Genomic DNA, 40,872 nt, shown 5'->3' on the forward strand with positions numbered 1-40,872 from the left:
CGCGCGGCTTCCTCGCAGCCGTCGGGCGCGCCGGCCATGCTCGCGCGGATCGCCGCGCAGCGCCCGGCCATGCCGGCGTCCGCGAGGATCCTCGCCAGCGCGGCCGACAGGGCCGCGCCATCGACCGGCGCGTCGAGCCGCAGCCCGCAGCCGCTGTCGGCCACGCGCTGGGCATTGTCGAACTGGTCGTGCGCGGACGGCATCACCAGTTGCGGAATGCCGGCCTCGTAGGCCAGCGAGGCGGTGCCGATCCCGCCGTGATGCACCAGCGCGCGGCAACGCGGCAGCAGTTTGCGCAGCGGCAGGTAGCGCCGGCGCAGGAATCGCGAGGCATCGGGCTCGCCGTCGCGGCGCGCCGTATCGGGCGTGATCAGGATGCCGCGCACGCCGGTGGCGCGCATCGCCGCGTTCACGGCCGCGGCGAACCCGGCGCCGTCGACCAGCGTCGAGCCGGCCGTAAACACCACCGGCGGCTCGCCCGAGGAGAGGAACGCCTCGAGTTCCGGATCGGGCGCCGGATCGTCGATGTCGTTGAACAAGGGGAAGCCGGCCAGCCGGTGCCGGGCGGGCCAATCGGGCTGCGGGGCCGCGAACCAGGCCGGGAACAGGCACAGCACGCCGTCGGTGGAATGCAGCCAGCGGCCCAGGATGCGCCGCGCCGGCGCGAGGCCCAGTTCGGCACGCAACGCGTTCAGCCGCGGCCCGCAAACCTTGTCGAGCACGCCGCGCTCGATCAGCGTCATCACCGCGGCGCGCACGCCCAGCGGCAGCCAGCGCGGAATCGTCAGGCGCTTGTGGGTGGGCGGCGCATGCGCCGACAGCAAGGTGGAGGGCGACACCTGCACCGAGACATAGGGCGTGCCGTGGCGCTCCTGCAACAGCCGCGCCGAAAACGCCCAGAGCGTGCCGACCAGCACCGTGTCCCGGTCGATCAGTTCGGACAGCTTGTCGAAATGCGGGCGCATCGACGGCGCGATCACGCCCCAGAGCGTGCGGAACGAGGTGCGCGGGTTCCACAGCGCGGGATCGGCCATCGCCTGCGCGTACTCCTCGGCGGTGCCGATCGCCACGAAGCGAAAGCCGCAGCGCAGCGCGCTGGCCTCGAACTGCGGATGGGTACAGAACACGACCTCGTGCCCGCGCTCGGCGAGCGCGCGTCCAACGCCGAGCAGCGGGTATACATCACCCGCCGACCCGATCGCCGTGATGATCATCTTCGACATCGACACCGCCTGTGTTGCGCTGGAGGGAATCATCGGCAGCCGTCGCCTCGCCTGCCCGCCCGCTCGCGCGATCAGGGCAAGTCGGGCGCATCACCCGCCTCGCCCGCCGCATTCGCGAGGGGACGCAAGACGACGGAAACCGCCGTGGATCAGGACAGCACCGGCATCGGCGAGAGCGACTCGAAGGCGCCGTCCTTGGCGGTGGCGCCGCGCTCCTCGCCGAAGTAGCCGAGGATCGCGTTACGCACGCTCTCCTGCTGCTGGCGCCCTTCCAGATCGAGGAAGTGGCCGGCCTTGGGGATCGTCTCGAACTCGGCGCGGCGCACATAGGCGCCCAGGCGGCGCACCTCGGCCGGCGTGGTGTATTCGTCGAGCTCGCCGTTGATGAACTTGACGCCGCAACCGATCCGCGTGAATTCGTCGAGGTACTTCTCGGGCTGCATCTCGAGGATCTGGTTGACGTGGAAGGCCACCTGGTCCTGCTCGTCGCGCGGCAGCTTGGTCAGGTAGCGATAGTTGTAGAGCTTCATGATGCGCGGCAGGTAGCGGCCCACCGTGTCGTTCAGCAACTGCGCCGCATGCAGGTTCTCGCCCGCCGCGATGTGGTCACGCGCGCGCGTCACGTAATCGATCATCGCGTCGTTGAGGAAGGGCGAGAACGACGCGATCACGGCGCGCTGCACGCTCGGGCAGCCGCGCGCGAGCGCGAACAGCGAAGCCACCCCGCCCCACGAGACCGACAGCAGGTAGCTCGGGCTGAAGCGCTCGCAGAGATGGAGCAGGATCTCGACCTCGTCGTCCTTGGTCAGCACGAACTTGCTGTTGTTGTGCTGCCGGGACTGGCCCGCGTAGGGCAGGTCGAAACAGATCGAGTTGAGACGTTCACCGAGATAGCGCACCGTCTGGCCGAACGATGCAGTGGTGGCGAGCGCGCCGTTGATGAGGATCACCGTCGGATAGGACGGATCGAAGACGTGATGCTCGACGTACACCTTCAAGCCGTTCGGCAGCGGAACGACCAGTTTCTCGATAGCCATGGCATATCTCCGGCAAGGAACCCGGCAAACAAATGCGATACGCGCTGCTTGCGCGAGCGCGCCCCCGTAGCACGACCACGCGGCGAACAGCGTGGCGGCTACTTCCCTGTGCCGGAGTCCTCACCGTCTCGCGACGATGCGGCCGCCCTCGGTCTGACGCGAAAATTTTTCCGCCCAACAACCTCGTGGCCCCCGGCGCCTCGTAATAATTACTTCAGACGCATGTCGTTATTTCCGATTCGATGCTGCCCTGTTACTGCCAAAGTGCACCGTCCGGTACATCTGCATGGGTATGAATACTAATACGCGGAACTACAAAAACTCAACCAATTCAGATTAATTTTAGTGTTGGAAATTTGCATTGCGACAGCCATGTTTCATGGAAAATTACCTCGAAAATCCTCATGGAAAAGCGGCCTTCATGGCGTTGTCATATTTTTTGTGCTAGACGCCCGGCACCGTCCTGTCAGATCTATCAGGTGCAGCATTTCGGGGCGGAATCATCGCTAAGACTGCTTTGTAGTCAACGACTTGGACGTATTGCTGCATGACAACAGCCGAACCCTCCGAAGACGAGCCGCAGCGGCGGCCGGGGCGCGCCGGCCGCAATCACTGTCATCAAGGTAACGAATTTCCGATTCCAGACCAATTTGAATACGAAAAAATTGCACCGTTTAAACGTCTTAAACATAATTCACTGTTTTACAGAAGCCCCTCATTCTGTTTTATTGGCTAAAGATTGGTAACGCCGACCGAGCCCCGAACGTGTCCCCGGTAATTCTTTCGAGCAGCCGACAGGGTCGGCGCCCCGCCTGCTGACACGCCCTGCCATCCCGTTTTTTGTTGATTGAACGTTCAATAAAAAATAGATAGGATGCGACCTTCTGTCCTCCAGCCACCTTCCCCGCCATGCCCAAACTCGGAATGCGCGAAGTGCGACGCGCGCAGTTGATCGAGGCGACCCTCTACACGATCGACGAAGCCGGCCTGCCCGGCACCACGCTGGCCCTGGTCGCGCAGCGCGCCAAGATCTCGACGGGCATCGTCAGCCATTACTTCGGCGACAAGGATGGCCTGCTCGAGGCCACCATGCGCCACGTGCTGCGCGATCTGTGGCTCGCCACCTCGCGCCGGCGCGGCGCGGCGGCGCCCGAGCCGCGCGAGCGGCTGCGCGCGATCGTGGCCGCCAACTTCGACGACACCCAGGTCAGCGCGCCGGTGATGAAGACCTGGCTCGCGTTCTGGTCGCAGAGCATGCACCAGCCGCAACTGGGCCGGCTGCAGCGGGTCAATACGCGGCGGCTGCACTCGAACCTGTGCGCCGAGTTCGCCAGGCTGCTGCCGCTCGAACGCGCTCGCGACGCGGCGGTGGGCCTGGCCGCGCTGATCGACGGGCTGTGGCTGCGCGGCGCGCTGGCGGGCGGCCCGATCGACACCCGCACCGCCCAGCGGCTCGCCAACCAATACATCGACCAGCAGCTCGCGCCGCAAGCGGCGGCGCCGGGCCTCGCTGCTCACTGATCAGGAGAACTTCATGACGGTCTACGGTCTGCAAAAACTCTACATCGGCGGCGCCTACGTGGACGCCACCAGCGGCATCAGCTTCGACAGCTTCGATCCGGCCACCGGCGAGCATCTCGCCACCATCCAGCAGGCCGGCGAGGCCGACGTGCAGCGCGCCGTGGACTCGGCGCGCGAGGGCCAGCGCGTGTGGGCCGCGATGACCGCCATGCAGCGCTCGCGCATCCTGCGCCGCGCCGTCGAGCTGCTGCGCGAGCGCAACGACGAGCTGGCCGAGCTGGAGATGCGCGACACCGGCAAGCCGATCGCCGAGACGCTGGCGGTGGACATCGTCACCGGCGCCGACGTGATCGAGTACTACGCGGGCCTGGCCACCGCGATCGAGGGCCTGCAGATCCCGCTGCGCGAGGAATCCTTCGTCTATACGCGGCGCGAGCCGCTCGGCGTGTGCGCCGGGATCGGCGCCTGGAACTACCCGATCCAGATCGCCTGCTGGAAGACCGCGCCGGCGCTGGCCGCCGGCAACGCGATGATCTTCAAGCCCAGCGAGGTCACCCCGCTGTCGGCGCTCAAGCTCGCCGAGATCTATACCGAGGCCGGCGTGCCGGCCGGCGTGTTCAACGTGGTGCAGGGCAACGGCGCGGTGGGCGCGATGCTGACGGCCCATCCCGGCATCGCCAAGGTGTCGTTCACCGGCGGCGTGGAAACCGGCAAGAAGGTGATGTCGCTGGCCGGCGCGTCCTCGCTGAAGGAAGTGACCATGGAGCTGGGCGGCAAGTCCCCGCTGATCGTGTTCGCCGATGCCGATCTCGAGCGCGCCGCCGATATCGCCGTGACCGCCAACTTCTTCAGCGCCGGCCAGGTCTGCACCAACGGCACGCGCGTGTTCGTCGACCGCGCCGTGAAGGACGCCTTCATCGCGCGCGTGCTGGAGCGCGTGGCGCGCATCCGGGTGGGCAAGCCGTCCGACGCGGCCACCAACTTCGGCCCGCTGGTGAGCCCCGCCCAGCTCGACAAGGTGCTCGGCTTCATCGAGAGCGCCAAGGCCGAGGGCGCGAAGCTGCTGGCCGGCGGCGAACGCCTGACGCAAGGCCACTTCGCGAACGGCCAGTACGTCGCGCCGACGGTGTTCGCCGAATGCCGCGACGAGATGCGGGTGGTGCGCGAGGAAATCTTCGGGCCGGTGATGAGCATCCTCGACTTCGCCACCGAGGAGGAAGCCATCGAGCGCGCCAATGCCACCGACTACGGCCTGGCCGCGGGCGTGGTGACCGAGAACCTGTCGCGCGCGCACCGCGCGATCCACCGGCTCGAGGCCGGCATCTGCTGGATCAATACCTGGGGCGAATCGCCGGCCGAGATGCCGGTGGGCGGCTACAAGCAGTCGGGCGTGGGCCGCGAGAACGGCATCACCACGCTCGAGCACTACACGCGCATCAAGTCCGTGCAGGTCGAGCTGGGCCGCTACAACCCCGTGTTCTGAAACAAGCCAAGAAAGGAGCCAAGTCATGACGACGCGCGAATACGACTACATCATCTGCGGCGCCGGTTCGGCCGGCAATGTGCTCGCGACGCGGCTGACCGAGGACGCCGATGTCACGGTGCTGCTGCTGGAAGCGGGCGGCCCCGACTACCGCTTCGACTTCCGCACGCAGATGCCGGCGGCGCTCGCCTACCCGCTGCAGGGGCGCCGCTACAACTGGGCCTACGAGACCGATCCCGAGCCGCACATGGACAACCGCCGCATGGAATGCGGGCGCGGCAAGGGCCTGGGCGGCTCCTCGCTGATCAACGGCATGTGCTACATCCGCGGCAACGCGCTCGACTACGACAACTGGGCCACCCACCAGGGCCTGGAAGACTGGTCCTACCTCGACTGCCTGCCCTACTTCCGCCGCGCGGAGACGCGCGACGTCGGCCCCAACGACTATCACGGCGGCGACGGCCCGGTGTCGGTCACCACCAGCAAGCCGGGCGTGAATCCGCTGTTCGAGGCGATGGTGGAAGCCGGCGTCGAGGCGGGCTACCCGCGCACCGACGACCTGAACGGCTATCAACAGGAAGGTTTCGGGCCGATGGATCGCACCGTCACGCCCAAGGGCCGGCGCGCCTCCACCGCGCGCGGCTACCTCGACCAGGCCCGCGCGCGGCCGAACCTCGAGATCGTCACGCACGCGGTGGCCGATCGCGTGCTGTTCACCGGCAAGCGCGCCACCGGCGTGGCCTACCTGCGCGGCGGCCAGCCCGTGACCGCGCACGCGCGCCGCGAGGTGCTGGTGTGCAGCGGCGCGATCGCCTCGCCGCAACTGCTGCAGCGCTCGGGCGTGGGCCCCGGCGCCTGGCTGAAGGAACTCGACATCCCGGTGGTGCTGGACCTGCCCGGCGTCGGCAACAACCTGCAGGATCACCTGGAGATGTACATCCAGTACGCCTGCAAGGAGCCGGTCTCGCTCTACCCGGCGCTGAAATGGTGGAACCAGCCGAAGATCGGCCTGGAATGGATGCTGAACGGCACCGGCCTGGGCGCCAGCAACCATTTCGAGGCGGGCGGCTTCATCCGCACGCGCGACGACGACCTCTGGCCGAACATCCAGTATCACTTCCTGCCGGTGGCGATCAACTACAACGGCTCGAACGCGATCGAGATGCACGGCTTCCAGGCTCACGTGGGCTCGATGCGCTCGCCTAGCCGCGGCCGCGTGAAGCTGAAGTCGCGCGATCCGAACGCGCATCCGAGCATCCTGTTCAACTACATGGCCGAGGCGCTCGACTGGCGCGAGTTCCGCGACGCGATCCGCGCCACGCGCGAGATCATGCGGCAGCCGGCGCTGGACCGTTATCGCGGCGAGGAGTTGAACCCGGGCGCGAACCTGAAGAGCGATGCGGAGCTGGATGCCTTCGTCAGGCAGCGCGCGGAAACGGCCTTCCATCCGTCGTGCTCGAACAAGATGGGTTATGACGACATGGCCGTGGTCGATCACCAGGGCCGCGTGCACGGCATCGAGGGGCTGCGGGTGGTGGATGCGTCGATCATGCCGATCATCACCACCGGCAATCTCAACGCGCCGACCATCATGATCGCGGAGAAGATCGCGGATCGGATTCGCGGCAAGGCACCGCTGGCGAGATCCACGGCGAAATACTTCGTGGCGAACGGGACGCCCGCCCGGGGCGGGAAGCCGGCTCGGGCGGTGGAACTGGTTTGAGCCTGCGCTGAATCGCGGGAATGCGAAGCGCCGCTTACCTTGTCAGGTGGGCGGCGCTTTTTACTTGGAGCGGCGTGGCGAGGTCCGGACCGGCAACCGGCGCTCTCCCGGCGAACCAGCGCGCTCTCAAGCCACCGGCGTGAGCAGCGGTTCGCCGGCGAAATGCGCGGCGAGGTTGTCGCGCACCAGCCCGCCCATCGCCTGACGCGTCTCGATGGTGCCGCTCGCGTGATGCGGCTGCAGCAGCACGTTCGGCAGCGCGAGGAAACGCGCATCGATGCGCGGCTCGTTCCAGAACACGTCGAGCGCGGCGCCGGCGATCGCGCGGCGTTCCAGCGCGTCGAGCAGCGCGGCTTCGTCGACGGTCGTGCCGCGCGACACGTTGACGAGATAGCCCTTCGGGCCCAGCGCATCGAGCACGGCCGCATCGACCAGGTGGCGCGTGCCCGGCCCGCCCGCGAGCGTGACGACCAGCAGCTCGCACCAGCCGGCCAGCTCGTCCAGCTTGTCGAAGAAACGATGCGGGCTGTCCTCGCGCCGCGCCACATCGAAATAACCGAGCTCGACGTCGAAGCCGGACAAGCGGCGCGCCAATGTCGAGCCGATCCGCCCGAAGCCGACGATGCCGACGCGCTTGCCGTACAGGCGCGTGACGAGCGGCATGTCGCCGTCCTGCCAGGCGCCCGAGCGGACGTGGGTGTCGCCCGCGCCGATGCGGCGCATCATGGCGAGTGCCAGCCCGACGCCGAGATCGGCGACATCGCCGGTCAGCACGTCGGGCGTGTTGGTCACGCGAATGCCCCGCTCGCGCGCGGCGGCAAGGTCGATCGCATCGGTGCCGACGCCATAGCAGGCGATGATTTCGAGCTTCGGCAGCGCGGCGATCAGCGCGGCATCGGCGCCCAGATCGCCGCGCGTCGCGATCGCGCGCACGGCGGCGCCCTGTTCGGCGAGGAACGCCGCGCGATCGGGCGCCTCCCAAAGTCGATGCACCTCATAGGCGCTGGACAGCCAGGCATCGTCCCACGGCTGGTAAGGGCCCGTCATCAGCAGCGCGGGCCGCTGGGTCGAATCGTGCGCCATCTGCGCTTGCTCCTGTGGAAATGGAATGGAAAAACAGCCGGGCCCATCGCATGATCCGGCTCACCGGGCTCGCTCAGGCTTGCCGCGCGAGCCGGTCGGCGGCCGGCGCCGGCTGCGCTTCTATCGCGTCGAGCGGATCGTCGAGATCGCGGTTCAGCGTCTCGGGCATCCGCGCGGTGGCGAACAGGGTGATCAACGTCAGCACCGCCAGGTACGCGGCGATCGGCACCCAGGCGAGCACGCCGGCCGCGTGATCGCCGCCGTGCAGCACGATCACGGCCGCGATGATCATCGCCCCGACCAGCGGCGCGATCCCCCCCGCCAGCACCGCGGACACTTCGCGCGAGAACGACACGCCCATGTAGCGATGGCGCGCGCCGAACAGCTCGGGCAGCAGCGCGGCCTGCGCGCCGAGCATGCCCCAGTTGGCGAAGCCCTGCGCGATCGAGATCGCGACGAGGCTCGCCACCACGTTGCCCTGGCTGAAGATCCACCACACCGGGAAGGCGAGCGCGAGCTGCAGCCATGCGAAGCCGCGATACACGCGCACCCGGCCGAATCGGTCGCTCAGCCGTCCCGCCAGCGGCACCGTGCAGGCGCCGACGGTGGCCGCGCACACCAGCGCGAGCGCGCCGATCGGCCCCTTCAGGCCGATCACGCCCGCGAGATAGCTGACGGCAAGCGCCTGGTAGATCGACGAGCCGCCGTTCTCGGCCATCCGCAGGCCGATGCCGACCAGCAGCGTGGGCCTGGAGTGCCGCATGGCGCTCTTGAGCGGATTCGCCGCCAGTTGCGCGCGCTTCTCGAGCCGCACGAAGGTGGGCGATTCGTGCAGGCGGATGCGCATGTAGAGGCCGACCGCGACGATCACCGCGCTGCACAGGAACGGGACACGCCAGGCCCAGCCGTCCGTGACATGCCCGAGATTGGCGAGCATGACGAAATAAACCGCTGCGGCGAGTACCGTGCCGAGCTGAATGCCGAGAAACGGCAGCGAGGCGTAGATGCCGCGCTTGCCGGCGGGCGCGTATTCGGTCATCAACACCGCGGCGCCGGCCTGCTCCGCGCCGGCGCCCAGCCCCTGCAGGATGCGCAGCGCCACCAGCAGCGCGGGTGCCCAGTAGCCGGCCGTGGCGAAGGTCGGCAGCAAGCCGATCAGCGTGCTCGCGACGCCCATCAGCAAGACCGTCGCGGTCAGCACGAACTTGCGGCCGATCCGGTCGCCGAGCACGCCAAACACGACGCCGCCGAGCGGACGCACCGCGAAACCGACGAAGTAGGTGCCGAAGCTCGCGATCAGGCGCATCTCCGTGGTCTGCGCGGGGAAGAACAGCGGACCGAACACCAGCGCCGAAGCCAGCGTGTAGAGGGCGAAATCGTAGTATTCGAGCGCGCTGCCGAGCGAGCAGGTCCATACCGCGCGCCTGAGCTGCCTGGGGTCGACGGCGCGGCGTTCGCCGGAACCTGCCGACGTGCCGAAACCTGCCTCGTGCCGCGCGGGCGGCGGGGAAGTCTGATCCATCCTTGTCTCCTGTCTCCTGCTTCCGTTCCTCAACCCGTCCACGCGACGCGCGGCGGGACATCGGCCCGCTCGCGCAGCGGGTTCCTTCGGGGATGCGGGTGCCGGCCGGGTGTGCCGCGCCACCGTCGCTCGAACGGCGTCGGTTGGGCGGCCATCAGCGAAGCGCGGCCGGTTTTTGTGCTGCAGGTATCTTGAGCCGCCGATCAACCGCCGCGCCAATAGTCTTTTTTGATTCGGTGATCACGGGATCTGATTACCGACATCGACGGATAGGGTTGGTTGCATGCGGGTTGTCCCGATGTCGACCCGATGATTGGCGCGGGGCTCGTGTTACTGGAAGGCGCGGACATGGTAGACGGAAGCCACGGGCGAACCGGCAGCGATCGCGCAAAGCTCGACCGTCACGCTTCCGGCAGACGATACATAGGCATGCCAATCATATCCGGCACCGGGATAAGCATCCGGAGTCGCCAGCAAGGCCATGCCCGGCGCCGCGCCCGCCATCGCCACGCTGCTCGAGGTACAGGCGCCGGCCGCGAGCGGGCTGCCGCCGAGACTGCCACTGGTCGCCTTCAAGGGCAGCACGTCCTGCCCGTTGACCGTCAGGCCGTTGGCAATCGAGACCGCGCCACTCGCGCGATCGATCTGCAACGGGATACCGCGGAAGCTGCCGTCGTCGGAGAAATTCGCGAACTCGAGATTGGACCCGCTGTTCGAGCCGGTTTCCGCCGTTCCGTCGGTCAACAGTTTCCAGCGCGTCGCCCCGCCCGCGGCCCACTGAATCGCGCGCTGCTGGCCGGCTGCATACTGCATCACGTGATCGAACTCGCCTTGAAACGGCAAGGGTTGGACGCCCGGGGACTGGTTGCCGAGCGAATTCGACGCCTGGAATTGAGAGAAATTGCCGATGCGGCTCGTATTCACCGTGGCGTTGACGCCATACCCCTGGTTGTTGAAAATCATCCGGCTCGGATCGATCGTGACGATCGTGGTGGGATCGTCCACCCGCAAGCCGTCTTGCGACGCGTTGTAGAGTTGCCCCGGGCCGAAGCTCACGCGCCCATTTCCCCACTGCTTGATATAGACGTCGATCCCGTCCGGGCCGCCGCCCGGCACCGGGAATCCGGCCGAGGCGATGGCGCCGTTGATCACGATGGGGGATTCGGCTGCCAAGGCATCGTTCACATAGATGCCGTAGGTAAACGATCCGTCGGAGATGCTGAGGTCGCTGAAGAATATCTCGCGATTCGGACTGTGCGCCAGGGCGTTGTCGATCTGGTAGTTGACGCCGTCCTCGAAGGCCAGCACGTTGCCGAAATACACGCCGCCCTGCCCGCCGCCGACGTGGTAGCCGATGTTCGAGAACGTGATGGCGCCATGGTCCAGGAAGATGTCCGAGCCCTCGGCATTCGATGCCGATCCATTCATCTTCAGGCCTTCGTTTTTCACCTGGATATTGAAATGGTCATAGCTGAAGACATTGACGTTATCCAGCCAGATTCCATCGAAAAGATTCGATCCGCTCTGGTTGAATGCTCCCGCATTCACGTCCGTCAACGCGTTCCCGTTCTGCATGCGTTGGAGATGCAGCGCGGAGCCGCCCGTCATCGGCATGCTCGACTGAATCGTGAACCCCCTCAGGCTCCATCCCGCCAGCGAGGTCGTGCCGTCGCCGACCACGAGCAGATCGGTCGATGCATCGGCACCGCTGTAAAGCAGCGTCGTCTGCCCCGAGCCGGCGCCCACGATGCCGACGTTGCTCACCACCGGCAAGCTATGCGAGGTCGAAAACACGCAGGTTCCCGCCGGCAGGTCGAGCTCGGTACCTGGCTTCAGGGCGGCGAATGCAGCCGTGAAGGCCGCATCGTCGTTCGTCACGCCGTCGCATTTCGCCCCGAAGTCCTTGAGGTTCAGGCGATCCGCAAGCTTGCTGCCGACCGATCGCGCGATCGCCCCCACCGCGGCGGCCTGATATTGCAGTTGGCTGGTGGCACCCAAGGCGCTGGTTGCCCCGGTACCGCCGGCAGCCAGGCCCAGTGGCGCCGACAACGCGGAAATCGACCCGCCGCTGATCGCGACATTGTCGAAGCTCGCGACACCGCTCGCGGACAGCGAGGTGAATGCGCCGGATGCCGGCATGGTCGCACCGATAGCGGTGTTGTCGAGCGAGCCCGCCGACTGGGCGTTCGCTGAGATCGATAAGGACAAGATCAAGGCACTGCCAATTACCACCAGATTTTTCGACATGGTATCCACCGGTCAATATGCGTCAATGATGATTTCCAGCGTGAATAGCTGGTTGAGGAATTCCCCGAGCCGGCGCACCGGCTCGGCAAGGCATATATGAATCGATGGAGGCGTGGCGCGACAACGGCTCGGGAATGTCGTCGCCGAGACCACACAGGGGCTTGCTTCGCCTGATTGCCGGGTCGCCGAGAGGATGGGGATCAACGAGACGGAATGGCTCCGCCGGCATGGTCGATGAAGGCGTGCCTGGTGGCGAACAGGGCGTCCGCCAGCGCTGTCGAGATGGACGACGTGACCATCCCCGGCGTCACGCGCGACGCCGGGCCCTGCCTCGTCAAGGATTGACGAGCGGCTTCATCTGCTGGCCGAACACCCAGCCTTGCGCGGCGTCCCAGTCGGTGCGCCAATCGAACACGCCCAAGGTGCCGGGATACGCGCTCTTGACCGCGTTCCAGGCCTGCACGGCCTGGCCGATCGTCATGAAATTGGTCTGGCCGGGATTCACGCTGAAGCCGACCACGACATGGCTCGGCCCCAGGGCATTCATCCACTGCACCACGTTGTCCCGCACGTAGGCGGGATCGGCGAGATTCGGGCCGTCATAGTATTGCGGCGCGCAGTAGTCGAGCGCGCCGCCCGCCAGCAGGGCCGAGCAGAAGGCCAGGTCCACCTGGCTCCACGGCGCCGGCGCCGAGGAAATGACGAAGCCGGGATAACGCGCCTTCAGTTGCTGGCCGATCCAGGTCATCTCGGTCACGTTCGGCGTGTCCGAGGCTTCGTAGTTGTCCCAGTCGATGCCGTCGAAGCCGCCCAGCTGGGTGTAGATGCGCGCGATGCTGTCGACGAACGCCTGGGAACGCGCGCGGTTGTCGAAGCTCACGTTCTGCTGCGCGCCGCCGATGCTCAGGATCACCTTGCGCCCCTGCGCGCGCACTGCCTGGATGTCGCCGACCAGATTCGCCGCCGCTGCCGCGTTGGCCGGCGCCGTCCACTGCACCGCGCCCGTCGTGCCGGGCTGGCCGCCGACGGGCGTGGCGGCGAACAGGTAGATCAGGTTGTAACGGCTGTCGACATCGACGATCCGCGGCTGCGGATCGGCCCAGCCGGCCCAGTAGGTGCCGACGATATGGGCGGGCAGGCCCGCTGCATTGCCCGAGCACTGGGTCGGCGCCCAGTAGTAGGTGCTCTGCACCGGATTGGTGTTGTCGCTGTTGTTGCCGCCGACGGCCTTTTCCAGGTACAGACTGCCCTGGTATCTCACCACGGTGCCCAGCGGGTAGTCATGGTTGTCGGCCCAGTCGACGATCGTGCAGGCACGGTCCGCGAGCGGCGGCTGGACCGCCCAGCTGGCATCCTGCACGAAGGATCCGCCGGTGTTCGACGTGATCCACAGCTCGCCGTTCTGGTGCCGCAGATACGAGCCCGGGAATTTGAGCGGCTGCAGGGACACACCCTGCCCGCTCAAGCCCGCTTGCGCGCACCAGGTGGCGTCCTGGTCGAACAGCGCCGAGCCGTCGGGCGCATCCTTCCTGACGCGGCCGTTCTGGTGGCGCAGGAACTGCCCCGGGAAATTCCTCGATTCGAAGGAGTAGCAGCTCGCATCCGCCCTGCCCGGCTCGACCTTGAAGGAGGCATCGTCCCGATCGCCGCTCGCGCTGGATGCATTGATCACCGACGTGTAGCCCAAGCCATTCTGATGGCGTGCCACGCGATCGGTGAAGCCGGGCGTGGTCACCTGGAAGCTCTGATACGCGCCGGCAGGCAGGCTGAGGGTGTTGACCGCGTCGGCCAGCGCATCGCCGCTCGCCAAGGCGGCGGCCAGGGCGGCCAGCAGGCTCAGGCCGGAAGCCAGCCGCGGCGCGACGAGCGGGCGATGGAATCGGGAGAAGATGGGCACGATGGGAATCCTCGATCGGGGCCGGCAGAGGCCGTTCTTATGAAATGATTTCATTATCGAGAACTGCCAAAATCGGGCGGTCATGGAAAAGCCCGACACGCCGATCAAAAACCATTCGCATGACAAACATTTCAGCGATACCGAACAGCTTCGCGAGCCGCCCGCCTAGTCCGCCACGTACAAACGAAACTGTTCCCGAAACGTCGCGACCAATAATTCAATCGCTTCCTTCTCGTCGCCTTCCGGATTCCGAATCAAGACGATCTCGTGCTCGTCGATCGGCGGCAGTCCGTCGAGCACGCGCATGCGCGACGTGACACGCGCCCGATCCACCAGGGTCACCCCCAGCCCCGCCTCCACGCAGGCATTGATGGCCTGGCTCGACGCGCTTTCGATGATCACGCGCCAGGCCGCGCCGGTCTGCTTGAGCGCGCTCGTCATGGCAAGGCGATACGGACAAGGCTCGGCATACAGCGCCAAGGGCAGCGGCTGATCCGCATCGAGCACGAAGGCGCGGCTGCAAGCCCATACCGGCGTGGTCACCGTCAGGAGGTCCGCGCGTCGATGCGCCTGCATCGGCTGCACCACCAAGGCCAGGTCGAGCTTGCCTCGCGCCACCAGCTCCCGCAGCTCGAAACTCGGCCCGGTGCGGATCTCGATCACCACGTTCGGCCAGCTCGCCGCGAACCCGGGCAGCAGGTCCCGGATCACGTGCGCCGCGTATTCATCGGGCAGCCCGAGCACGATGCGCGCCGCCACCGACTTCCCGCGAATCTCCTGGAGCACGCGGTCATGCGCGCTGAGCAACTCGCCGGTGCTGGCCAGCAGGCGCTTGCCCAGCGCCGTCAGCGTGACGCTCTGGTTGTCCCGCTCCAGCAGCCTGCCGCCCGCCACGGCCTCCAGCCGCTGGATATGGATGCTGACCGCCGCCGGGCTCTTGTGCACCAGCTCCGCCGCCGCGCGGAACTTGCCCAGGCGCGCCACGGCATGAAAGGTACGCAGCAGCTCGATGTCGAGAATGGTGTCCATATGGTTCAAGTTCATTGAACGACTCGGCCAGTATATTTTGATTTTCTAATCGACGTCGGGCACTTAGGCTGGGTGCATGAACAAAGCCGAGCCGTCCTGCCTCGCCCCCGGCGCCGCGAGCCTCGAAGCGCGCCAGATACCGCTGCCGATACTCGAATGCCTGATGGTGCTGGCCTGGAGCTCCGGCTTCGTCGGCCTGCGCTTCGCCGCCGATTACGCGCCGATCTACCTGATGGTGTTCTGGCGCTGCATCGTGCTGTCGATCGGCCTCTGGCCGTTCGTGGCGCGCGAGATGCGCTCGGCGTCGCGCGCCACCTTGCTGCGCGAGGCCGCGATCGGCGCGATGGCGATGGGCGGCTACCTGGCCGGCGTGGCCAAGGGCATCGAGTTCGGCGTGTCGGCCGGGCTCTCGGCCTTGATCGCCGATCTGCTGCCGGTCGGCACGGTGCTGATCTCCACCCTGGTCTTCAGGGAGCGCAGCCCGGCCGGCGTCTGGGCCGGGCTGGCGCTGGGCGTGATCGGCGTGCTGCTGGCCAGCCGCGACGCCTTCCGGCTGGGCGCCGCGCCCACCTGGGCACTGGGCCTGCCGATCGCCGGCATGCTGTCCCTGGCGGCCGCCGCGGTCTGGCGCAAGCGCCTGTCCACCGGAGCCGGCCATCTGAATCCGATCGCCGCCTTGTGGCTGCATTGCGTGGTGACCGGCATCCTCTTCCTGTTCCTGCAGGGCGCCCAAGGCAGCCTGAGGCCGGTGCCCACCTGGGGATTCGCGGCCGGCATGGCGTGGACCGCGATCCTCTCCACGCTCGGCGGCTACGGCCTTTACTGGCTGTGCCTGAAGCGCTCCTCGTCCGCGCGCGTGTCGAGCGTGCTGTTCCTGAGCCCCGCCGTCACCCTGGTGTGGGCCTGGGCGATGTTCCGCGAACCGCTGAGCTGGCGCATGCTGTTCGGCGCCGCGGTGGCCGGAGCCGGCATCCTGATGATCGTCCGCAGCCGGCACGAGGGCGCGCGCTGAGGCTGCGCCGGCGCATCGTTTCGAATCGCATTCGCCGCCGCTGCCAAACAAACTCTCCGCATCGACGGGGATTGTTTTCCCCAACCCGCACTTCCCGTCATCGATTCGCGCTACCCTGCCCGAATCGAACGCTTCCCCCTCACCTCGCTATCCTGTCTCGCGCATATCCATAGCGCGATTGGTACCATAGCGTTCCCGACACCGGCGGCTCCGGTGCCCGCGCGGCTCCCCCGCGCGCGCCGGCCGCCGCACCGCCCCGATTCGACCGTGAGCCAAGAACCGATACTGACCGTCTCCCATCTGTCGAAAACCTACGCGTCCGGCTTCAAGTCGCTCGACGACGTCAACCTCTCGATCCGCCGCGGCGAGATCTTCGCGCTGCTCGGCCCCAACGGCGCCGGCAAGACCACCCTGATCAGCACCATCTGCGGGATCGTCACGCCCAGCGAGGGCAGCGTCTCGGTGGGCGGCCACGACATCGCCCGCCACTACCGCGCCGCGCGCACCATGATCGGCCTGGTACCGCAGGAGCTGACCACCGATTCCTTCGAATCGGTCTGGAACACCGTCTCCTTCAGCCGCGGCCTGTTCGGCAAGGCGCCGAACCCGGCCCACATCGAGAAGGTGCTCAAGGACCTCTCGCTGTGGGACAAGCGCGACAGCAAGCTGATCACGCTGTCGGGCGGCATGAAGCGCCGCGTGATGATCGCCAAGGCGCTCTCGCACGAGCCGCGCATCCTGTTCCTCGACGAACCCACCGCCGGCGTGGACGTCGAGCTGCGTCGCGACATGTGGAAGCTGGTCGACCAGCTGCGTGCCGACGGCGTGACCATCGTGCTCACCACGCACTACATCGAGGAAGCCGAGGAGATGGCCGACCGCATCGGCATCATCAACGGCGGCAAGATCATGCTGGTGGAGGAGAAGACCGAGCTGATGCGCTCGCTCGGCAAGAAGCAGCTCACGCTGCAGCTCGACGCGCCGCTGGCCGCGATCCCGGCCGCGCTGGCGGGCTTCCGCCTGGAGCTGGCCAAGGACGGCAGCGAGCTGGTCTACACCTACGAGGTCGAGCGCGAGCAGGCGATCGCCACCCTGCTCGGCGCGCTCGCCGAGGCCGGCGTGCGCTTCCGCGACCTGCAGACCTCGCAGAGTTCGCTCGAGGAAATCTTCGTGAGCCTGATCGACAGCGGCCGCACCGCGTCGAACACCGCCACCTCCGCCTGACCGCCCGACAGGACAACGAATGACCAACTTCCATGCGATTCGCGCGATCTACCGCGCGGAAATGGCCCGCACCGCCCGTACCCTGACCCAGAGCATCATCGCGCCGGTGATCTCCACCTCGCTCTACTTCGTGGTGTTCGGCTCGGCGATCGGCTCGCGCATCAGCGCGGTGAACGGCATCAGCTACGGCTCCTTCATCGTGCCGGGCCTGGTGATGCTGTCGCTGCTCTCGCAGAGCATCTCGAACGCCTCGTTCGGCATCTACTTCCCGCGCTTCACCGGCACCATCTACGAGGTGCTGTCGGCGCCGGTGTCCTACTGGGAGATCGTGGCCGCCTACGTGGGCGCGGCCGCCACCAAGTCGGTGATCCTCGGCGTGATCATCCTGATTACCGCCAGCCTGTTCGTGCCGATGCACATCCTGCATCCGGCCTGGATGGTGCTGTTCCTGGTGCTGACCTCGATCACCTTCAGCCTGTTCGGCTTCGTGATCGGCATCTGGGCCGACAGCTTCGAGAAACTCTCGCTGGTGCCGCTGCTGATCGTCACGCCGCTGACCTTCCTCGGCGGCAGCTTCTACTCGGTCGACATGCTGCCGCCGTTCTGGCGCGTGGTCACGCTGTTCAACCCGATCGTCTACCTGGTGAGCGGCTTCCGCTGGGCCTTCTTCGGGCTGGCCGACGTGCACGTGGGCATCAGCCTGGCGATGACGCTGGCCTTCCTGGTGGCCCTGCTGTTCGTGGTGGCCTGGATCTTCCGCACCGGCTATCGCCTGAAGAAATAAGCCTCGCCGGCAGCACCGGGGCGCGCCGCGGCCATGGCGCGCCTGTTCCAGTGCGATGCCGAATTCGTTCTATGGCGGGGATTAATGGCCACGTCTACTGACACGGCGCCGCCTCGTTCCGAGGCCGGCCCCTGCCAGAGGACGCCATGCCCGCCGCCGCCCCTTCCGCTCCAGCCGCTCCAGCCGCCCCTTCCGCCCCGCGCGCCAGCGCCGCCGCCCGCCTCGAACGCCTGCCGTTCTCCGGTTATCACAAGCTGATCTTCGTGATCGTCGCGATCGCGTTCTTCTTCGACTCGGTCGACCTCGGCACCATGACCTTCGTGCTCGGCTCGATCCGCAAGGAGTTCGGCCTGAGCACCGCGGCCGCCGGCCTGGTGGCCAGCGCGAGCTTCTTCGGCATGGTGCTGGGCGCGGCCGTGGCCGGGTTGCTGGCCGACCGCTTCGGGCGCCGCCCGGTGTTCCAGTGGAGCATGGTGCTGTGGGGCGCGGCCTCCTGGCTGTGCTCGACCGCGCAGAGCGTCGAGGCGCTGATCGCCTGGCGCGTGCTGCTCGGCATCGGCATGGGCATGGAATTCCCGGTCGCGCAGACGCTGCTTTCCGAATTCGTGCCGGCCGCCAGGCGCGGCCGCCTGATCGCGCTGATGGACGGCTTCTGGCCGCTCGGCTTCATCTGCGCCGGCGTGGTGTCCTACTTCGTGCTGCCGGCGCTGGGCTGGCGCATGGTGTTCGCGCTGCTCGCGATCCCCGCCGTGTTCGTGCTGGTGGTGCGCCGCCTGGTGCCCGAATCGCCGCGCTGGCTCGAGCATCACGGTCGCGCCGCCGAGGCCGACCGGATCCTCGACGGCATCGAGGCCAGGGTGATGCGCTCGACCGGCCTGAGCCGCCTGCCGGCGCCGTCGCGGCTGGCCGAGCCGGCCGCCGCGCGCGGCCGCGGCGCGTTCCGCGAGATCTGGAGCGGCCCGTATCGGCGCCGCACCACCATGATCTGGCTGCTGTGGTTCTTCGCCCTGCTCGGTTTCTACGGCCTGACTTCCTGGCTCGGCGCGCTGCTGCAGCAGGCCGGCTACGCCGTCACGCAGTCGGTGCTCTACACCGTGCTGATCTCGCTGGGCGGCGTGCCGGGCTTCCTCTGCGCGGCCTGGCTGGTCGAGCGCTGGGGCCGCAAGCCGACCACCATCGCCTCGCTGGTGGGCGGCGGCGTGATGGCCTACCTCTATGGCCAGACCGCCCTGCACGGCCAGAGCGTCGCGCTGCTGATCGGCACCGGGCTGGTGATGCAGTTCTTCCTGTTCGGCATGTGGGCCGCGCTCTATACCTACACGCCCGAGCTCTACGGCACCGGTGCGCGCGCAACCGGTTCGGGCTTCGCCTCGGCGATCGGCCGCGTCGGCTCGCTGATCGGGCCATATGCGGTGGGCGTGGTGCTGCCGCTGTTCGGCCAGGGCGGCGTGTTCACGCTCGGCGCGCTGTCCTTCGTGGTGGCGGCGCTGGCGGTGGCCTGGCTCGGCATCGAGACGCGCGGGCTCGCGCTGGAGGAACTGACCGCCGCCGACGACGGCAGCGACGCGGCGCGCTACGCGGGCAAGCCGGTCGCGATGGACTGAGGGCGGGCAAGCGGGCAGGAAGGCGGGCGCGGTTTCGGCACCGCGGCGCCTTCTCCGCTCAATCGAACCCATGTTGTCGTACAACCAAGGGCCAAATGCCCTCCGCCCGCCCCTTCTTTCCCCGACACATCAGGAAATTCTCCGCGTTTACGCTGAGTTGTCGGCCTCGGCGATTGCGCCAGCCTTTCGCGATGTCATATGATGACGTAACACTTACGGGACGATGCCCCGCCCAAGCGGCCGTCGTCGCCCGTCACGTCCCATTCACGACTCCTTCCGCGATCCCGATGAGCACAGCGCTGTCCCCCACCCACCTCGTCACCGTCTCGAACGCCGAGGACGGCGATCTCTCCGTCTATCACCTGGATGCCGCGCAAGCGCGCCTCGCGCCGATCGCGCGCACGCCGGCCGGCAGCGTGGTGATGCCGCAAGCGCCGACGCACGACGGCCGCCAGCTCTATGTCGCGACGCGCGGCACGCAGCCGACCATCGTCGGCTACGACATCGGCGCCGACGGCACGCTCACGCAGCGCTTCTCGACGTCGATCGACGCGAGCCTCGCCTACCTGTCGGTCGATCGCGCGGGGCGCCTGCTGTTCGGCGCCTCCTACGGCGGCAGCCGGCTGTTCGTGTGGGATGCGAAACGTGTCGAGAGCGGCGACGGCGCGCCGCTGCAGTTCATCGACCGGATCCAGAACGCGCACTCGATCATCGTTTCCGAGGACGACCGCTACGTCTACGCGGCCTCGCTCGGCTCCGACCGCGTCCTGTTCTACGGCATCGCGCGCGCCGGCGAGGAAGCCGCGCTGATCGCGCGCGGCGAGCTGGCCACGCCGGCCGGCTTCGGGCCGCGCCATCTGCGCCTCGCGCCGGACGGCGCGACGCTTTATGTGATCGGCGAATTCCACGGCACCGTGCTCGCAATCCCGCGCGATCCGGTGACGGGCGAACTCGGCGAGCCGGTGGAATCGGATCTCGCGCCCAGCATCGCGCACCTGGCGCACGGCGCGCCGCGCCCGCCCGCGCCGACCTCGCCCGTGATCTGGGCCGCCGACCTGCAGGTCTCGCCGGACGGCCGCTTCGTGTTCGCCACCGAGCGCACCGCGAACCGCTTGATCACGTTCCGCGTCGACGAGAACCGCAAGCTGCATTACGCGAGCTGCATCGAGACCGAGCCGCAGCCGCGCGGCATCCGCCTCTCGCCCGATGGTTCCTTGCTGGCGGCCAGCGGCGAGCTGTCGACGTCCATCTCGCTGTATCGTGTCGATGCGGCCACCGGCGCGCTAACGCCCGCCACCCGCATCGAATGCGGCAAGGGCGCCAACTGGATCGAGATCCTGCCGCTGCGCGGCGCCTGATCGAAGGCCGCTTCACCCGGCACGCGCCTGTTCTGGGCGCGTGCGTTTCTTCCCTTCGGCAACCGCTCCGGGTTTCATCCGGCGACGCGGCACGCCGGATTCCTTCGTTATCCGAAACCTGTGATCAGCCCGGCGCGCGCTCGATCACGGGCTCGCACGTCACCGGGAAATTCATCGAATTGGCGATGTAGCAGGCGCGATGCGCATCGTGATGCAGCTCAGCCGCGCGCTCGGCATCGTCGCCGGCGCGGATCGTCACGCGCGGACGCAACACCACCTGGGTGAAGCTGCCGCCCTCGCGACTGTCGACCATGGTGCCGACGGCCTCGTCGACATAGGCCTGCACGGCGATACCGGCCTCGGCGCACAGGTGCAGGTACCAGAGCTTGTGGCAGGCCGACAGCGAGGCCACCAGCAGGTCCTCGGGGTTCCAGCGCTTCGCGTCGCCGAGGAAGGCGGGATCGGACGAGCCCGGCACGTCGGGCTTGCCGTCCGCGCGGATCAGGTGGTCACGTCCATAGTCACGATAGGCCGAGGTGCCGGTGCCGTGGTTGCCGGTCCACTCGACCGATATGCGATAAGTGTGTTCGTGCTTCGCCATGCGAGAGATCCCCCGTGGGTGCCGCCGTTGCGCGGCGTGCCGCTGCGCGCCGCCCGCGCATTATCGCGCGGCCAGGTTCGCGCTGCGCTGGCAAGCGCGTCTCCCGTCTCCCGGCGGCGAGCTACTTCCACTGATACAACATCCCCGCGCCCACCACGGCCTGGCCGCCACTGAAACCGCCATTCACCGCCGCTTTCAGGTTGTCCGAAATGCGCGCCTGCATGTTCACCGCGATCGCCTTCTGCCCGGCGAAGCTGGCGGTACCCAGCCCCATGCCGAAATTCGAGTTCGCGTCGAGCTGCGGGATCGAGGCCATCGCCCCGACTGCGGCGATGCCCTGACGTGCCATGTCGGCCGTGCGCCGGACTTGCGTGCCCAGGCCGTCGAGCTGGTTTTGCTGGCCGGCCAGCGCTTGCGACATGGAAGTCGACACCGCATTCAGCTGGTTGAGGTTGACGGCGTCGGTGCCTTCCGTGCCGGGCGCGACATGGGTGATCTGCCGTTGCTGGGCCGCGCTGCCGACCGACAGCACGTTGGAGCGGCCGCCGTCGGTCGAGCCCTGGCCGAGCGCCACCGAATTCGAGCCGGTCGTGACCGAGGGCGCCTTGGCGCCCGGCGCCGACATGTCGCCCGCGTAGCCGCCCGCGGTAGGCAGGCGCGTGGTGTTGTCGGGCGCCGAAGTCGAAAGCGAGGCCATCTGAACGCTGGTGGCGCCGACGCTGGTGGACAGCGAGCCGGTGGTGGCCGAGGGGCCGGGGGGCTGCGAACCGGCGTTGGGCGAGGCGCCGGTGGACAGCGAGGCCAGCGTGGTGCCCGAATTCGACTGGCCGGTGGACAATGAACCGGCCGAGGTGGACGGCGAGGATACCGAGCCGTTGGACGACGACACGCCCGTCGACAGCGAGCCCTGCAGGATCGGGGAAGAAATGGACGAGGAGAGCTTGCTCAGCGATGCCGCGGTGGAGGTGGACAGCGAGGCGACCGAGTTCGAAAGCGTGCCCGCCGTAGTGCTCAGGCTGCTCGACAGCGAGGCGACGGCCGCATTGGTCTGGAAAAGCTGGCTGCCGTTCACGGCGTCGGTGCTGCCTGCCGAGAGCCGGCCGGCGGCGAGGCCCGTCAGTTGCCGCTCGAAACCGGGCGCGCCGATGTTCACCGTGCCGACCGGCTTGCTGCCGGCGAAGTTGCCGAAGGTGATGTCGCCGATCGTCACCGAACGCACCGGCATCGCGGCCGAGGCAATCGAGCCTTTGCCGATGGCAACCGAGTTGTCCGCGTTCGCCGTGGCGCTCGGGCCGATCGCGATGCTGTCGACGCCGCTCGCGATCGAATCCTTGCCCGTCGCGTTCGTGTGGAAGTATTTGATGCCGTTCGAATTGATGCTGTCGAGCGCATCGCCGACGTTGTCGACCTTCGCGGTGGTGCCGTCGGCCTTGTGGGTCGTGTAGGTCGGTGCCGTGAAGGTGCCGGTGGCCGGGTCGTAGGTCGCGCCGCCGCCCAATGCCGAGGCCACGCCGCCGCCGATCCTGCCGGAGGAACTGGCGATCGAGCTGATCGAGGTCGACAGCGAACCGACGCTCGACGAGGTGGAAGTGGACAGCGAGGCAACACTGCTGTTGGTCTGTGCGAGGCCGGTGGACAACGAGCCGATGTTGCTGGTGGTCGAGGACAAGCCGGAGGACAGTGAGGTGACGTGGCTGTTGGTGGTGCTCAAGCCCGACGACAGCGACGTGACGGTGCTGTTGGTGGTGCTCAAGCCCGACGACAACGAGGTGATGTGGCTGTTGGTGGTCGACAAACCGCTGGAAACGGATGAGGACAGAGAACTGACGTTGCTGTTGGTCGTGCTCAAGCCCGACGACAGCGACGTGACGGTGCTGCTGGTCGTGCTCAAGCCCGACGACAGCGAGGTGATGTGGCTGTTGGTGGTCGACAAACCGCTGGAAACGGATGAGGACAGAGAACTGACGTTGCTGTTGGTCGTGCTCAGTCCGCTCGACAGCGACGTGACGTTGCTGTTCATCGTAGACAGTCCGCTGGCGACAGACGACGACAGTGACGAGACGCTACTGCTGGTCGTGCTCAGACCACTCGACAGCGACGTGACGCTGCTGCTGGTCGTCGACAACCCACTGGAGACGGACGAGGACAGCGAGCTGACGTTGCTGCTGGTCGTGCTCAGACCACTCGACAGCGACGTGACGCTGCTGCTGGTCGTGCTCAGACCACTCGACAGCGACGTGACGGTGCTGCTGGTCGTGCTCAACCCCGACGACAGCGAACCGACGTTGCTGTTGATACTGCTCAGCCCGGTCGACAACGAGGTGACGTGACTGTCGGTCGTCAACAACCCGCTGGAGACGGACGAAGACAGCGAGCTGACGTTGCTGTTGATGGTGCTCAGGCTGTTCAACGACGACGCGGTCTTGCCATCGATGGCTTTCTGCAATTGCGACTTGGTGACCGCATCTTGATCTCCCGTCCCATCGGCAAGATTGGTGATCCGTCCGTTATTCACCGAGATGCCTTTGTCACCGCCAGACAGCTTGATGCCGTCCCCCCCCGTCAACGAGATGCCTTTGGTACCGCTCGACAGCGTGATGCCGCCCCCTCCCGTCAGCGAGATGCCTTTGGTATCGCTCGACAGCGCGATGCCGCCCGCTCCCACCAGCGACATGCCTTCGGTACCGCTCGACAGCGTGATGCCGCTGCCACTCAGCGTGATGGGTCCATTGCTGTCCAAAGCGACGCCCGTCGGGCCATAAATCGCTACCTTGCCTTTCCCCAACACGTCTTTGTTCTTCTCGTCTTTCTTATTCGGCTCCATCCGCCCTATCGCTATAAATGCGGGACCATCGCCCTTCTTTGGCGCATCCGCCCCCCCTTTGTCCTCCCCGACATAGAAGCCACTTCCGCCGCATTTCATTCCGAACGGCATCGTTTGACGTTCGTTGCGAGTCCATGCGAGCGACTCTCCCGTCCCCCCCCATGATCCATAGGCGTGGTCCCCCTTCTCCGCGCAATTCACGATCGACGCCGACCAGGAGGATTCGATACCTCCGTAACAAAGAAGTACCGCCACGGCCATCTTGCTCAGGCCGATCCGGATTTCTCGCGGCGAATTGACCGGCGAAAGCGCGGCGCGACACCCACCTCCCTTGAACACATTGACTTCCGACACCGCCACCCATGACGACAGCGCCGCATTCCAAACGGTTTTATATATCTTATTCACGACGACCTTTCTTATGTCTTCAATAAAAAATATTCACCACATCTTGGGTGGCGACCACATCCAGGCGGCCGGGTAAAACCGGGCCGAGACGAGCGGAGACGACATGCCATCCGCATTTCGAGATACCAGATGCAACCGCCAGAAGCTGGCATATCGTTCATTCCCCGAAGCGCAGGCGCAACGAGGCCGACGCAATGATTGCGTCCATTCGACGGAAATCGAATTAATCAAGCGACTCTGGAGAACCGGCATCAGCCGATCCATCAATCCGGATCGACATGGCGAAATTATGAAACATGAGAAATGGACTTGGATAGTCCTATTTTTCTTATAGGAATCGTCTTATTGACCGAATCACGGCGGCAAACAAAGACTCCACGAACCTCACCGTACATACCGCCCTCTTTTTCGGAACGCTCGCTTCCTGCCTACGCTACCGGCGCCCTGCTTCAGCTACTGGAGCCCGATCCGCGCACCTCATCGCATATCGATTCAACAATCGAAACAATAAAACCAAATCCATCAACAATCGATATATTCCAAAACAACTAACGACATTGAAATAAAAATCAACGCCTCATCACACGAATTACAAACCAAAGGCGAATCAGGGAAAGTCATCAATCCATTTCAACTATTCATTTTTATTTTCATCGGATTTGCATTTAACTGGTCACACGAATTCACCACCCCGAATCACTCGATTGAAATTCGAATGGCAATTCGCATCCCCGCAATCCCGAAACCCATAACGGAGTCAGGCATGACCAATCTGCAACGTCGCAAGATGCTCGCGCAAACGGCCGGCGCGCTGGCCGCGGCGGGCGTCGCCGCCTCGGCGAAAGCCGCTTCCTTCGGCAATCCCGACAGCCCGCCGGAAGGCGCGATCAATGCCGCCAATCCGCGTAGCCTGGTGGACCCGGGCCCGAAGAATCCGCCGCTCGCCAATCAATTCCCCGCATTCCAGGATCCGCCCGCCACCGACGTGGACGGCATGCCCCTGTTCTGGTCGTCATTCAATAACGCGCATAAGCGAATCCAGAATGGCGGTTGGGCACGCCAGGTTACGCAAGACGATTTTGCAATTTCCGAAACGATTTCCGGCGTGAATATGCGCCTGACGCGCGGCGGCATTCGCGAAATGCATTGGCACCAGCAAGCGGAATGGGCGGTGATGCTGGACGGCCGCTGCCGGATCACCATCCTCGACGAACTGGGCCGCCCGCAGGTGGCCGACGTGAAGCAGGGCGATCTCTGGTATTTCCCGCCGGGGCTGCCGCATTCGCTGCAGGGAATCGGCTCGGACGGCTGCGAGTTCATGATCGCCTTCGACGACGGCAAGGCTTCCGAATTCAACACCCTGCTGCTGACCGACTGGATCGCGCATACGCCGCCCGAGGTGCTGGCGCTGAACTTCGGCGTGCCGGCCGATTCGTTTCGCAACATCCCGACCGACAACCTGTGGATCTTCCAGGGCGACATGCCGGGGCCGCTGGCCGAGGCGCAGCGCGCCGCCGCCTCGTCCAAGGGCTCGCCGCCCTATCCCTTCGTGTTCTCGCTCGGCGACCTGCGGCCGCTGGTGAAGACGCGCGGCGGCGAGGTACGGATCGCCGACAGCAGCAACTTCAACGCCTCGAAGACGGTGGCCGCGGCGCTGGTGACCGTGCATCCGGGCGGCATGCGCGAGCTGCACTGGCACCCGAACGCCGATGAATGGCAGTACTACATTCAGGGCGAGGCGCGCATGACGGTGTTCGATACCGGCCCCAAGGCGATGACGGCCGATTTCCGCGCCGGCGATATCGGCTACGTGAAGAAGAGCCTCGGCCACTACGTGCAGAACACCGGCACCACCGACCTGGTGTTCCTGGAGATCTTCAAGACCGACCGCTACCAGGAGGTCTCGCTGTCCGACTGGCTGGCCCACACGCCGCCGCAACTGGTCGAGGCGCACCTGAAGCTCGCGCCCGAGGTGATCGCGCAGTTCCCGCGCACGCGCCCCGACGTCGTGCCGCTCTGATGCGCCGCGGCGCGGCCGGCGCCTTCCCGCCGGCCGCGCCACGAGACCGAGACAGGCCCTCCCTCCAGCCCAGAATCCCAATACGACATGTCCTCCATTCCGAGCAAACTCGCCGCCGGCCTCGCGCTGCCGGGCCTTTCCACCGAACGCACCGAACAGGCCGCGCGCGCCGTGCTCGAAGGGCGCCGCCGCGGGCTCGCCGCGCTGCTGCCCTTCGTCGGGCCGGCCGTGGTCGCCTCGATCGGCTACATGGACCCCGGCAACTTCGCCACCAATATCCAGGCCGGTGCCGCCTACGGCTACCAGTTGCTGTGGGTGGTGCTGGCCGCCAACCTGGTGGCCATGCTGTTCCAGGCGATGTCGGCCAAGCTCGGCATCGTCACCGGCCGCAACCTGGCCGAGCTGTGCCGCGACCACTTCCCGGCGCCGCTGGTGTGGACCATGTGGATCGCCTCCGAGATCGCCGCGATGGCCACCGACCTGGCCGAGTTCCTCGGCGGCGCGCTGGCCTTCGCGCTGCTCTGCCACCTGCCGCTGATGGCGGGCATGGTGGCCACCGCGCTGGCCACCTGCGCGATCCTGCTGCTCGAGAAACGCGGCTTCCGCCCGCTCGAGGCGGCCATCGCGGCCCTGGTCGGCCTGATCGGCGCGAGCTACCTGGGCGAGCTGCTGATCGCGCCGCAACACTGGAGCTCGGTGGCCTGGCACCTGGTGGTGCCGCAACTGAGCGATCGCACCGCGCTGACGCTGGCGGTCGGCATCATCGGCGCCACCATCATGCCCCACACGCTCTACCTGCATTCGGGGCTCACCCAGCAGCGCACCGCGCCGCGCAACGACACGGAGCGCCGCCGCCTGCTGCGCTTCTCCAACCGCGAGGTGGTGGTCGCGCTCGGCCTGGCCGGCGGCGTGAACCTGGCGATGGTGCTGACCGCCGCCTCGGCCTTCCATCACGGCGCGCCCGGCATGAGCGACATCGGCCAGGCCTATCACGCCCTGATCCCCGTGCTCGGGCCGGCCGCCGGCGCGCTGTTCCTGGTCGCGCTGCTGAGCTCGGGCATCTCCAGCTCGGTGGTGGGCACCATGGCCGGGCAGATCGTGATGCAGGGCTTCATCCATCGCCGCCTGTCGATCTGGCTGCGCCGCGCGATCACCATCGTGCCCGCCTTCGCGGTGGTGGCCGCAGGCTGCGACGTCACGCATGCGATGGTGCTGAGCCAGGTGGTGCTGAGCTTCGTGCTGCCGATGCCGATGATCGCGCTGCTGGTGCTCTCGGCGCGGCGCGAGCTGATGGGCGCGTTCGCGCCGGGCCGCGCGCTGCTCGCGGTGGCGGCCAGCGCGACGCTGCTGATCCTCGCGCTGAACGGCTATCTGATCTGGGCCGCCTGGCAATGACGCGTCGTGCTCCGAAATGAATCGGCAGCACTGAACCTGGTGGGCACGCCATCGCCCCTGTCGCCCCCGACATGAACATGTCAGCGGGGCGACAGGTCTGTCACGAAACCGTGACAATCGCCGCTTTCCCGCGCCCCTCGCGGCCCGATTCGAGGCTGCGGAATTTTTTTCCGATTTCTCTGTGATATCTGTCTGACGTTTGTCGGCCCCCGCCCTCGCCGCCCGCCCCTCGTCAGGAGACCTCACATGTCCAAGCCCCGTCTTCGCGCCGCCGCCGCCATCGCCGCCGCCTGCCTGGCCGCCTTCGCCCCGCTCGGCCACGCGCAATACGCCACCGACTGGATCGCCAACACCTACGGCACGATCGCCTCGCACGTCGGCAACGGCGCGCGCTCGCTGTGGATCGCGCCGGAAGGCGTGGTCTACACGGCCTCGTTCTGGGACGAGAACGCCGGCGGCGTCGGCGTCTACCAGAACGGCAAGACGCTCGGCTCGATCGGCACGCATGCCGAGTTCCAGGGCGGCGCGATCACCGGCAACGCCACCTCGATCTTCACGCCGCTGCAGGGCAAGAACCAGAGCGGCTTCGTCGGCCGCTACAACCGCTCCACCGGGCTACGCGACCTGACCATCAACGTCAGCGTGTGGAGCAACATCAGCAAGTACGACGTGATCACCGGCCTGGCCACGGCCGGCACCACGCTGTACGCGAGCGACTACTTCGGCAACCGCGTGCGCGTGTTCAGCACCGATGGCGTCTGGCAGCGCGACATCCAGATCGCCAGCCCCGGCGCGCTGGCGCTCGATGCGGCCGGCAACCTGTGGATCGCGCAGAAGAACACCGGCACGATCGTCGAGTACAGCGCGGCCGGCGCCCTGCTCAACACCATCCAGATGGGCGCCAGCGCGCGACCCTCGGCGCTCTACTACGACACGCCGACCGGCCAGCTGATGGTGGGCGATTCGGGCCCGGACATGAACATCAAGCGCTATTCGGTGACCGGCCAGCCGACCCTGGCCGGCACCTTCGGCGTGACGGGCGGCTACCTCGACACCACCACCGGCATCAAGGGCCAGGTGGGCGACAAGCGCTTCACGCGCGTGGTGGGCATCGGCCGCGACGCGGCCGGCACGCTCTACGTGCTCAACAATCCCTGGGGCGGCGGCTGGGACCTGGGCCGCAACGGCCCCACAGACCTGCAGGCCTACGACGGCAACGGCAACCTGATCTGGAAGCTGCAGGCGCTGAACTTCGAGGCGCTGGCCGCGCCCGACCCGGCCACCGACGGCGCGCTGTTCTACAGCGGCATGAACATCTATTCGGGCAGCAGCGGCGGCAACTTCGTCGCCAACACGGTCGATCCCTTCACCTACCCGAACGATCCGCGCCTGTCGATGACCGACTACCAGCGCGGCCAGCATTTCGGACAACTGGTCAGTGTCGGCGGCAACCGCATCCTGGTGGCCAACGGGCAGAACCCCGACATCTACAACTTCTATCACTTCAACCCCGCCGCCAGCGGCTATATCGCGATCCCCGACGGCTCGCTGCCGGGCAAGCTGTTCGGCGCCAGCGCGATCGTCACGGGCGGCTTCTGCCTGGACGACAACGGCGACGTCTGGGCCGGCCTGCAGGGCTCCAGCCAGGTCACGCACTGGCCGTTCGCGGGCTTCAACGCGAGCGGCGCGCCGTCCTGGGGCAAGGGCGTGGCGATGCCGGTGCCGGCCAGCTCGCAGCCGACCTCGCGGGTGATCTACCAGAGCTCGACCGACACCATGGTGCTGGCGCAGGGCTTCGCCGGCTTCTGGGACTGGACCGCGATGAACGGCCATATCGAGATCTATCACGGCTGGATGGCCGGCAATCGCACGCCGAACCCGGTGATCGACCTGGCGAGCCCGAACCCGAAGACGATCGCCGTGGCCGGGCGCTACCTGTTCGTCGGCTACGTGCACACGGTGCCGAACATCGACGTGTTCGACCTCACCACCGGCAGCCTGGTCACCACCCTGGTCAACACCAATACCGTCTCGATGGATGTCGGCAACGACGTCGACTCGATGTTCGGCCTGCGCGCCTACCTGAGCTCGACGGGCCAGTACGTGCTGACCAAGGACAATTACAATGGCTCCAGCATCGTCGTGTACCGGTGGACGCCCTGATCCGCTCGCCCGAGCGGACGGGACGAGCGGCCGGCACGACGCCCTCTCCCGACCCATCGATACCGGAACGCCCTTGCTCGACCTCGACGACATGCGCATGATCCGCGCGCTCGGCGCCGCGCGTTCGCTGGCCGCCGCCGCGCGCCTGCTCGATCTCACGCCGCCGGCCGTGACCTCGCGCCTGCAGCGGCTGGAAGAACGGCTCGGGCTGCGCCTCGCGCTGCGCGAGGCGCGCGGCGTGACGCTGACCGAGGAAGGCCGGCAACTGCTGCAGGAAGCCGTCGAACTGCTGGAGCGGATCGAGTCGATTCCGGCGCGCCTGGCCGGCGACAGCGGCCAGGTGGGCGGCAAGCTGCGCATCGTCGCGCCGTTCGGCTTCGGCCGCGCCCACGTCGCGCCGATCGTGCGCGACCTGCATCGCGACCATCCCCGGCTGCAGATCTCGCTGCAACTGGCCGACAACCCCTTCGCGGCCGCGCCGGAAGCCGACGTGGTGGTGCATATCGGCCAGATCCGCGCCTCGTCCTGGATCGGCCACCATCTCGCGCCCAACGAGCGGCTGCTGTGCGCGAGCCCCGAACTGGCGCGACGCCTGGTGCTCTCGCATCCCTCCGAGCTGACCCGCTACCCCTGCCTGTGCCTGCGCGAGAACGACGAGGAGCAACTGCGCTGGCGCTTCACGCCCGACGTGCCGCCCCGCCGCGGCGCGCCGCCGGCCAAGCCGGTGACGGTGCGCGTGAGCGGCCTGCTCGGCTCCAACGACGGCACCGTGATCAGCGACTGGGCCGCGGCGGGCCTGGGCATCATCGAGCGTTCGGAATGGGATGCGGCGCCGCTGATCGCGGCCGGGCGGCTGGTGCGCGTGCTGCCGGGCTGGCGGCTCGCGCCGGCGCCGGTGATGGCGCTGGTGCCGGATCGCCGGCAGCTGACGATCCGCCAGCGCCTGTTCCTCGAGGCCGCCAGGCGCGCGCTCGATCCGCCGCCGTGGCGGCGCTCGGCCGGCACGGCGGCGCAATGAAAAACGGGAGGTCGTTGCACTCGCAACGACCTCCCGTTTGCATCGAGGGCATGGATGGCGCGGCGGACCTCGCAGGGCCCCCCGCGAACTTCAGCCCGCCGCGCCGATCAGCGCGCAGAACTTCTCCAGGTCGACATTGCCGCCGCTGACGATAACGCCCACGCGCTTGCCCTCGAGCTCCGCCTTGCGCTGGCGCACCGCCGCGAAGGACAGGCAGCCGGTCGGCTCGACCAGCATCTTCATGCGCGAGGCGAAGAAACGCATGCACTCGACCAGCTCGGCATCGCTGGCGGTCAGGATCGCGTTCACGTCGCGGCGGATGATCGGGAAGGTCAGATTGCCGAGATGCTGCGTCTGCGCGCCGTCGGCGATGGTCTTGGGCGTATCGATATGGACGATCGAGCCCGAGGCGAAGGATTGCTGGCCGTCGTTGCCGGCTTCCGGCTCGACGCCGTAGAGCTCGGCGCCCGGCGACAGCTCGCGGGTGGCCAGCGCGGTGCCCGACAGCAGCCCGCCGCCGCCGAGCGGCGCGAACACGGCGTCGAGCGCGCCCACTTCCTGGAACAGCTCGGCGGCCGCCGTGCCCTGCCCGGCGATCACGTCGGCGTGGTCGTAAGGCGGAATCAGCGTGAGGCCTTCCTTCTCGGCGAGCGCGCGGCCGATCTGCTCGCGGTCGTCCCGGTAGCGATCGTAGATCACCACGCGGCCGCCGTAGCCGCGCGTGGCGGCCACCTTGGCGGCCGGCGCGTCGTGCGGCATCACGATGGTGGCCGGCATGCCGAGCAGCCTGGCCGACAGCGCGATGGCCTGCGCATGGTTGCCCGAGGAGAAGGCCACCACGCCGGTCTTGCGCTGCGCCTCGCTGAAGCGCGACAGCGCGTTGAAGGCGCCGCGGAACTTGAAGGCACCCATGCGCTGGAGGTTCTCGCACTTGAAGAAGACCTGCGCGCCCAGTTCCTCGTCGACGGTGCGCGAGGTCAGCACGGGCGTGCGGTGGGCGTGACCCGCGATGCGTTCGGCGGCGGCGGCGACATCGGCATAGGTCGGGAGGTTCGGCTGGCTCATGAGGGGCTCACTGGGACGGATCGATGGAAATCGAGCTCGGTCGGCTGGACCGGATTCGAGATATTTTGTCCAAATCGATACTTTTTGTCAAATTCGATGAAGGCGCGCGAACCGCGCATCGAACCCGCAGCTTAAGACAGAAGGCGGCGCGCCGGCATTCAGGCAAGCTGAATGCCCGGTTTCGCGGCGCTTAATCCCGACGCGGCGCGGCGCCCCTATCATGCTCGAACCGAAACCCGACGCGGCCGGGCCTTGCCCGGCGCCGCGCTCCCCGAAGGATCCCATGATGCGAATCGACACGCTCCCCACCCCGTCGGCCCTGATCGACGTGCCGCGCATGCAGCGCAACATCGAGCGCATGCAGCAGCGCCTGGACGCGCTCGGCGTGCGCTTCCGCCCGCATGTGAAGACCACCAAGTGCGAGCCGGTGGTGCGCGCCCAGCTCGCGGCCGGCGCGCGCGGCATCACGGTCTCGACGCTCAAGGAAGCCGAGCAGTTCTTCGCGCAGGGCATCGACGACATCGTCTACGCGGTCGGCATGGTGCCCGGCAAGCTGCCCCAGGCGCTGGCGCTGATCCGGCGCGGCTGCGACCTGAAGCTGGTGGCCGACAGCCTGGTTTCGGCCAAGGCGATCGCCGCCTTCGGCCGCGAGCAGGGCGCGAGTTTCGAGGTGTGGGTGGAGATCGACGTGGACGGCCATCGCTCCGGCCTCGCGCCCGCCGACGAGCGCCTGATCGAGGTGGGCCGCGCGCTGGTGGACGGCGGCATGAAGCTCGGCGGCGTGCTCGCGCATGCGGGGTCGAGCTACGACTATCACCGCCACGAGGACCTGGTGCGGATCGCCGAGCAGGAACGCGCCGGCGCGGTGCTGGCGGCCGAGCGGCTGCGCGCGGCGGGCCTGCCCTGCCCGGTGGTCAGCATCGGCTCGACGCCCACCGCGCTGTCGGCCGAGCGGCTCGAGGGCGTGACCGAGGTGCGCGCGGGTGTGTATGTGATGTTCGACCTGGTGATGCACAACGTCGGCGTGTGCGGCACCGACGAGATCGCGCTGAGCGTGCTGACCACCGTGATCGGCCACCAGGAGGAAAAAGGCTGGGCGATCGTCGACGCGGGCTGGATGGCGATGAGCCGCGATCGCGGCACCCAGCGCCAGGCGCGGGACTTCGGCTACGGGTTGGTATGCGCCGAGGACGGCAGCGTGCTCGACGGCTACCTGCTCGGCAGCGCGAACCAGGAGCACGGCATCCTGCAGCGCGTGGGCGAGCCCGATCGGGAGATCGCCACGCGCCTGCCGATCGGCACGCGGCTGCGGATCCTGCCGAACCATGCCTGCGCCACCGGCGCCCAGCATCCCGAGTACCAGGCGATCGCGGCCGACGGCTCGGTGCAGACCTGGCCGCGCTTCTACGGCTGGTAAGCGCGGCCGAGCGCCTCCCGCCTCACCAGGGCCAGGCCACGCGCGTGCCGAGCCGCGCCTGTTCGGCGCGCTCGAGCAGCATGCGCGCCACGGTCAGGTCCTGCAGCGCCAGGCCCGTCATGTCGAATACGGTGATCTCGTCGGCGCCGCGCGGGAAGGCCCCGGGCGCGGCCAGCAGTTCGCCGAGTTCGGCGCACTCGCGCTCGGGCGCCCATTGCGCCTCGCCGATCTGGCGCGCCTGCGCGCGATCGTCGACCACCAGCCGCGCGCGGTCGAGCAAGCCCGCCGGCAGCTCGCGCTTGCCCTTGGTATCGGCGCCGACCGCGTTCAGGTGCGTGCCGGGCCGCACCGCCTCCAGCCCGAACAGCGCGCCGCCGCCCGGCGTGGCCGTGATCACGATATCGCTGCCGGCCACCGCCGCATCGGCGTCGCGCGCGGCCGAGATCGCGCAGCGCGCGCCGAAGCGCGCCTCGAAGGCCGGATCGGGCTCGCGCGCGGCCGTCAGATAGACCACCGAATCGATCGAAGGCAGCAGCCGCAGCGCGAAATCCAGCTGCACGCCCGCCTGCACGCCGGTGCCGAACATGCACAGCCGGCGGCTGTCGGGCCGCGCCAGCGCGCGCAGGCCGAGCGCGCCCGCCGCGCCGGTGCGCATGGTGGTGATCGCATTGCCGTCGATCACGCAGCGCGGCCGCCCGGTGGCCGGGTCGACCAGCATCACGGTGGCCTGGTGCGGCTCGCCGCCCAGGCCGCGATTGGCGGGCCAGAAGCCGGCCGCCTTGAAGCCGAGCAGCGCCTCGTCGGGCACGTCGCCGGCCTTGATGCCGAACACGCCGCCGCCGGCCAGCGGCTCGCGGATCACCGGGAACACGCGCCCGGCGCCGCGCCGGTGCAGGTCGAAGGCGGTCTCGACGGCGGCCAGCACGTCATCGGGCGTCAGCAGGCGCTCCACCACGTTCTTGTCGAGCAGCAGCAATTCGGCCTGGTTTCTCATCGTCGGGCTCCTTCCTCATCCATGTTTCGTTCGCGCGGAGGCACGCCATCCTGGCGCGCCCGTTGCCGACCGGCAATCGGTCATTCCCGCTATTGTACATTTCTTCTATTCTTGTATATTTCGTCCAGTTCGCGAATCCGTTCGCCGCCGTCCGTCCATTCCTCCGGAGTCCCTACCATGTCCGAACTCGATACGGCCCTGCCGATCCTCACCGCCAATTGCGCGCGCATCGCGCCGCCCGCCGGCCATTACTCGCATGTCTGCGTGGCCGCCGGCCTGGTCCACGTTTCGGGCCAGTTGCCCGTGTCGGCGGCCGGCGAGCCGCTCGCCGCGCGCCCCTTCGAGGAACAGGTCCGCCAGGTGCTCGCCAATCTCGACGGCTGCCTGGCGCAAGCCGGCGTGACGCGCGCGGCGCTGGTGCAGGTGCGTGTCTACGTCACCGATATCGCCATGTGGCCGGTCTTCAACCGCCTCTACGCCGAGTGGATCGGCGCGCATCGCCCGGCGCGCGCGGTGGCCGGCGTGAGCGAGCTGCACTACGGCGCGGCCGTCGAGGTCGAGGCCGTCGCGCTGGCGCGTCCCGCCTGAGCCCCGTCAATCAGGAGTCCCGAGATGAATCCGCAACGCAAGCTCACCCGCTGGATCCTGCTCGCGATGGCGCTCGGCGTCGCGGTCGGTTATGCCTGCCACCTGGCCGCGGGCAGCGCCGCCGAGGCCAACGCGATCGCCGCGAACTTCGCGATCGTCACCGACATCTTCCTGCGGCTGATCAAGATGATCATCGCGCCGCTGGTGTTCGCCACCCTGGTGTCGGGCATCGCCAGCATGGACAACGCCGGCACGATCGGCCGCATCGGCCTGCGCGCGATCGGCTGGTTCGCCTGCGCCTCGCTGGTCTCGCTGGCGCTGGGCCTGGCCTTCGTCAATCTCGCGCAGCCGGGCGCGCATCTGGACATCGCGCTGCCCGCCGCGAGCCAGTCCACCCACCTGAAGACGGACGCGCTGAACCTGAAGGACTTCCTCACCCACCTGTTCCCGCGCAGCATCACCGAGGCGATGGCGAACAACGAGATCATGCAGATCCTGGTGTTCTCGGCCTTCTTCGGCATCGCGCTGGGCAAGCTGCGCGGCGAGCCCGGGCGCTTCCTGAAAGGCGCCATCGACGGGTTGGTGGAGGTGATGCTGCTGGTCACGCATGCCGTGATGGGCTTCGCGCCGCTCGGCATCTTCGCGGCCATCGCGGGCGTGGTGACGGTGCAGGGGCTGGCGGTGATCCTCACCTACGGCAAGCTGATCGGCTGGTTCTATGTCGCGCTCGCCGCGCTGTGGCTCGCGCTGTACGCGATCGGCCGCGCCTGCATGGGCCCGCGCATGCGCGAGCTGGCCGTGTCGATCCGCGAGCCGGTGATGATCGCCTTCTCCACCGCCAGCAGCGAGGCGGCCTACCCGAAGCTGATCGAGGTGCTGCAGCGCTTCGGCATCCGCAAGCGGCTGGTCGGCTTCGTGCTGCCGCTCGGTTACTCGTTCAACCTCGACGGCTCGATGGTGTATCAATCCTTCGCGGCGATCTTCGTGGCGCAGGCCTTCAACGTGCCGATGTCGCTGGGCCAGCAGGTCTCGATGCTGCTGATCCTGATGATCAGCAGCAAGGGCATGGCCGCCGTGCCGCGCGGCTCGCTGGTGGTGGTCGCGGCGATCCTGCCGATGTTCCACCTGCCCGAGGCGGGCTTGCTGCTGGTGATGGGCATCGACCAGTTCTTCGACATGGGGCGCACCGCCACCAACGTGCTCGGCAACAGCATCGCCACCGCCGTGCTGGCGAAGTGGGAAGGCGAACTGGGGCCGCGCGTCGAGCCCGGCCAGGGCCAGGCCGAGGCCGAGGCGGCAAACCCGCCCGAGCTTGCGCAGGCGGACGTGGTGACGCCCGTCGAAGCCCAGCCGCGCTGATATCGCCACGCCAATGAAAAAGCGCCGGGCCGCTCGCGCGGGACCGGCGCTGTCTCGTTCCGGACAGGCCGCGAGCGGCCCCTCCGAAGCGATATCGATCAGGACATCAGAACTTGTGGCGGATACCCACGCGCGCGGCCACCTGGTTGCTGGTGCCGTTGCCCGACGGGCCGAAGAAGGCCGTGCTCGAGCCGATCTGCGCCTGCACGTCCTGCGCGCCGTTGCGGCCCGAAGCCTTCTGGTAGATCGCCAGCAGGTAGACGTCGGTGCGCTTGGAGAGCGCGTAGTCGAGGCTCGCGTCGACCTGGTTCCAGTGGCCGCCGAACGCGTCGTGCATGCGCGTGTAGGTATAGGCCAGGCCGCCCGCGAGAGCCGGCGTGAAGTTGTAGCGGCCGCCCACGTCCACCGCGTCGAGCGCCGTGGTCGCGCCGTTCAGCGCCTCGATGCGGGTGTTCGTGTACAGCGCGAACAGGGCCGCGTTGGCGAGCTGGTAGCGCGTGCCGACGCCGAAGGTGCGCAGGTCCTTGCCGCCGCCGGTGCCGCCCGCCGCCACGTTGGCGATCGAGGTCGGGAAGGCCGGGACTTCGGCGGTCGGGTAGCTGATGTCGGTGTAGGCCGCGCCGATCGAGAAGGCGCCCGCCGCGTAGTTCAGGCCGAAGCTGTAGGCACGCGAGGAACCGGTCGAGCCGCTCACCGGCGCCGAGCCGCTGAATGCGCCGGCCTGGTTCGAGAAGCCGTACAGGGCACCGAAGGTGACGCCCGAGAAGTTCGCCGACGAGAACTTGACCGCGTTGTTGATGCGGCTGTTCACCAGTTGGTCGAAGTCGTTGATGTGGTACGCGTAGTTGCCGGCGACGGTGTTGGTGCCGGCCGAATACTGGTTGCCGAGCACGTCGGTGGAGAACGTGTACTGGCGACCGAAGGTCAGCGAGCCGATGCCGTTCTTCGACAGGCCCACATAGGCCTGGCGGCCGAACATCGCGCCGCCCTGGTTGATCGCGCCGGTGCCGGTGTTGAAGCCGTTCTCGAGCAGGAAGATCGCCTTCAGGCCGGAGCCGAGGTCTTCCGAGCCGCGCAGGCCCCAGCGCGTGCCCTGCGCCACGCCGTCGTCGTACTTGAAGCGCTTGGCCGAGCCGGTGGTGCCCACCGCGCTGTGGTTGACGTAGCTGATGCCGGTGTCGATCAGGCCGTAAAGCGTCACGCTGCTCTGGGCGTGCGCGAGGGAAGCGAAAGCGGCGATTGCCGCGGCGGCGGTCATTTTCTTGAGCAAGGTCGTCTCCTGCGAACGGCGCTGCCGGGCCGTGCGCGAGCACGGCGAGCGAGGCAGCACCGAATCTGGTGCGGTGTGAATTGAGTGTTATCGAAGCGATGGCCGGTTGTGCCGGCAGCGCCCGAACCGGTTGCGCGAACGTGTCGCCGCGTTGGCCGGTATCGGCGCGGTGGATGTCGGGATGACCGCGGCGCGAGTGTACTGCTTCGGCTCGCCAGGCCAAAGAGAAGTGTCGATTCGCTGTCGAATCAGTTGCGAAATTGCATCGTTTTCGGCGTTGGCGAAGGCACAAAAACAAACAGGAAGCAGCAATCCGTAAGGGTTGTCACGGAGAAAGCGGGCGGCGCGATGCCAGGAAGTGTGGCGGATCGAGGCTCGCGAAGCGGCTGTTCGCAGGCGCTTCGCATTTCGATACGCCGCTTCGCGTCATGCGTTTCGATACGGTTTTCCGCAGGAAATCGGGCTTTTCGAGGGGGTTTTGCGCGAAAACCGGGAAGCACGCCATTCGCGCGCCCGGTCTTTCGCTTCGCATGAAGCCGCTCTTCGTCACCTCGCCTGAGCCGGCGCTCAGGCTTGCAGCGGCGTGAGCAGCGGCTGCCCGGCGAAGTGGCGCGCGGCGTTCTCGAGAAACAGCTCGATGGTGCGATCGCGCGCCTCCGGCGACGTGCCGGCCACGTGCGGCGTCAGCACCACCGAATCGAGCCCGACCAGCTCGGCGGGCGGCTCGGGCTCGCCTTCATAGACGTCCAGGCCGGCACCGGCGATCCGGCCGTCGCGCAGCGCGGCGGCCAGCGCGGCCGTGTCGACCACGCTGCCGCGCGAGACATTGACGAGGAAACCGCGCGCGCCGAGCGCCGCCAGCACCGCCGCGTCGATCAGGTGCCGCGTGTCGGCGCCGCCGGGCGTGGCGACCACCAGGTAGTCGGCCCAGCGCGCCAGCTCGACCACGGCCGGGAAGTAGCGGAATTCGGCGCCCTCGCGCGGCCGGCGGTTGTGATAACCGATCTCCAGATCGAAGGCGGCCGCGCGGCGCGCGATCTTGGCGCCGATCCGGCCCAGCCCGACGATGCCGATTCGCTTGCCGGAGAAATTCGGCTGCATCGGCAGCGCGTCGCGCCAGACGCCGGCCCGGCACGCGGCATCGAGCCGGACCACGCCGCGCACCGTCGCCAGCAGCAGGGCAAAGGCGTGATCGGCCACGCAATCGTCGTTGGCGCCCACGCCGTGCGCGATCGCGATGCCGCGCCGGCGTGCCGCCGCCACCGGCAGGTTCTCGTAGCCGGCACCGAGCGCATTGAGGAAGGCGAGCCTCGGCAGGCGCTCGAGCTCGTCCTCGGTGAGGCCGGTGCTGCCGTTGGTCAGCACCGCCTCGACCTTGGCGCCGTGCTCGGCCACGGCCTGCGCGCGCGAGGCCTCGTCGGGGGCATGGATCAGGTCGAACTGCGCGGCGATGGCGGCGCGCGCGTCGTCGCGCAGCGGAATCAGGACCAGCAGGGTCGGCTTCATCGCGATTCACCGGGAACGGGCGGGGATGCCGGGCAGTGTAGCAAGCAGGGGCTGGCGCGCGGCTGACGGGTGGATGGCAGCAAGCCGGAGCGATGCGAATGCGGCGTCACATTCGACGTCATGGCGGAATGCGCCGCCGAAGCCACCCGAATTCCAATGCAATCGCCTCGCTCCGCGATTCAGCGGCGCCCGGTGCCTCGCCTCAAATCAGCAGATCCTCGTAGAACGCGCCGAACGGCCGCGTCGGATGCGCGATCTGGATCTCCAGCACCCACAGCCCGCGAGCCGGCACGCCGGGATAATCGCCGAGATTGCCGGCCTTGTGGATCGCGTGCGGGAAATCGCTGACGCGATGGCCCTTGATATCGACGTTCAGGCGCCAGCCATGCGCCTCGGCGCGCTCGGCCGCGTAGCGATAGAGCTCGGTGCCGCCCGCGCCGCTGACGCGCCAATGCTCGGCCACCTCGTCGAACACCGTCTTCGCGGCGCGCGCGCAAGCCTGCATCGCCGCGTCGCCGCCCACCACGAAGGTGGCGCCCGCGTCGCCCTCGTGGCGGTCCCAGACCGCGCCGAGATCGACGAAGAAGATGTCGTCGGCGGCCAGCACCGGGTCGTGCCCGGGACGCTCCTTGAAGGTCTTCAGCGTGTTCTCGCCGAACCGGATCAGGATCGGGTGCCAGAGGCGATCCATCCCCATCTCATGCAGCAGCGCCTTGCAGCGTGCGTTCGCCTCCGATTCGCGCATCCCCACGCCGATTTCCAGCGCCATCGCGTCCACCGCGCGCCAGGTCATGGCGCGCGCATGCTCCATCGCCGCCATCGAGAAATGCTCGCCCACCGCCTGCCTGCCGTCGTCCATCCTGTCTTCCATCGCCTCGAATTCCTGGTTACGGGTCCGCCGATCCCGACATGCCGCGGATATCGGCATCGTTATATTCTGCTGTATATTACGTGACATCTCGCAACCCCGATCTACAGGATCGTGCCGGCGGCGCGGTGGCCCGCTGTTCGGGCCCGCGGCCGCGCGTGGCGCGACAGGTGCATGAGCATGTCAACACAATGGACGGACGATGAGGTCCGGCATGGCGAACTGTCGGCGCGGATCGTGCCGGTGCGGCGCCGCGACGATACCGAACGCGCGGCGCTGATCGTCGACGTGGTGGACGCGTTCGCGCGGCTGCGCGGCAGCCTGGTGCGCTTCGTCGCGCTGTTCGCCGACGCCCGGACGCAGGCGGCCTACCCCGCCGCGGCCGCGCATGCGGGGCACGCGGCGGTCGATTCGCGGCGCTTCGACGTGCTGCTCGCCGCCCTGGTGCTGAGCGCCGAGCGCGCGCGCTTTCGCCGGCTCGCCGAGCTGCGCGGGCTGGTCGAGCGCGTCACGCGCGCCGAAACCTTTCGCGACGTGATCTTCGCGCCGCCGCCCTCGGCCGGCCCCGCCGCGCTGCGCGAGGCGGCGCTCTCGCTGGAACGCCTCGACGCCGAGCTGATCGGCCTGTG

At 67.7% G+C, this 40,872-nt stretch carries 32 protein-coding genes and 1 pseudogene; 18 read left to right on the forward strand and 15 right to left on the reverse strand.

Going from position 1 to position 40,872, the window contains the following annotated elements; all coding sequences use genetic code 11:
• Both F3J18_RS16475 and F3J18_RS16480 read right to left on the reverse strand, forming a co-directional pair.
• On the reverse strand, positions 1–1,223 hold a 1,223-nt coding region (locus tag F3J18_RS16475; protein WP_166913362.1), incomplete at its 3' end, for a nucleotide disphospho-sugar-binding domain-containing protein.
• Positions 1,224–1,372: 149 nt separating this feature from the next.
• The gene (locus F3J18_RS16480; protein WP_166913363.1) at positions 1,373–2,260 is read right to left on the reverse strand and encodes an alpha/beta hydrolase; all 888 of its coding nucleotides are present in this window, start codon (positions 2,258–2,260) and stop codon (positions 1,373–1,375) included.
• A 909-nt stretch (positions 2,261–3,169) separates the two neighbouring features.
• On the opposite strand from F3J18_RS16480, the gene betI reads away from it, so the two are divergent.
• From betI to betA, 3 genes are read left to right on the forward strand one after another with little or no spacing between them, the layout of a single operon-like run.
• Complete coding sequence (betI, locus tag F3J18_RS16485) at positions 3,170–3,781, forward strand: transcriptional regulator BetI (protein WP_013689522.1); 612 nt, start codon at positions 3,170–3,172, stop codon at positions 3,779–3,781.
• Between the two features lie 13 nt (positions 3,782–3,794).
• A complete protein-coding gene (gene betB / locus F3J18_RS16490; protein ID WP_025099079.1) occupies positions 3,795–5,264 on the forward strand; it encodes a betaine-aldehyde dehydrogenase in 1,470 nt (489 codons plus the stop codon).
• Between the two features lie 25 nt (positions 5,265–5,289).
• Complete coding sequence (betA, locus tag F3J18_RS16495; protein WP_166913364.1) at positions 5,290–6,987, forward strand: choline dehydrogenase; 1,698 nt, start codon at positions 5,290–5,292, stop codon at positions 6,985–6,987.
• Positions 6,988–7,113: 126 nt separating this feature from the next.
• Here the strand turns inward: betA and F3J18_RS16500 are convergent, their stop codons facing one another.
• From F3J18_RS16500 to F3J18_RS16520, 5 genes are all read right to left on the reverse strand, one after another.
• A complete protein-coding gene (locus F3J18_RS16500) occupies positions 7,114–8,070 on the reverse strand; it encodes a 2-hydroxyacid dehydrogenase (RefSeq protein WP_166913365.1) in 957 nt (318 codons plus the stop codon).
• A gap of 73 nt (positions 8,071–8,143) precedes the next feature.
• Complete coding sequence (locus tag F3J18_RS16505) at positions 8,144–9,592, reverse strand: MFS transporter (RefSeq protein ID WP_166913366.1); 1,449 nt, start codon at positions 9,590–9,592, stop codon at positions 8,144–8,146.
• Positions 9,593–9,922: 330 nt separating this feature from the next.
• Positions 9,923–11,839: a glycosyl hydrolase family 28-related protein gene (locus F3J18_RS16510; RefSeq protein WP_166913367.1), complete on the reverse strand. Its 1,917-nt coding sequence runs from the start codon at positions 11,837–11,839 to the stop codon at positions 9,923–9,925.
• Between the two features lie 334 nt (positions 11,840–12,173).
• Positions 12,174–13,736, reverse strand: a complete 1,563-nt coding sequence (locus F3J18_RS16515) for an AbfB domain-containing protein (protein ID WP_205195450.1) — start codon at positions 13,734–13,736, stop codon at positions 12,174–12,176.
• 165 nt (positions 13,737–13,901) lie between these two features.
• Positions 13,902–14,765, reverse strand: coding sequence for a LysR substrate-binding domain-containing protein (locus F3J18_RS16520; RefSeq protein WP_166913383.1), 864 nt, complete (start codon positions 14,763–14,765; stop codon positions 13,902–13,904).
• 76 nt (positions 14,766–14,841) lie between these two features.
• Between F3J18_RS16520 and F3J18_RS16525 the strand changes: the two genes are divergently transcribed.
• The 5 genes from F3J18_RS16525 to F3J18_RS16545 all read left to right on the forward strand — a co-directional run bounded on the left by F3J18_RS16525 (position 14,842) and on the right by F3J18_RS16545 (position 20,747).
• Complete coding sequence (locus tag F3J18_RS16525; protein WP_166913369.1) at positions 14,842–15,777, forward strand: DMT family transporter; 936 nt, start codon at positions 14,842–14,844, stop codon at positions 15,775–15,777.
• A gap of 267 nt (positions 15,778–16,044) precedes the next feature.
• Positions 16,045–17,001, forward strand: coding sequence for an ABC transporter ATP-binding protein (locus tag F3J18_RS16530; protein ID WP_025099072.1), 957 nt, complete (start codon positions 16,045–16,047; stop codon positions 16,999–17,001).
• Between the two features lie 19 nt (positions 17,002–17,020).
• Complete coding sequence (locus F3J18_RS16535) at positions 17,021–17,785, forward strand: ABC transporter permease (RefSeq protein WP_013689514.1); 765 nt, start codon at positions 17,021–17,023, stop codon at positions 17,783–17,785.
• A 146-nt stretch (positions 17,786–17,931) separates the two neighbouring features.
• Positions 17,932–19,389 (forward strand): MFS transporter, encoded by a 1,458-nt coding sequence (locus tag F3J18_RS16540; protein WP_166913370.1) that lies wholly within the window; start codon positions 17,932–17,934, stop codon positions 19,387–19,389.
• 287 nt (positions 19,390–19,676) lie between these two features.
• Positions 19,677–20,747, forward strand: coding sequence for a beta-propeller fold lactonase family protein (locus F3J18_RS16545; RefSeq protein WP_166913371.1), 1,071 nt, complete (start codon positions 19,677–19,679; stop codon positions 20,745–20,747).
• Between the two features lie 124 nt (positions 20,748–20,871).
• On the opposite strand, the gene F3J18_RS16550 is transcribed toward F3J18_RS16545, so the two are convergent.
• Positions 20,872–21,348, reverse strand: a complete 477-nt coding sequence (locus tag F3J18_RS16550; RefSeq protein WP_166913372.1) for an OsmC family protein — start codon at positions 21,346–21,348, stop codon at positions 20,872–20,874.
• A 121-nt stretch (positions 21,349–21,469) separates the two neighbouring features.
• The gene (locus tag F3J18_RS38180; RefSeq protein ID WP_240154566.1) at positions 21,470–23,059 is read right to left on the reverse strand and encodes a YadA-like family protein; all 1,590 of its coding nucleotides are present in this window, start codon (positions 23,057–23,059) and stop codon (positions 21,470–21,472) included.
• Here F3J18_RS38180 and F3J18_RS38185 point away from each other — a divergent pair.
• Positions 23,034–23,678: a hypothetical protein gene (locus F3J18_RS38185; protein WP_240156401.1), complete on the forward strand. Its 645-nt coding sequence runs from the start codon at positions 23,034–23,036 to the stop codon at positions 23,676–23,678. The genes F3J18_RS38180 and F3J18_RS38185 overlap by 26 nt on opposite strands.
• Positions 23,679–23,740: 62 nt before the next feature.
• Here F3J18_RS38185 and F3J18_RS38665 read toward each other — a convergent pair.
• Positions 23,741–24,433 (reverse strand): annotated as a pseudogene (locus F3J18_RS38665) (hypothetical protein); the annotation flags it as partial.
• 910 nt (positions 24,434–25,343) lie between these two features.
• On the opposite strand from F3J18_RS38665, the gene F3J18_RS16560 reads away from it, so the two are divergent.
• From F3J18_RS16560 to F3J18_RS16575, 4 genes are all read left to right on the forward strand, one after another.
• Positions 25,344–26,600, forward strand: coding sequence for an oxalate decarboxylase family bicupin (locus tag F3J18_RS16560; protein WP_025100051.1), 1,257 nt, complete (start codon positions 25,344–25,346; stop codon positions 26,598–26,600).
• Between the two features lie 87 nt (positions 26,601–26,687).
• The gene (locus tag F3J18_RS16565) at positions 26,688–27,995 is read left to right on the forward strand and encodes an Nramp family divalent metal transporter (RefSeq protein WP_166913374.1); all 1,308 of its coding nucleotides are present in this window, start codon (positions 26,688–26,690) and stop codon (positions 27,993–27,995) included.
• A gap of 246 nt (positions 27,996–28,241) precedes the next feature.
• A complete protein-coding gene (locus tag F3J18_RS16570) occupies positions 28,242–30,158 on the forward strand; it encodes an SMP-30/gluconolaconase/LRE-like region family protein (RefSeq protein ID WP_166913375.1) in 1,917 nt (638 codons plus the stop codon).
• Between the two features lie 73 nt (positions 30,159–30,231).
• Complete coding sequence (locus F3J18_RS16575) at positions 30,232–31,176, forward strand: LysR substrate-binding domain-containing protein (RefSeq protein ID WP_047837987.1); 945 nt, start codon at positions 30,232–30,234, stop codon at positions 31,174–31,176.
• A 90-nt stretch (positions 31,177–31,266) separates the two neighbouring features.
• Here F3J18_RS16575 and F3J18_RS16580 read toward each other — a convergent pair whose 3' ends face one another.
• Positions 31,267–32,241 (reverse strand): threo-3-hydroxy-L-aspartate ammonia-lyase, encoded by a 975-nt coding sequence (locus F3J18_RS16580; protein ID WP_166913376.1) that lies wholly within the window; start codon positions 32,239–32,241, stop codon positions 31,267–31,269.
• Positions 32,242–32,264: 23 nt separating this feature from the next.
• Between F3J18_RS16580 and F3J18_RS16585 the strand changes: the two genes are divergently transcribed.
• Both F3J18_RS16585 and F3J18_RS16590 read left to right on the forward strand, forming a co-directional pair.
• Positions 32,265–32,435: a hypothetical protein gene (locus tag F3J18_RS16585; RefSeq protein ID WP_166913377.1), complete on the forward strand. Its 171-nt coding sequence runs from the start codon at positions 32,265–32,267 to the stop codon at positions 32,433–32,435.
• 92 nt (positions 32,436–32,527) lie between these two features.
• The gene (locus F3J18_RS16590; RefSeq protein ID WP_166913384.1) at positions 32,528–33,658 is read left to right on the forward strand and encodes a DSD1 family PLP-dependent enzyme; all 1,131 of its coding nucleotides are present in this window, start codon (positions 32,528–32,530) and stop codon (positions 33,656–33,658) included.
• Positions 33,659–33,680: 22 nt separating this feature from the next.
• On the opposite strand, the gene F3J18_RS16595 is transcribed toward F3J18_RS16590, so the two are convergent.
• On the reverse strand, positions 33,681–34,652 hold the full coding sequence (locus F3J18_RS16595; RefSeq protein ID WP_166913378.1) for an ornithine cyclodeaminase family protein: 972 nt from the start codon (positions 34,650–34,652) through the stop codon (positions 33,681–33,683).
• 177 nt (positions 34,653–34,829) lie between these two features.
• Here F3J18_RS16595 and F3J18_RS16600 point away from each other — a divergent pair, with 177 nt between their 5' ends.
• Positions 34,830–35,240, forward strand: a complete 411-nt coding sequence (locus tag F3J18_RS16600; RefSeq protein WP_025100058.1) for a RidA family protein — start codon at positions 34,830–34,832, stop codon at positions 35,238–35,240.
• A gap of 24 nt (positions 35,241–35,264) precedes the next feature.
• Positions 35,265–36,599: a dicarboxylate/amino acid:cation symporter gene (locus F3J18_RS16605; RefSeq protein WP_166913379.1), complete on the forward strand. Its 1,335-nt coding sequence runs from the start codon at positions 35,265–35,267 to the stop codon at positions 36,597–36,599.
• Between the two features lie 106 nt (positions 36,600–36,705).
• Here F3J18_RS16605 and F3J18_RS16610 read toward each other — a convergent pair whose 3' ends face one another.
• The 3 genes from F3J18_RS16610 to F3J18_RS16620 all read right to left on the reverse strand — a co-directional run bounded on the left by F3J18_RS16610 (position 36,706) and on the right by F3J18_RS16620 (position 40,234).
• Positions 36,706–37,869 carry a porin gene (locus F3J18_RS16610; RefSeq protein ID WP_166913380.1) on the reverse strand — a complete coding sequence of 388 codons (1,164 nt, stop codon included), beginning with the start codon at positions 37,867–37,869 and terminating at the stop codon, positions 36,706–36,708.
• A 567-nt stretch (positions 37,870–38,436) separates the two neighbouring features.
• Positions 38,437–39,375 carry a 2-hydroxyacid dehydrogenase gene (locus F3J18_RS16615; protein WP_166913381.1) on the reverse strand — a complete coding sequence of 313 codons (939 nt, stop codon included), beginning with the start codon at positions 39,373–39,375 and terminating at the stop codon, positions 38,437–38,439.
• Between the two features lie 202 nt (positions 39,376–39,577).
• Positions 39,578–40,234, reverse strand: a complete 657-nt coding sequence (locus F3J18_RS16620; protein WP_025100062.1) for a M24 family metallopeptidase — start codon at positions 40,232–40,234, stop codon at positions 39,578–39,580.
• 189 nt (positions 40,235–40,423) lie between these two features.
• On the opposite strand from F3J18_RS16620, the gene F3J18_RS16625 reads away from it, so the two are divergent.
• Positions 40,424–40,872, forward strand: a 449-nt coding sequence (locus F3J18_RS16625; protein ID WP_166913382.1) for a hypothetical protein, incomplete at its 3' end; no start/stop codon positions are given.

Origin of the sequence: Burkholderia sp. Ax-1720, assembly GCF_011753035.1 — a bacterium.
GTDB classification, from domain to species: Bacteria; Pseudomonadota; Gammaproteobacteria; order Burkholderiales; family Burkholderiaceae; genus Burkholderia; species Burkholderia gladioli.

Bases quoted from the DNA above. Each gene is read 5' to 3' on its own strand.
- F3J18_RS16480 (WP_166913363.1), bottom strand. From the start codon at position 2,260: ATGGCTATCGAGAAACTGGTCGTTCCGCTGCCGAACGGCTTGAAGGTG.
- betI (WP_013689522.1), top strand. From the start codon at position 3,170: ATGCCCAAACTCGGAATGCGCGAAGTGCGACGCGCGCAGTTGATCGAG.
- betB (WP_025099079.1), top strand. From the start codon at position 3,795: ATGACGGTCTACGGTCTGCAAAAACTCTACATCGGCGGCGCCTACGTG.
- betA (WP_166913364.1), top strand. From the start codon at position 5,290: ATGACGACGCGCGAATACGACTACATCATCTGCGGCGCCGGTTCGGCC.
- F3J18_RS16500 (WP_166913365.1), bottom strand. From the start codon at position 8,070: ATGGCGCACGATTCGACCCAGCGGCCCGCGCTGCTGATGACGGGCCCT.
- F3J18_RS16505 (WP_166913366.1), bottom strand. From the start codon at position 9,592: ATGGATCAGACTTCCCCGCCGCCCGCGCGGCACGAGGCAGGTTTCGGC.
- F3J18_RS16510 (WP_166913367.1), bottom strand. From the start codon at position 11,839: ATGTCGAAAAATCTGGTGGTAATTGGCAGTGCCTTGATCTTGTCCTTA.
- F3J18_RS16520 (WP_166913383.1), bottom strand. From the start codon at position 14,765: ATGGACACCATTCTCGACATCGAGCTGCTGCGTACCTTTCATGCCGTG.
- F3J18_RS16525 (WP_166913369.1), top strand. From the start codon at position 14,842: ATGAACAAAGCCGAGCCGTCCTGCCTCGCCCCCGGCGCCGCGAGCCTC.
- F3J18_RS16535 (WP_013689514.1), top strand. From the start codon at position 17,021: ATGACCAACTTCCATGCGATTCGCGCGATCTACCGCGCGGAAATGGCC.
- F3J18_RS16540 (WP_166913370.1), top strand. From the start codon at position 17,932: ATGCCCGCCGCCGCCCCTTCCGCTCCAGCCGCTCCAGCCGCCCCTTCC.
- F3J18_RS16545 (WP_166913371.1), top strand. From the start codon at position 19,677: ATGAGCACAGCGCTGTCCCCCACCCACCTCGTCACCGTCTCGAACGCC.
- F3J18_RS16550 (WP_166913372.1), bottom strand. From the start codon at position 21,348: ATGGCGAAGCACGAACACACTTATCGCATATCGGTCGAGTGGACCGGC.
- F3J18_RS16560 (WP_025100051.1), top strand. From the start codon at position 25,344: ATGACCAATCTGCAACGTCGCAAGATGCTCGCGCAAACGGCCGGCGCG.
- F3J18_RS16565 (WP_166913374.1), top strand. From the start codon at position 26,688: ATGTCCTCCATTCCGAGCAAACTCGCCGCCGGCCTCGCGCTGCCGGGC.
- F3J18_RS16570 (WP_166913375.1), top strand. From the start codon at position 28,242: ATGTCCAAGCCCCGTCTTCGCGCCGCCGCCGCCATCGCCGCCGCCTGC.
- F3J18_RS16580 (WP_166913376.1), bottom strand. From the start codon at position 32,241: ATGAGCCAGCCGAACCTCCCGACCTATGCCGATGTCGCCGCCGCCGCC.
- F3J18_RS16585 (WP_166913377.1), top strand. From the start codon at position 32,265: ATGGAAATCGAGCTCGGTCGGCTGGACCGGATTCGAGATATTTTGTCC.
- F3J18_RS16590 (WP_166913384.1), top strand. From the start codon at position 32,528: ATGCGAATCGACACGCTCCCCACCCCGTCGGCCCTGATCGACGTGCCG.
- F3J18_RS16595 (WP_166913378.1), bottom strand. From the start codon at position 34,652: ATGAGAAACCAGGCCGAATTGCTGCTGCTCGACAAGAACGTGGTGGAG.
- F3J18_RS16600 (WP_025100058.1), top strand. From the start codon at position 34,830: ATGTCCGAACTCGATACGGCCCTGCCGATCCTCACCGCCAATTGCGCG.
- F3J18_RS16605 (WP_166913379.1), top strand. From the start codon at position 35,265: ATGAATCCGCAACGCAAGCTCACCCGCTGGATCCTGCTCGCGATGGCG.
- F3J18_RS16615 (WP_166913381.1), bottom strand. From the start codon at position 39,375: ATGAAGCCGACCCTGCTGGTCCTGATTCCGCTGCGCGACGACGCGCGC.
- F3J18_RS16620 (WP_025100062.1), bottom strand. From the start codon at position 40,234: ATGGACGACGGCAGGCAGGCGGTGGGCGAGCATTTCTCGATGGCGGCG.